47 protein-coding genes (2 of these 47 running past the window's edge) are annotated in these 45,656 nt (G+C 69.8%); 28 read left to right on the top strand and 19 right to left on the bottom strand.

Annotated elements, in window-relative coordinates; translation table 11 throughout:
• Both nth and purC read left to right on the top strand, forming a co-directional pair.
• Positions 1 to 269 carry the 3' portion of an endonuclease III gene (nth, locus tag MMB17_RS12480; protein ID WP_241098972.1) on the top strand. It extends 532 nt beyond the left edge of the window, so 269 of the gene's 801 nt are visible here — the last part of the coding sequence; its start codon lies beyond the left edge, outside the window; it ends in the stop codon at positions 267 to 269.
• A 245-nt stretch (positions 270 to 514) separates the two neighbouring features.
• On the top strand, positions 515 to 1,309 hold the full coding sequence (purC, locus tag MMB17_RS12475) for a phosphoribosylaminoimidazolesuccinocarboxamide synthase (RefSeq protein WP_238311505.1): 795 nt from the start codon (positions 515 to 517) through the stop codon (positions 1,307 to 1,309).
• Positions 1,310 to 1,324: 15 nt separating this feature from the next.
• On the opposite strand, the gene MMB17_RS12470 is transcribed toward purC, so the two are convergent.
• The 4 genes from MMB17_RS12470 to MMB17_RS12455 all read right to left on the bottom strand — a co-directional run bounded on the left by MMB17_RS12470 (position 1,325) and on the right by MMB17_RS12455 (position 6,185).
• Positions 1,325 to 2,965, bottom strand: coding sequence for a glycosyltransferase family 2 protein (locus tag MMB17_RS12470; RefSeq protein ID WP_241098971.1), 1,641 nt, complete (start codon positions 2,963 to 2,965; stop codon positions 1,325 to 1,327).
• Positions 2,962 to 4,770 carry a glycosyltransferase family 2 protein gene (locus MMB17_RS12465; protein WP_241102184.1) on the bottom strand — a complete coding sequence of 603 codons (1,809 nt, stop codon included), beginning with the start codon at positions 4,768 to 4,770 and terminating at the stop codon, positions 2,962 to 2,964. The genes MMB17_RS12470 and MMB17_RS12465 overlap by 4 nt, the downstream gene beginning before the upstream one ends.
• A 247-nt stretch (positions 4,771 to 5,017) precedes the next feature.
• Complete coding sequence (locus tag MMB17_RS12460) at positions 5,018 to 5,674, bottom strand: hypothetical protein (protein WP_241098970.1); 657 nt, start codon at positions 5,672 to 5,674, stop codon at positions 5,018 to 5,020.
• Between the two features lie 37 nt (positions 5,675 to 5,711).
• Positions 5,712 to 6,185, bottom strand: a complete 474-nt coding sequence (locus MMB17_RS12455) for an invasion associated locus B family protein (RefSeq protein WP_238311755.1) — start codon at positions 6,183 to 6,185, stop codon at positions 5,712 to 5,714.
• Positions 6,186 to 6,427: 242 nt separating this feature from the next.
• Between MMB17_RS12455 and MMB17_RS12450 the strand changes: the two genes are divergently transcribed.
• The gene (locus MMB17_RS12450; protein WP_241098969.1) at positions 6,428 to 6,838 is read left to right on the top strand and encodes a hypothetical protein; all 411 of its coding nucleotides are present in this window, start codon (positions 6,428 to 6,430) and stop codon (positions 6,836 to 6,838) included.
• A gap of 76 nt (positions 6,839 to 6,914) precedes the next feature.
• On the opposite strand, the gene MMB17_RS12445 is transcribed toward MMB17_RS12450, so the two are convergent.
• Together MMB17_RS12445 and MMB17_RS12440 are read right to left on the bottom strand one after the other, a co-directional pair.
• Positions 6,915 to 7,652, bottom strand: a complete 738-nt coding sequence (locus MMB17_RS12445; RefSeq protein WP_241098968.1) for a M48 family metallopeptidase — start codon at positions 7,650 to 7,652, stop codon at positions 6,915 to 6,917.
• A 99-nt stretch (positions 7,653 to 7,751) separates the two neighbouring features.
• A complete protein-coding gene (locus tag MMB17_RS12440; protein WP_241098967.1) occupies positions 7,752 to 9,029 on the bottom strand; it encodes a polyhydroxyalkanoate depolymerase in 1,278 nt (425 codons plus the stop codon).
• A gap of 249 nt (positions 9,030 to 9,278) precedes the next feature.
• On the opposite strand from MMB17_RS12440, the gene MMB17_RS12435 reads away from it, so the two are divergent.
• From MMB17_RS12435 to purQ, 5 genes are all read left to right on the top strand, one after another.
• On the top strand, positions 9,279 to 10,673 hold the full coding sequence (locus MMB17_RS12435; RefSeq protein WP_241102183.1) for an ActS/PrrB/RegB family redox-sensitive histidine kinase: 1,395 nt from the start codon (positions 9,279 to 9,281) through the stop codon (positions 10,671 to 10,673).
• A gap of 36 nt (positions 10,674 to 10,709) precedes the next feature.
• Positions 10,710 to 11,312, top strand: coding sequence for an ActR/PrrA/RegA family redox response regulator transcription factor (locus MMB17_RS12430; RefSeq protein ID WP_238311512.1), 603 nt, complete (start codon positions 10,710 to 10,712; stop codon positions 11,310 to 11,312).
• Between the two features lie 101 nt (positions 11,313 to 11,413).
• Positions 11,414 to 11,653: a hypothetical protein gene (locus tag MMB17_RS12425; protein WP_238311513.1), complete on the top strand. Its 240-nt coding sequence runs from the start codon at positions 11,414 to 11,416 to the stop codon at positions 11,651 to 11,653.
• 199 nt (positions 11,654 to 11,852) lie between these two features.
• The gene (gene purS / locus MMB17_RS12420; RefSeq protein WP_238311756.1) at positions 11,853 to 12,095 is read left to right on the top strand and encodes a phosphoribosylformylglycinamidine synthase subunit PurS; all 243 of its coding nucleotides are present in this window, start codon (positions 11,853 to 11,855) and stop codon (positions 12,093 to 12,095) included.
• Positions 12,095 to 12,775 carry a phosphoribosylformylglycinamidine synthase subunit PurQ gene (purQ, locus tag MMB17_RS12415; protein ID WP_241098966.1) on the top strand — a complete coding sequence of 227 codons (681 nt, stop codon included), beginning with the start codon at positions 12,095 to 12,097 and terminating at the stop codon, positions 12,773 to 12,775. The genes purS and purQ overlap by 1 nt, the downstream gene beginning before the upstream one ends.
• Before the next feature lie 313 nt (positions 12,776 to 13,088).
• On the opposite strand, the gene MMB17_RS12410 is transcribed toward purQ, so the two are convergent.
• Both MMB17_RS12410 and MMB17_RS12405 read right to left on the bottom strand, forming a co-directional pair.
• A complete protein-coding gene (locus MMB17_RS12410; RefSeq protein WP_238311757.1) occupies positions 13,089 to 13,634 on the bottom strand; it encodes an adenine phosphoribosyltransferase in 546 nt (181 codons plus the stop codon).
• A gap of 142 nt (positions 13,635 to 13,776) precedes the next feature.
• Entirely contained in the window at positions 13,777 to 14,577 is an 801-nt protein-coding gene (locus MMB17_RS12405; protein ID WP_238311515.1) for an inositol monophosphatase family protein, read from the bottom strand.
• Positions 14,578 to 14,811: 234 nt separating this feature from the next.
• Between MMB17_RS12405 and MMB17_RS12400 the strand changes: the two genes are divergently transcribed.
• The gene (locus MMB17_RS12400) at positions 14,812 to 15,819 is read left to right on the top strand and encodes a zinc-dependent alcohol dehydrogenase family protein (protein ID WP_241098965.1); all 1,008 of its coding nucleotides are present in this window, start codon (positions 14,812 to 14,814) and stop codon (positions 15,817 to 15,819) included.
• An 18-nt stretch (positions 15,820 to 15,837) separates the two neighbouring features.
• Here MMB17_RS12400 and MMB17_RS12395 read toward each other — a convergent pair whose 3' ends face one another.
• Entirely contained in the window at positions 15,838 to 16,104 is a 267-nt protein-coding gene (locus tag MMB17_RS12395) for a phosphopantetheine-binding protein (RefSeq protein WP_241098964.1), read from the bottom strand.
• 279 nt (positions 16,105 to 16,383) lie between these two features.
• Here MMB17_RS12395 and MMB17_RS12390 point away from each other — a divergent pair, with 279 nt between their 5' ends.
• From MMB17_RS12390 to MMB17_RS12355, 8 genes are all read left to right on the top strand, one after another.
• Positions 16,384 to 17,586 (top strand): acyl-CoA dehydrogenase family protein, encoded by a 1,203-nt coding sequence (locus MMB17_RS12390; protein WP_420847260.1) that lies wholly within the window; start codon positions 16,384 to 16,386, stop codon positions 17,584 to 17,586.
• A gap of 25 nt (positions 17,587 to 17,611) precedes the next feature.
• Positions 17,612 to 18,544, top strand: a complete 933-nt coding sequence (locus MMB17_RS12385) for an amino acid--[acyl-carrier-protein] ligase (protein ID WP_420847259.1) — start codon at positions 17,612 to 17,614, stop codon at positions 18,542 to 18,544.
• Positions 18,545 to 18,572: 28 nt separating this feature from the next.
• The gene (locus tag MMB17_RS12380; protein WP_241098963.1) at positions 18,573 to 19,562 is read left to right on the top strand and encodes an alpha/beta hydrolase; all 990 of its coding nucleotides are present in this window, start codon (positions 18,573 to 18,575) and stop codon (positions 19,560 to 19,562) included.
• Complete coding sequence (locus MMB17_RS12375) at positions 19,559 to 19,810, top strand: acyl carrier protein (protein WP_238311520.1); 252 nt, start codon at positions 19,559 to 19,561, stop codon at positions 19,808 to 19,810. Before MMB17_RS12380 ends, MMB17_RS12375 begins: the two co-directional genes overlap by 4 nt.
• Before the next feature lie 4 nt (positions 19,811 to 19,814).
• Positions 19,815 to 21,182 carry a class I adenylate-forming enzyme family protein gene (locus tag MMB17_RS12370; protein ID WP_241098962.1) on the top strand — a complete coding sequence of 456 codons (1,368 nt, stop codon included), beginning with the start codon at positions 19,815 to 19,817 and terminating at the stop codon, positions 21,180 to 21,182.
• Positions 21,182 to 21,916, top strand: a complete 735-nt coding sequence (locus tag MMB17_RS12365; protein ID WP_241098961.1) for an SDR family NAD(P)-dependent oxidoreductase — start codon at positions 21,182 to 21,184, stop codon at positions 21,914 to 21,916. The genes MMB17_RS12370 and MMB17_RS12365 overlap by 1 nt, the downstream gene beginning before the upstream one ends.
• A 195-nt stretch (positions 21,917 to 22,111) precedes the next feature.
• Positions 22,112 to 22,795 carry an FkbM family methyltransferase gene (locus MMB17_RS12360; protein WP_241098960.1) on the top strand — a complete coding sequence of 228 codons (684 nt, stop codon included), beginning with the start codon at positions 22,112 to 22,114 and terminating at the stop codon, positions 22,793 to 22,795.
• 13 nt (positions 22,796 to 22,808) lie between these two features.
• Positions 22,809 to 24,182, top strand: a complete 1,374-nt coding sequence (locus MMB17_RS12355) for a glycosyltransferase (RefSeq protein WP_241098959.1) — start codon at positions 22,809 to 22,811, stop codon at positions 24,180 to 24,182.
• A gap of 66 nt (positions 24,183 to 24,248) precedes the next feature.
• On the opposite strand, the gene MMB17_RS12350 is transcribed toward MMB17_RS12355, so the two are convergent.
• Both MMB17_RS12350 and MMB17_RS12345 read right to left on the bottom strand, forming a co-directional pair.
• The gene (locus tag MMB17_RS12350; protein WP_241098958.1) at positions 24,249 to 24,773 is read right to left on the bottom strand and encodes a flavin reductase family protein; all 525 of its coding nucleotides are present in this window, start codon (positions 24,771 to 24,773) and stop codon (positions 24,249 to 24,251) included.
• Between the two features lie 74 nt (positions 24,774 to 24,847).
• Positions 24,848 to 26,242 (bottom strand): MATE family efflux transporter, encoded by a 1,395-nt coding sequence (locus MMB17_RS12345; protein WP_241098957.1) that lies wholly within the window; start codon positions 26,240 to 26,242, stop codon positions 24,848 to 24,850.
• Positions 26,243 to 26,469: 227 nt separating this feature from the next.
• Here MMB17_RS12345 and MMB17_RS12340 point away from each other — a divergent pair, with 227 nt between their 5' ends.
• From MMB17_RS12340 to MMB17_RS12330, 3 genes are all read left to right on the top strand, one after another.
• Positions 26,470 to 27,372: a hypothetical protein gene (locus MMB17_RS12340; RefSeq protein WP_241098956.1), complete on the top strand. Its 903-nt coding sequence runs from the start codon at positions 26,470 to 26,472 to the stop codon at positions 27,370 to 27,372.
• A gap of 147 nt (positions 27,373 to 27,519) precedes the next feature.
• Positions 27,520 to 29,205 carry a thiamine pyrophosphate-binding protein gene (locus MMB17_RS12335; RefSeq protein ID WP_241098955.1) on the top strand — a complete coding sequence of 562 codons (1,686 nt, stop codon included), beginning with the start codon at positions 27,520 to 27,522 and terminating at the stop codon, positions 29,203 to 29,205.
• A 201-nt stretch (positions 29,206 to 29,406) separates the two neighbouring features.
• The gene (locus tag MMB17_RS12330) at positions 29,407 to 29,544 is read left to right on the top strand and encodes a hypothetical protein (protein ID WP_241098954.1); all 138 of its coding nucleotides are present in this window, start codon (positions 29,407 to 29,409) and stop codon (positions 29,542 to 29,544) included.
• 18 nt (positions 29,545 to 29,562) lie between these two features.
• On the opposite strand, the gene MMB17_RS12325 is transcribed toward MMB17_RS12330, so the two are convergent.
• Both MMB17_RS12325 and MMB17_RS12320 read right to left on the bottom strand, forming a co-directional pair.
• Positions 29,563 to 30,429, bottom strand: coding sequence for a branched-chain amino acid aminotransferase (locus MMB17_RS12325; RefSeq protein WP_241098953.1), 867 nt, complete (start codon positions 30,427 to 30,429; stop codon positions 29,563 to 29,565).
• A 92-nt stretch (positions 30,430 to 30,521) separates the two neighbouring features.
• Positions 30,522 to 30,971 carry a cupin domain-containing protein gene (locus tag MMB17_RS12320; protein WP_241098952.1) on the bottom strand — a complete coding sequence of 150 codons (450 nt, stop codon included), beginning with the start codon at positions 30,969 to 30,971 and terminating at the stop codon, positions 30,522 to 30,524.
• A gap of 435 nt (positions 30,972 to 31,406) precedes the next feature.
• On the opposite strand from MMB17_RS12320, the gene MMB17_RS12315 reads away from it, so the two are divergent.
• The 3 genes from MMB17_RS12315 to MMB17_RS12305 are packed head-to-tail and all read left to right on the top strand — an operon-like array spanning position 31,407 to position 35,555.
• A complete protein-coding gene (locus MMB17_RS12315; protein ID WP_238311531.1) occupies positions 31,407 to 32,699 on the top strand; it encodes an O-acetylhomoserine aminocarboxypropyltransferase/cysteine synthase family protein in 1,293 nt (430 codons plus the stop codon).
• A gap of 59 nt (positions 32,700 to 32,758) precedes the next feature.
• Positions 32,759 to 33,754 (top strand): homoserine O-succinyltransferase MetA, encoded by a 996-nt coding sequence (metA, locus tag MMB17_RS12310; protein ID WP_241098951.1) that lies wholly within the window; start codon positions 32,759 to 32,761, stop codon positions 33,752 to 33,754.
• A gap of 16 nt (positions 33,755 to 33,770) precedes the next feature.
• The gene (locus MMB17_RS12305; protein WP_241098950.1) at positions 33,771 to 35,555 is read left to right on the top strand and encodes a long-chain-acyl-CoA synthetase; all 1,785 of its coding nucleotides are present in this window, start codon (positions 33,771 to 33,773) and stop codon (positions 35,553 to 35,555) included.
• Positions 35,556 to 35,634: 79 nt separating this feature from the next.
• Here the strand turns inward: MMB17_RS12305 and poxB are convergent, their stop codons facing one another.
• The 3 genes from poxB to MMB17_RS12290 form a co-directional block, all read right to left on the bottom strand.
• On the bottom strand, positions 35,635 to 37,368 hold the full coding sequence (gene poxB / locus MMB17_RS12300) for a ubiquinone-dependent pyruvate dehydrogenase (RefSeq protein WP_241098949.1): 1,734 nt from the start codon (positions 37,366 to 37,368) through the stop codon (positions 35,635 to 35,637).
• A 143-nt stretch (positions 37,369 to 37,511) separates the two neighbouring features.
• Positions 37,512 to 38,582 carry a quinone-dependent dihydroorotate dehydrogenase gene (locus MMB17_RS12295; protein WP_420847377.1) on the bottom strand — a complete coding sequence of 357 codons (1,071 nt, stop codon included), beginning with the start codon at positions 38,580 to 38,582 and terminating at the stop codon, positions 37,512 to 37,514.
• Positions 38,582 to 38,944, bottom strand: coding sequence for a DUF952 domain-containing protein (locus MMB17_RS12290; RefSeq protein ID WP_241098947.1), 363 nt, complete (start codon positions 38,942 to 38,944; stop codon positions 38,582 to 38,584). Before MMB17_RS12290 ends, MMB17_RS12295 begins: the two co-directional genes overlap by 1 nt.
• Before the next feature lie 307 nt (positions 38,945 to 39,251).
• On the opposite strand from MMB17_RS12290, the gene MMB17_RS12285 reads away from it, so the two are divergent.
• From MMB17_RS12285 to MMB17_RS12265, 5 genes are all read left to right on the top strand, one after another.
• Positions 39,252 to 39,884, top strand: a complete 633-nt coding sequence (locus MMB17_RS12285) for a S24 family peptidase (protein ID WP_238311537.1) — start codon at positions 39,252 to 39,254, stop codon at positions 39,882 to 39,884.
• A gap of 124 nt (positions 39,885 to 40,008) precedes the next feature.
• Entirely contained in the window at positions 40,009 to 41,109 is a 1,101-nt protein-coding gene (locus MMB17_RS12280) for an ATP-binding protein (protein ID WP_241098946.1), read from the top strand.
• Positions 41,110 to 41,217: 108 nt separating this feature from the next.
• Complete coding sequence (locus tag MMB17_RS12275; protein ID WP_241098945.1) at positions 41,218 to 42,177, top strand: TIM44-like domain-containing protein; 960 nt, start codon at positions 41,218 to 41,220, stop codon at positions 42,175 to 42,177.
• 244 nt (positions 42,178 to 42,421) lie between these two features.
• Entirely contained in the window at positions 42,422 to 43,141 is a 720-nt protein-coding gene (locus MMB17_RS12270) for an iron-containing redox enzyme family protein (protein WP_241098944.1), read from the top strand.
• Positions 43,134 to 44,003: a GNAT family N-acyltransferase gene (locus MMB17_RS12265; RefSeq protein WP_241098943.1), complete on the top strand. Its 870-nt coding sequence runs from the start codon at positions 43,134 to 43,136 to the stop codon at positions 44,001 to 44,003. Before MMB17_RS12270 ends, MMB17_RS12265 begins: the two co-directional genes overlap by 8 nt.
• A 6-nt stretch (positions 44,004 to 44,009) precedes the next feature.
• Here MMB17_RS12265 and MMB17_RS12260 read toward each other — a convergent pair whose 3' ends face one another.
• From MMB17_RS12260 to MMB17_RS12250, 3 genes are all read right to left on the bottom strand, one after another.
• The gene (locus MMB17_RS12260) at positions 44,010 to 44,216 is read right to left on the bottom strand and encodes a Trm112 family protein (RefSeq protein WP_241098942.1); all 207 of its coding nucleotides are present in this window, start codon (positions 44,214 to 44,216) and stop codon (positions 44,010 to 44,012) included.
• A gap of 123 nt (positions 44,217 to 44,339) precedes the next feature.
• Positions 44,340 to 45,008 carry an LON peptidase substrate-binding domain-containing protein gene (locus MMB17_RS12255; protein WP_241098941.1) on the bottom strand — a complete coding sequence of 223 codons (669 nt, stop codon included), beginning with the start codon at positions 45,006 to 45,008 and terminating at the stop codon, positions 44,340 to 44,342.
• Positions 45,009 to 45,072: 64 nt separating this feature from the next.
• Positions 45,073 to 45,656: the 3' portion of a thioredoxin family protein gene (locus MMB17_RS12250; protein ID WP_241098940.1), read on the bottom strand. 328 nt of this gene lie beyond the right edge of the window; only the last 584 of its 912 coding nucleotides appear in the window; its start codon lies beyond the right edge, outside the window; its stop codon occupies positions 45,073 to 45,075.

Genomic DNA, 45,656 nt, shown 5'->3' with positions numbered 1-45,656 from the left:
GCGTGCCGCGGATCGCGGTGGACACCCACATCTTCCGCGTCTCGAACCGGATACCGCTGTTCATGGCCTCGACCACGGACAAGGTGCAGGCGGGACTCGAAGCAAGGGTGCCGGAGAACTTCCTGCTGCACGCGCATCACTGGCTGATCCTGCACGGGCGCTACATCTGCAAGGCGCGTCGGCCGGAATGCCCGAGCTGTCCGATCGAGGATCTGTGCCGCTACCCGTCTAAAACCACCGGGCTCGCGCCTTCGGCTGGAGGCAGTTGAACTTCGGCTCCCCCATCCCGACCTGACGGTCATGTCGACGCGCGCATCGCCCGCCCATGCGGCGGCAAGGCTGCCACGCCCGCCGAGAGGGGCTAACGCGTTGTGCTGACACCCCGCTTCGGGTAGTTTGACCGCCGGTCGCCGGGGTCCTTCGGGCACGACGGATCCCCGCTGCCCGACCCCGTCCGGGTCGCCCGCGCCGCGGATCCCGCTCGAACGCCAGTCCCGCAAGGAGCCACGGCCTCATGGACTTCCTCAAACCACGGTACACGCCTATGAACCGCCGCCGTCGCATCTACGAGGGCAAGGCGAAGGTCCTCTATGAGGGGCCGGAGCCGGGGACGCTGATCCAGCACTTCAAGGACGACGCGACCGCGTTCAACGCCAAGAAGCACGAGGTGATCGACGGCAAGGGCGTGCTGAACAACCGGATCTCCGAGTTCGTTTTCCAGCACCTCAACGATATCGGCGTCCCGACGCACTTCATCCGCCGGCTGAACATGCGCGAGCAGCTCATCCGTGAGGTCGAGATCATCCCGCTCGAGGTGGTGGTGCGCAACGTGGCAGCGGGCTCGTTGGCGACACGTCTCGGCCTTGAGGAAGGCACCCAGCTACCGCGCTCGATCATCGAGTTCTACTACAAGAACGACCAGCTCAACGACCCGATGGTGTCGGAGGAGCACATCACCGCCTTCGGCTGGGCGACGCCCCAGGAGATCGACGACATCATGGCGCTTGCCATCCGGGTCAACGACTTCCTGTCTGGCCTCTTCCTCGGCGTCGGCATCCGCCTCGTGGACTTCAAGATGGAGACCGGGCGCCTCTGGGAAGGTGACCTGATGCGCATCGTGGTGGCCGACGAGATCTCTCCGGATTCCTGCCGGCTCTGGGACATCAAGAGCCAGGACAAGCTCGACAAGGACCGCTTCCGCAAGGATCTCGGCGGCCTGATCGAAGCCTATACGGAGGTCGCCAAGCGCCTCGGCATCATGTCCGAGAACGAGAAGGTGCAGACCGGCGGCCCGCGCCTCGTGCAGTGACCGGATAGCCTCGCGCTAGCGTGGTGGCACAGGCGCGAGCCCGGTCCAGCCTCGCGCCAAACGAGCATGAGTCGAGAGGCCGGGATCGAAACCCGGATGATAATGGGGGTCCTGCACGAGCAGCGGCCCCCATCGTTCTTTCAAGGCAGCGATCTCCACCGCGTGACGGACCTCGCTGGCCGCGTCCCGGCACCGGCTCGCGGCCTCGCGGTGATGGAGCACAGCCTCTGGCACCAGCAGGGAATGGTGGCCAGCCGCAGCGAGCCGTAGGCAGAGATCGACGTCATTGAAGTCGACGGCAAAGCGCTTTGCATCGAAGCCGCCGACCGCATGGAATTTCTTGGCCTCCACCACGAGGCAGGCGGCAGTGACGGCCGAGACAGCGTGGGTCACCTGCAGCGCGCCCAGATAGCCCGCCGTATCTCCGGGAAAGTGGCGATAGGCGTGGGTCACCAAGCCGCCCGTGCCGAGCACGATGCCGCCATGTTGGATGCGACCCTCCCGGTCGAGCAACTTCGCGCCGACCGCGCCGATCCTAGGGCGCAGGGCTTCGCGAACCATAAGGGCGAGCCAATCGGGCGCGAAGGCCTCGACGTCGTTGTTCACGAAGGCGAGCACGCTGCCGCTGGCTTGCAAGGCGGCCCGGTTGTTCATGCCCGCGAAGTCGAAGGGGCCGGGACAAGCAAGGATGCGCGCTGCGCCCTCCGATTCGAGGGCGCGGAAATAAGCAAGCGTCTCCGGTGCCTGACTGCCATTGTCGCAGATCAGGATTTCCTTGTCCGGCCAGTCGGTGCAGCCGCGCAAGCTGTCGAGGCAAGTCCGGAGTAGGTCGAGCCGATCGCGGGTCGGCACGATCAAGCTGACCCGAGGCAGCGGCTCGGGTAGTGGATGCAAGATGCGGATGGTGCCGTTGCGACCGAGGGTGGCGCTGCTCCCCTCCCCTGCTTCGGCGAGATTGCGGCGGACGGCGCTCAGACGTGCCTGCCGTGGGCCCTCCCCCCCTCCCCGAGCGGGCCGCCAATGCGAGAGGAAACGCGGCAAGTGGCGGATGGCGTGCGCGCCGTACAAGCACTCGAGACGCAGGAGCAGATCGAGGGGCTCGGCGCCGGGAACGAGATCCGCTTCCACGCCTTCAAGGCTCACACGTCGCAGCGCGAGGACCGGACCGACATAGTCGAGCTGGCGCAGATAGATCGGGTCGAAGGCGGGGCGCAGGATCGGGATGATGGGCTCCCCCTCCTTCTCCTGGAATAGCGCATCGCCGTAGAGGGCATGGAGACCGGGATCGGCAGCGAATACGGCAGCGATGGCCGCCGCCGCACCAGCCATCGGCCGATGGCCCGGCGCGGTGAGCAGGATCAGCGGCGCATCCCCCCCCACCGATAAATTGCGTGGCTCTAGGCAGGCGATGCCTAGGCGAGCCAAGGCATCCTGGGATTCCTCTGGAGGCAAGGGGCCGAGATAAGTGAGACGATGGTCGAGGCCGACGAGGGCGGCGAGTGCTTGACGCGCCCGGAGCCGCTTGCCGGAAAGCCACCAGCCGGCGATCCGGGCCGTCTGGCGGGGATGATGCAGAAGCCCTCTCCAAGCCTTCAGCCGCTTCGGCCGTCGACGTAGGAAGGCGAGAGCATCGAGCGCTGCATCATCCGAGCTCATTCGAGCGCTTCGCCGAAGGTCGTGAGCGAGAGGGCGGGGTGATAGAACGGATCGTGCCGGATCGTGTCTCGCCAGCGCGCGGCGAAGGTCGCGGCCTCGCGCTCGAAGCGCGTCCGAGCCTCACCCCTCGGTGAACCCCGGCTCACTGATTCGAGATGGGCGAGAACAGCATGCGGCGTCCAGACCGTCTTCCAGCCTGCCGCACCGAGGCGCAGGCAGAAATCCACGTCATTAAAGTCTACGGCAAAAGCGTCCTCGTCGAAGCCACCGATAGCCCTATACTTTCTCGCCGAGATCGCCAGGCAAGCCGCGGTGACGGCCGAGACCTCGTGCGCCACCAGCAGGCGTCCGATATGACCGGACGTGTCGCCGGGCCGGCGGCGCAGGATATGCCCCGCCTCGCCGCCGAGGCCGACTACCACGCCCGCATGCTGGATGCGGCCATCCCCATAAAAGAGCATCGCGCCCACGGCACCGACCTCCGGCCGGCACGCCTGTCGCACCATCTCCGTGAGCCAGCCCGGCGAGAGCACGGCCACGTCGTTGTTGAGCAGCAGCAGGATCTTACCCTGCGCGACCCCGGCCCCCCGGTTCACCATGGCCGAGAAGTTGAAGGGCCGCGGATAGGACTCGATCCGCACCCGCGGATCAGCCTGCAGCCCTTCGTAAAACCGCAGTACCGCGGGATCGGTCGAATCGTTGTCGACGACGATCAGTTCAATCGCCGGATAGTCGGTTGCCTTCAGGACGCCCTCGACGGCCTTGCCGATCAGCTCGGGGCGATCCTTCGAGGGAATGATGACGCTGACGAGAGGCAGCGGATCGGGCACCGGCCATTGCAGATCAAGCCCGTTCCCGACGATCCGCGGGAGGGCGGCCGAGCCCTGCGCGGCGAGCGCCGCTTCGAGGTATCGGGCGCGCTCTGCGGCAGAAGAGGGGGGCCGCTCGGGACCTTGGCGGAGCAAGCGCGGCAGATGCACCCCGCTTTCCGCCGCGCAGCAAACGGCAAACGCGAAGCGCTCGGAGAAACCGGCGAAGGCTCCGGCCGGCGCGTCGCCGATGCGGGCGAGCAGAGCAGCCGAAACCAGCATCGGCTCGCCAGGATAGGCGGTGGCGCGCGCGAGATCCGGCGACCAATCCGGTTTCAGCCGGGGCACGCCCCCCACCTCCTCGTCGGCATAGGCCAGCGCCAAGTCCGGCGGCAAAGCCGCAGCTAGTCTTGCGAGGGCATCCGGCGTCAGGCAGGCACCGGGCAGGAGCAAGCCGGCAGCCTCGCCCTTCGGAAATGCCTCCGCGAGCGGGATTGTATCGTCCCACGGCGCGTGGGCGATGCGGGGATCTCCAGAGCGCAGCGGAACCGTGCCCGCCGACGCGGCCCACAGGATGCGCAGCGACCAATCGCCATGGTCCTGGGCGAGGAGGCTCGCCACTGTCCGCCCGAGCAGAGCCTCCTGCCCAGGCAGCACGGGCAGGACGAGGCCGACACGGGTGGGGGGGGTTGGGGGGGGAAGGGCCCGGAGCCGCTCCCGCTTCCAGGCGGACCAACGGTGGAGCGGGGTTACGGCGCAGGCGCCTCGGAGGCTGTCTCTGAAGCGGCGCTCGTTGCCCTTGAGGCGATACCACAGCGCCGCGGCGGCCCGGTCGGGTCGGCGCAGCAGCGCCTGGACCAGCACGCCGCCATGGCCGCGCAGCCCGACCCTCTCGATCACGAGATCCGGATCGGCGCAGAGCTCGATCTCCTCGAGGTCGGGGGGCAGGTAGCCGAGCCAATGCGCGGCGCCCAGCACGACGCCCGGCAGCACCATATCCTGCGTGGCGCCGCCCGCACGGTGCAGGCGCAGCAGCGGCCGGACGGGGGCGGTCTCGCTCCCGCCGCGATAGGTCAGCACGAGCCAGCGGTCGCGGAACGCCGCCTCGATGACGAGGCGACGGTCGAACGGCGCGTTCGCGGACGGCTCGAGACGAAACGGCACCGCCCGGCCGCCCCAGCGCGGCCCCCTGGCATCGGACGGCGTCAGGGCGCGACCCTCGCTGCGCGCGACGACCGGCCCTTCACTGCGGAGAAGATTCCGAGGCGCCGTCGGCCGCCGCGCTCGGCGCCGGTGCGTCCGCGGCGGGCTTCCGGGCCTTGCTGGTGCGCTTGTGCTTCTCGCGGGCCGGGGCTCCCGAGAGGGAGACGACGATGTCGTAGCCGATCGCGGCCTCGGCGGGCACGGTGAAGCCGTCCTCGACCACGGCCTCGCTGCCCTGGGCGGCGCTGGCGGGAATCGTCACGCCGACCCGGCGGCTGCGGCTCGACAGCACCTTATCATTGTATTTCAGAGTGATCGTCAGCGGCGCCTCGAAGCGGCCGGGGGCGCCGGCGGGTCCGAGCAGCGCGCGAATCTGCACGCCGACCTTCACCCGCACCGAGCCGTCCGGTCCCGGGGCGCATTCGCGGCTCAGCTGGCCGAAGCCGATCTGGTGGCGCAGGCTCATGCTGTCGGCGCCGCCGCTGCGCAGCACCGCCGCGCCATCGGCCACCTCCACCGCAGGGCAATAGACGTCCGAGGGATCCTGGGCCTGGGGGCCGGCGAGGGTCGGCGCGCCGTTGCCGCCGCCCTCGAACAGGTTCTTGAAGAAATTGCCCGATTGCCCCGCCGCGCTCCCCGCCCCGAGCGGCCCCGCGGCCGCGGCCAGAGCCATCGCGATTCCCAGAGCCCGGCGCATCGTCCGCTCCCGTTCCATCCTCACAGGCCGTACGCGATCACTTCAGCGAGTCGAATCCGGCCGCGAAGCCCTTCATCGACAGGGGAATGCCGACGCCTTCCTCGGGCGTCTGGAAGATGATGAAGGTTGCCTGGGTGCCGTTCTTGAACGAGCGCAGCAGGCCCTCGTCCATCACCACCTCGGCGACGCAACCGGTAGTCAGGCAACGCACGAAGCCCGCCCGGCCGATGTCGTTCTGGTCGATCTTCAGGCCGAGGCCCGAGGGCAGCAGCACGCCCAGCGGCGCCACCACGCGCAACAGATAGTTGCGGTTGTCCGCCGTCTTCAGCACGATGACCACCAGGGTGAGGTTCGGCCGGTCCTCGGCGGCGACGTATTGCACGAGGGCGCACTGCTCCGCCTTGGCGCCGGCCGGCGTTTCGCAGCGCAGCTGCCAATCATCGAAGGTCTTGCGCACGCTGCCCTGCGCCTGAGCGGCGGAACCGGTGAGCGCCAGCCCCACGGATCCCAGGACGAGCCCGAAAAGCCCCCACGATGCGCGGCGAAACGCCTGCCGCAGCCCCGCTTTTCGACTCACGCGCCGTTCTCCCGCATCCCGGCCAACCGGCCTTTCGCACCGCCCGAATGGCCGGCGTTCCGACCATGCGTATGCCCGGGTGTCAAGCAATCGCGGCATGGATGTGTCGGTCAGGCTTCCTCTCGCGCCAAGCTGGCCCTAATTTGCAGCACAACCGCTCCGTGGGATCCCTCTCCATGCTCCGCAGCCCCGTGCTCGCCGCTGCCGTCCTTGCCTTCGGCACAAGCCAGGCCTTCGCCATCGCCCTTCCCGTGGAGGAGTACCAGTATCTGCCTCCGGAAGAGACCACGACCTATGTGGAGCGCTCCCTGAACCATCAGGCGCCGCTGATCATCGAGCATCCCCCCATCGCCCAGAATCCCTATGGACGCCGGCGCGGCAGCGCGGCGGCCATCGCCGGCTTTTGCCAGGAGGGCGGTTTCGTGCGCCGTCGCGACACCAGCTCGGGCCAGTTCGTGATCGTGCGCCAGCGCGAGATCTGCGACAACGTCGCCCCCCGGACCATGAGACCCGGCGCGGTCGATCCCCGCCCGGTCTGGCCGGCACAGGACGCGGTTCGCACCCGAGTGCTGCGCACCAAGGGCTGAACGCTCCCCCGCGCCGCGCCGAGAGGAGGTCGGGGGTGACGCTGGCCGGAGCCGATCCGATCGAGCCGCCCCGGCCTCACCCGTAGCGGTGCAGCTCCGCGCCATGGCGCTTCAGCCAGGCCTCTGCCTCGTCGACATCGGGGCAGAGGGCGTTGGTGAGGGCCCAGAAGCGCGGGGAATGGTTCATCTCGCGCAGGTGGGCCATCTCGTGCGCGACGAGGTAGTCGAGCACCACCGGTGGCGCCATGATCAGCCGCCAGGAGAAGTTGAGCTCGCCCCGGGCCGTGCAGGAACCCCAGCGGCTGCGCGTGTCCCGCAGGGTGACGCGCTTGGGCCGCTCGCCGAGGCGGTCGGCGTATTTTGCCACGGCCTCCAGCAGATCCTTGCGCGCCTCCCGCTGCAGGAAGTCACGAACCCGGCGCGCCAGATGCGGCGCCTCGCAGGCCACCGCCAGCACCGGCTCGCCGCTCTCACCGAGGGCGGGGCGCGTCAGACCGCGCCCCGCGGCGACGTGCAGGATTCGATGGGGGACGCCGCGGAACGGCACCAGGGCCTCCGCCTCGAACGGCACCCGGCTCGGGACCTTGGCGAGGCGCGTAGCGATCCATCCGCCATGACCCGCCGCGAATTTCTGCGCCGTGGCGATCGAGGTCCGCAACGGCAGGGTGAGGATGGCCTCGCCCGTCGCATTGGAAACACGCAGGGTCAGGCGCCGGGCCGTCGGCCGCCGACGCAACGCGACGCGCAGAATCTCCCCCTCATGCCGGATCTCCAGATGCTCGGGATCCGGCCGACGCAGCAGCGCGAGTCTCATGGGCTTAAGCTTAGTCTTCGTCCGCGGAGACGGCCAGTCTTCCGGGATGCCGACCCACCCCGCGACAGGTCCTTTCGGCAGGACCGCGACCGCCACGCATCAGCTCACCTCGCGCAGGTAGCTGGCGGATCCGCCCTGCCCCGCCTGCATCTCGCGCATGAAGCGGGCGATGCGGGGGGCAATGACCGTGCGGAAGCGGGAGCCGTTGAACACGCCGTAATGCCCAACCCCCGATTGCAGGTGATAGGCCTTGCGCGAGATCGTCAGGTTCGGCGTGAGGTCGAGGGCCGCCTTGGTCTGGCCGACCCCGGAAATGTCGTCGTTCTCGCCCTCGACGGCGAGGATGGCGCAGCGCCGGATCGCCTTGAGGTCGACCCGCTCGCCGCGGTGGCGCATCGTGCCCCGGGGCAGAGCGTGGTCGACGAAGACCGTCTGCACCGTCTGGAGGTAGAACTCCGCGGTCAGATCCATCACCGCGAGATACTCGTCGTAGAACTCGCGGTGCTTCTCGGCCGAGTCGCCGTCGCCAGTGACCAGGTGATGGAACATGTCGGTGTGGGCCGTGACATGGCGGTCGAGATTCATCGCCATGAAGCCCGAGAGCTGCAAGAAGCCCGGATAGACGCTGCGGAACATGCCCGGATAGATCGGCGGCACGATCGTGATGCAATTGCGCTCGAACCAGTCCATGCCCCGCGCCTGGGCGAGGCAGTTCACGGCGGTCGGGGAGCGGCGCGTGTCGATGGGGCCGCCCATCAGGGTCATCGAGACCGGCACGAAGGGGCTGCCCTCGGCCTCCATCCGCGCCACGGCCGCGATCACCGGGACCGCCGGCTGGCACACGGCCATGACGTGCAGGTCCGGCCCGAGGTCGCGGTACATCGCCTTGAGGTAGTCGATATAGGTGTCGAGGTCGAAGTTCCCCGCGACCACGGGCACCATGCGCGCATCCGCCCAGTCCGTGATGAAAACCTGGTGATTGGGCAGCATCGCTTCGACGGTGCCGCGCAGCAGCGTGGCGTAGTGGCCGGACATCGGCGCGACGATGAGGAGCTTGGGCTGCGGCTCGGACGGCCCGCACACGAAGCCGCGGTCGAAGGTGACGACCCGGCAGAAAGGCCGCGACCAGACCACCCGCTCGGAGACGGGCACCTCGCGCCCATCGACCACGGTGAAGTCGAGGCCGAAGGCCGGCTTGCCGTAGCGCCGGGTGACACGCTCGAACATCTCGCAGCCGGCATGGGCCGAGCGCGCGTAGGGGGAATACGAGAGGGGGTTGGCCGGGTTCTCCAGGGCGTGCTTCGTCATGTCCGCGGCGAAACGCGCCGGCGTCAGCATCGCGTGCGCCGCCTCGTACCAAGCGTAGGCCAGATCCATGACGCAGTCCTCTCCAGCTGCGATTCTTGCGCGTTCAATACAGTATTCGCGCTCGAACATGTACGCTTCCAGAACAATCCCTCTTTCGAACGCGCCATCCTGTCACGGAATGTCGATCAAAACAGGCATTATCCTGCCTAAAAGCACGCGAAAGTTGCAACTGCGTGATGCCCGCGCACAGGCCCGGCCGCAGGTTGTCACGGCTGCGGGATGGATTCCCGACGCACCGGCCCTATCGTTGCCCTCTCGATGATCGACATGAATTCCAGAGCCGATCTCCGCGATGTGCGGCATCTCCGGCTCGACACCTTCGTGCGCCTGCGCTGGCTGGCGCTGACCGGGCAGAGCGCCGCCGTGCTCGGGGCCCAGTTCGGCCTCGGCCTGAACCTTCCCTTCGGCTGGTGCTTCCTGGTGATCGCGGCCTCGTCCTGGCTGAACCTCGCGCTCCGGATCCGATTCCCCGCGAGCTACCGCCTGAGCGACGATTCGGCCGCCCTGCTCCTCGCCTTCGACATCATCCAGCTCGCCGCCCTGCTCTTCCTCACGGGCGGCCTGCAGAACCCGTTCGCGCTGCTCTTCCTGGCGCCGGTGCTGATCTCGGCCACGGCCCTGCCGCCGGAGCGCACCCTGGCCCTCGGGCTGCTCGCCATCGGCCTTGCCACCCTGCTCGCCCTGGTGCACCGCCCGCTGCCCTGGTTCGCCGACGGCAAGATCGAGCTGCCGTTTCTGTACGTGTCCGGGGTGTGGACGGCGATCCTGCTCGGCACGGCCTTCACCGGCGTCTATGCTTGGCGGGTGGCGGAGGAGACGCGCCAGCTCGCCCAGGCGCTCGCCGCCACCGAGCTGGTGCTGGCCCGCGAGCAGCATCTCTCGCAGCTCGATGGCCTCGCGGCGGCGGCGGCCCACGAGCTCGGCACGCCCCTCGGCACCATCATGGTGGTGGCCAAGGAGCTCGACCGCCAGCTCGGGCCGACCGCCTCCGCCGCGGTGGCCGAGGATCTGCACCTCCTGCGCGAGCAGGTCGACCGCTGCCGGGGCATCCTCTCCAAGCTGACCTCTCTGGGCGACGATTCCGAAGGCAGCGAGAGCTTCCTGCAGACCATCACCTTCCACCATCTCGTCGAGGAGCTGGTGGCGCCCCAGCGGGCGCTGGGCGTCGCGGTGGAGGTGGTCCACCAGGGCGAGGGCTCGGAACCGGTCTGCCAACGCAATCCCGGGGTGATGTTCGGCCTCGCCAACATCCTCGACAACGCCGTCGACTTCGCCGAGAGCCGCGTCGTGGTCGAGGCGCGCTGGGGGGCCGATACGGTGAGCCTCGAGATCCGCGACGACGGGCCGGGCTTCCCGAGCGAGGTCCTCCTGCGGGCGGGCGAGCCCTACGTGACCACGCGCGGCCGCGAGAAGGGCGCGGGCAAGGACGAGGTCGGGGCCGGCCTCGGACTCGGGCTGTTCATCGCCAAGACCCTGATCGAGCGCTCGGGGGCGCAACTCGCCCTCTCCAACGCGACGACGCCCGGCAGCCACGGCGCCGTGGCCCGGATCTCCTGGGCGCGGCCCATCTTCGAGAGGGGCACGCTCGCGCGCGAAAGAATCGCACACGATCCGCTTTCGCCCCTGCCCGAACGCGATGCCGCACCCATATAAGGGTCTGCGAACTATCGAACTTGAGAGGAACGTCGCATGCTGACGCACTCCGGCGCCGCTGCGGGCACGACCGAAGCGGCCGTGCTGACCGACCGCGATCCGCTCGCGGCTTTCTCCGACAAGAGCCTCCTGATCGTCGACGACGACCGACCCTTCTCCACCCGGCTCGCCCGGGCCATGGAGGCGCGGGGCTACCAGGTGCAGGTGGCCGAGAGCGTGACCGAGGGTGTCTCCGCCGTGGAGGCCCAGCCGCCCGCCTTCGCCGTGATCGACATGCGGCTCGGCGACGGAAACGGCCTCGATGTGATCGCCCGGCTGAAGGAGCGCCGGCCCGAGGCACGGGGCGTGATCCTCACCGGCTATGGCAACATCGCCACGGCCGTGACCGCGGTGAAGCTCGGCGCCTTCGACTATCTCGCCAAGCCGGCCGATGCCGACGAGATCCACGGCACCCTGATGGCCCAGCCGGGCGAGCGCGCCGACCCGCCCGAGAACCCGATGTCCGCCGACCGGGTGCGCTGGGAGCATATCCAGCGGGTCTACGAGCTGTGCGGGCGCAACGTCTCGGAAACGGCCCGTCGCCTCAACATGCACCGCCGCACCCTGCAGCGGATCCTGGCCAAGCGCGCGCCCCGCTGAGGGCGCGCGCGCTCGGGGCGGTTGCGTGGGCCGCCCCGATCGGGCAAGTGCCTACCGAAGACTGATCGAGCGGCCCGGCGCCGCGACGGGACGGATATCCGGTGAACACGCGCCATCTCATCACCGTGCTCAGCCTGATGGTCCTGGTCGGGACCGAGGTTTTCGCTGCCGCGATCTCCGCCGGCTGGGCGCTCGCCGGGCTGTTCGAGCTGGGCGACACGATCGGTCACGTGCTGATGGCGCTGTTCAGCCTGCTCGCCGCCTGGATCATGCTCCAGCTCTGGCGGCGCGCGACCAGCATCGAGCCGCTGCGCCGACGCGAATCAGCCGCGCGCCGCTGACCCGAAGCCGCCCGCGCGCGTCCGGCTCTCAATCATAGCGTTACGGGGCCGACCCGAGCGCAACCTGGACGCGGATTGGCTTCAACCGTCCGATTTTTGCCGAGGCAAGTCTGCAAACCTGCGATTGCTCGCCGCATCGATCCGCTTTATCGGCGTGGGATCGAACCGAAACGCGGATGACCGCAGCTCACCGGGTACAATGAAAAAAGCACGCATCGTCGTCACGCTGAAAACCGGCGTCCTTGATCCGCAGGGCAAGGCGATCGAGGCCGCTCTGCGCTCGTTCGGCATCCAAGACGTAGGTAGCGTGCGTCAGGGCAAGGTGTTCGACGTCGAGTTGTCGACGGAGGACGCCGCCGCCGCAGAATCGACTCTGAAGTCTGCCTGCGAGAAGCTGCTCGCGAACACCGTCATCGAGAACTACTCGATCGAGATCGCCTGATGCGCGCGGCCGTCGTCGTCTTTCCGGGATCGAACCGCGACGGCGACGTCGCGCGGGCGCTCCGACTTGCCGGTGCCGAGGTCAGCAAGGTCTGGCATGCGGAGACGGCGCTGCCGGCCGGCACCGACCTCGCGGTGGTCCCGGGGGGCTTCTCCTATGGCGACTACCTGCGCTGCGGCGCCATCGCCGGCCGGGCCGCGGCCATGGACGCGGTGCGGGCGCACGCGGCCCGCGGCGGCCTCGTGCTCGGCATCTGCAACGGCTTCCAGATCCTGTGCGAATCCGGCCTGCTGCCGGGCGTGCTGATGCGCAACGTCAACCGCCGCTTCCTCTGCCACCGGCAGACCCTGCGGGTGGAGCGTGCCGACACCCGCTTCACCACCGCCTATACGAAGGGGCAGGTGATCGACGTCTGCGTGGCCCATGGCGAGGGCAACTACTTCGCCGACCCGGAGACCCTGGCCCGGCTCGAGGGCGAGGGCCGCGTCGCCTTCCGCTACTGCGATGCCGCCGGCGGCGTGACCGAGAACGCCAACATCAACGGCTCGCTCAACGGGATCGCCGGGATCTACTCCGACCAGCTCAACGTGCTCGGCATGATGCCGCACCCCGAGAACTTCGTGGAGGATCTCGTCGGCGGCACGGACGGGCGCGGCCTGTTCCAGAGCCTCGCCGCCTGAGCCTTTCGAACCGGGCCTCGAACAGCCTCGGAGCGTCGGCCCGAAGCAGGGTCGCGAGGCTTCGAGGGCCTGTCCTCGATCCTCCAGAGACGCTGAGGTGGCTGGAACCGGAGGTCGTGATCGCGAGGCGGAACCGGGGCGATCCCGGACGCCCTGCGGCCGGATCGGGATCGCGATCACCGACACCCGGCCCGCGCGCTTCTCTCGCAAAGGGCCGCGCCCCTGAAATGCCTCGCTCGCGCTCGGTGCGACGAAGGCGGGACCGGCGCGCGTTAGGTTCGATACCGCAGACGCGCCGTCCTCGGCCGAGGGCTCAGTGCCCCTCGAACTCCATCAGGGTCCGCACGGTCACGCCCAGGTCGCGCAGGCGCTGGGCGCCCCCGATCTCCGGCAGGTCGATCACGAAGCAGGCTGCGACCACCTCGGCGCCGAGCTGCCGCAGCAGGTTCACCGCGGCCGTGGCGGTGCCGCCGGTGGCGATGAGATCGTCCACCAGGATGACCCGGTCGCCCTCGCGGATCGCGTCCACGTGGATCTCGATCTCGTCGGTGCCGTATTCGAGGGCATAGGCCGTCGAGACGGTCTTGTGGGGCAGCTTGCCCTTCTTGCGGATCGGCACGAAGCCCGAGGAGAGCTGATGCGCCACGGCTCCCCCGAGGATGAAGCCGCGCGCCTCGATACCCGCCACCTGATCGATCCGCCCGCCCGCGAAGGGATGCACCAGGGAATCCACCGCCCGGCGGAAGGAGCGCGGGTCGCTGAGCAGCGTGGTGATGTCGCGGAAGACGATGCCCGGCTTCGGGTAATCCGGAATCGAGCGGATCGAATCCTTGAGGGCGCTGTGGCGGCGGGCTTCCATCATTCGGCCTTTTCGGGAAACGGGCGCCGGGGGTTAGAGCAGAAGGCGCGGCGCAGGGCCAGAGGGTTTCCGGATGCGCCGCCGCCACGCCTGCGGGGCGGAGCGATCACCCATTCGTGGCTCGGCTTGGCACACCCACTCCTCAGGCCGCGGCGTTCGCCTTCTTCAGGATCGCCACCAGCTCCCGGTGCAACACCTCGTTGCCGCAGGCGACGGAGCGGGCGACCATCGGCTCGGCGCCGCCATCGGCGTTGCTGACGAAGCCGCCGGCCTCGCGCACCAGGATCACACCCGCGGCGATGTCCCAGGTCTGCAGGTCGCGCTCCCAATAGAGGTCGTTGCGGCCGCAGGCGACGTAGGCGAGGTCGAGGGCGGCCGAACCGAAGCGGCGCGCTCCGCCGGTCACCGCCATCACGGCGGCGACCTCGCGCAGGAGGCGCGGATGGCTGCCGCGGCCGAGATAGGGCGAGCCGTAGGCGACGAGGGCGTCGGCCAGATCCGTGCGGCCGGAGACGCGCAGGCGGCGGTTGTTCAGGTAGGCGCCCTTGCCGCGCTCGGCCATGAACAGCTCGTCCTTGATCGGATCGTAGACCACGCCGGCCACGATCTGGCCCTCGCGCTCGAGCCCGACCGAGATCGCGAAATGCGGGATGCCGTGCAGGAAGTTGGTGGTGCCGTCGAGCGGGTCGACATGCCAGGTGTGGCTCTTGTCGCTGCCCTCGATCGTGCCGGACTCCTCCATCACGAGGCCGTAGCCGGGACGGGCCTTCATCAGGGCCTCGCGCAGCACCTCCTCGGCCTTGCGGTCGGCGGCCGAGACGAAGTTGCCGGGGCCCTTGCGCGAGACCTGCAGGTTCTCGACCTCGCCGAAATCGCGCTTGAGGCCGCGGGCGGCCTTGCGCACGGCGTCGACCATCACGGTCATGAGGGGAGAATTGATCATCGGGCAGATTTTCGAAGACAGGTCGGGGACGGGATTGGCACGCGTTCTATACGGCTTGGCGCCCGGTGCCACGGCTTTTCGCGAATGCAAGCCATCCCCTGCAAGCCCACGGCGCGATCGACGCGCGGAAACGCCGCCGGACTGGACGATCCGGCGCGGCGCCCAATCCTTCCCGGCAGTCCCGCGGCGACCGCCCTGTCCGGCCGGCGCCTCCTCTCCAGGCCGAGGTCCTCGATGAAAGCCGTGACGCTGCGCCAGCCCGCCGGGCTCGACAATCTCGTGGCCGTCGAGCGGGCGGATCCCGGCCAGCCGGGGCCCGGCGCGATCCGCGTCCGGCTCCATGCGAGCTCGCTGAACTTCCACGATTACGCCGTGGCCACCGGCGCGATCCCCGCCGCGGAGGGGCGCATCCCCCTGTCGGACGGCGCCGGGATCGTGGAGGCGGCCGGCGAGGGCGTCGAGGAGTTCTCCGCGGGCGACCGCGTCGTGTCGTGCTTCTTCCCGCATTGGGGCGACGGCGCGCCGCCCATCGCCGATTTCTCGAAGACGCCCGGCGACGGGATCGACGGCTATGCCCGCGAGGTCGTCTGCGTGCCGGCGACCTGGTTCACGCGGGCGCCCCGCGGCTACGAGCACGCGGAAGCCGCGACCCTGACCACCGCCGGGCTCACCGCCTGGCGCGCCCTCGTTCCGCAGGGCGGGCTCAAGGCGGGCGATTCCGTGCTGGTGCTCGGCACCGGCGGCGTCTCGATCTTCGCGCTGCAATTCGCCAAGGCCATGGGCGCGACCGTCATCGCCACCTCCTCCTCGGACGCGAAGCTGGAACGCGCCCGTGCGCTGGGGGCCGATCACGGGATCAACTACCGCCGGGAGCCCGAATGGGGCGCCAAGGTCATCGAACTCACGGAAGGTCGCGGCGTCGACCACGTGATCGAGGTGGGCGGCCCGGCTACGCTGGCCCAATCGATCGCCGCCTGCCGGATCGGCGGCCACATCGCCCTGATCGGGATCCTGACGGGCTGGGAGGGGCAGGTGCCGACGGCCGCTCTGATGCTGCGCCAGCAGCGTCTGCACGGTCTCGTGGTGGGCAGCCGGCGGGAGCAGCAGGACATGATCCGCGCCATCGACGCCACCGGTTTGCACCCGGTGATCGACCGGACCTTCCCGCTCTCAGAGCTCGCCGACGCCTTCCGCTACGAGGAGAGCGCCGCGCATTTCGGGAAGATCTGCGTCACGATCTGAGGGCGGGCCGGCACCCGCTCAGTTCGCCTTCACGGCCTCGATCATCCGGGCGATGGTCTCGATCGAGTAGAAGTTGGCCGGCTTGAGGTAGGCCGGGGGAATCATGATGTCGAACGCCGCCTCGATCGCCACCATCAGGTTGACGAGATCGAGGGAGGACAGGCCGACATCCACGAGCGCCTCCTCCGGCCGGAAATCCCGGTCGCGCGCCTGCTGCGCCAGAATCTCCCGGGCGAGACCCATGGTGCGGTCCGTCACGTCGGCGGAAGCGATGTCCGTGCTCATGGGAAACGATCCGGCAAAGCGCGTCGGGTCAACGTCGGCGTGATAGACTAGGGTAGTGGCGACCAAGGTGGGACACGCCCCCGGGATGGTCAACGAATTCTTTAACCCCAATCGATTCACGGTTAATTTTACGCAGTTTTTCCTACGTATTTGCGCCACCCTGAAATTCTACCGTGGCCCCCTTCGGGCCGATATAGGTTTCGTGTCATTCTCCAACTGTTCAACCCCCGAGCGAAACAGCTCCGGCGGAACAGGATCGCAAAAATTTCGAGCGCGACCATGACGATGCAGCAGAGAGCGACATCGCCGGGGCGGGAGGCTGCAGCGGCCGACCTGCGGAGCCGGGCGGACGCGGTGGCGGCGATCGCGGCACGCCATGCCGCTGCCGTGGACCGGGACGGCCGCTTCCCCGCGGAGGCGGTCGAGGCAATGCGGGCCCAGCGCCTGCTCGGCGCGGCGATTCCCCCGGACCTCGGCGGCGAGGGAAGCTCGATCCGCGCGCTCGCCGATGTCTGCTACGCGCTGGGCCGCGCCTGTGCCTCGGCGGCGATGATCTTCGCGATGCATCAGACCAAGGTCGCCTGCCTCGTGCGCCACGGGCGCGGCGAACCCTGGCGCGAGAGCGTAATGCGCCGCATCGCCAGCGAGCAGTGGCTGATGGCCTCCTCGACCACCGAGGGCAACAACGGCGGCAATGTCCGGGTCTCGACCGCCGCGATCGAGCCGGAAGGCAACGGCATCCGCCTCGACCGGGCCGCGACGGTGATCTCCTACGGCGCCGAGGCCGACGGGGTCGTCACCGTGGCCCGCCGGACGCCGGATTCCGCCCCCTCCGACCAGGTGCTCTGCGTCTTCCTGAAGGCGGATTACAGCCTGGAGCACCTGAGCGGCTGGCAGACCCTGGGCATGCGCGGCACCTGCAGCAGCGGCTTCCGCCTGCTCGCCCGGGGACGCCCCGAACAGGTGCTCGCCGCCCGCTACGCCGACATCCACGGCCAGACCATGACGCCGGTCTCCCATATCCTGTGGTCGAGCGTCTGGAGCGGCATCGCCGCCTGCACGCTGGACAAGGCCCAGGCCTTCACGCGCACGGCCATGCGCGGGGCCGGCGGCGCCGCGCCGCCGGGCGCCCTGCACTATGCCCGCGCCGTCTCGAGCCTGAAGCAGGCCCGTGCCCTGATCGGCCAGGCCCTCGACCGCTTCGACGCCGCGACCGGGGACCCTGCCGCCCTCTCGGCCTTGGATTTCCAGACGGCGATCACGATGCTCAAGGTCGAGGTCTCGGAGCTCGCCGTCGCGACCGCGATGAGCGCCCTGCGCACCAACGGGCTCGCCGGCTACCGGGAGGACGGCCCGTTCAGCATCGGCCGCCACCTGCGCGACCTCCTCTCCGCGCCGCTCATGATCCACAACGACCGCATCCTGGCCAATCTCGCGACCGCCACTTTGATGGCCCCCGTCGCGGACTCCCTGAACGATTGAGCCCTTCCCGCGAGGATCGACGACCGTGAACATGTCCGTCACGGGCGCCCCGGCGGCGCCCCCGAAACAGGATCCCCTCGACGCGCTGTTCGACGCGATGTTCCGGCCGATGGAGGTCCAGGGCGTCTATGCGCGCACCGGCGCCTACGAAGCCGTGGTGGAGGCGCTGGCCGCGCTGATCTCGGCCAAGCGCGAGGCGGAGACGGAGGTGTTCCGCTTCCCCCCCGTGATGAGCCGGGCGCATCTGGAACGGCACGGCTATCTCAAGAGCTTCCCGAACCTGCTCGGCTGCGTCTCCTGCCTCGACGGCACGGAGCAGGAGATCCTGGCCATCGCCGACCGCCACGCTACCGGCGGCGACTGGACGAGCGGGCTGACCACCGCCGACCTCGTGCTCACCCCGGCCGCCTGCTACCCGGTCTATCCGATCGCCGCCGCCCGCGGGCCGGTGCCGGAAGCCGGCTACCGCTTCGACGTGGCCTGCGACTGCTTCCGCCGGGAGCCCTCCCGGCATCTCGACCGGCTGCAATCCTTCCGGATGCGCGAATACGTCACCATCGGCACGCCGGAGCAGGTGGCCGCGTTCCGCGAGCGCTGGATCGTCAAGGCGACGGCGCTCGCCGACCAGCTCGGGCTTCCCTACACGGTCGAGCAGGCGAGCGACCCGTTCTTCGGCCGGCTCGGCCAGATCAAGGCCTTCAGCCAGCTCGAGGCGGCCCTGAAATTCGAGCTGCTGGTGCCCCTGCGGGGCGAGGCGGCGGGCACCGCCTGCATGAGCTTCAACTATCACCGCGAGCATTTCGGCACGACCTGGGACCTGCGCCACGCCGATGGCGAGCCGGCCCATACCGGCTGCGTCGCCTTCGGCATGGACCGCCTCGCCGTGGCCCTGTTCGCGACCCACGGGGCCGAGATCGCGGCCTGGCCGGCCTCCGTCCGCGCCACCCTGTCCCTCTGACCCGGCCCGGTCGGCGCGTGGACGCGTGATGCCCCTCGACCCGCACGTCAGGCGCTTCCTCGACATGATGGCCATGGGCGTCATGGCGAAGAGCGAGACCGGAGCCGGCGACGTCGCCGGCCGCCGGGAGAGCCTGCGCGTGCTGGCCCGGCTCGCGGCCGGGGCGCTTCCGCCGGTCGAGGCCTCCGCCCGGGCGCTGCCCCTGCCCGCGGGGCCCTGCGCGGCGCGGCTCTATGTCCCCGCCGAAGCGGGGGCGACGGGCCCCGGCCTCGTCTTCTTCCATGGGGGCGGGCTGGTGGCGGGGGACCTCGACACCCATGACGGGATCTGCCGGGGCCTCGCGGCCGCCGCCGGCTGCCGGATCGTCTCCGTGGCCTATCGGCTCGCCCCCGAGCACCCCTTCCCCGCGGGGCTCGAGGACGCGATCGCCGCCTTCACCCATGTCGCCGGCACGGCCGGCGCCTTCGGCATCGACCCGGCGCGCCTCGCCATCGGCGGCGATTCCGCCGGGGCCGGCCTCGCCGCCCGGGTCGCCCAGGAGCTGCGGGGCACCGCTGCGGCCATCGCCGCGCAGCTCCTGATCTGCCCGGTGCTCGACCTGCGCTGCGCCACATCCTCCCACCGCGACTTCGAGGAGGGCTACTTCCTCGACGGGCGCACCGTGCGGGCGGACATGGCGGCCTGCGGCGTCGCCGGACGCGCGGAGGATCCGCGGGTCTCGCCGCTGCTGGAGCCGGACCTCTCCGGCCTGCCCCCGGCCCAGATCCACACGGCGGAATTCGACATCGTCCGCGACGACGGCGCGGCCTATGCGGAGCGCCTGACCCGGGCGGGAATCCCCACGACCTATGCCTGCCATGCGGGCATGATCCATTTCTTCTACGGTCTCGGCCGCCTGGTGCCGAAATCGCAAGCCATCCTGGCCGAGATCGGAAGCGGGTTCGGCCCTCTGCTGCGCGGCGCATCCGCGGCGCAGCCCGACCTCGGCGATCGCCCGAGCCAACGGAGACCATCATGAGCCTGCGTTCGACCATCGTCGCCGAGATCGAGGCGATCACCCGCGACAACGACAAGACGATGCCGCCGATCACCGACGATCTCGTGCTGCTCGATACCGACTTCGATTCGCTCTGCTTCGCCCTCCTCGTCGCCCGGATGGAGGACCGGATCGGCATCGATCCGTTCAGCGAGGTCGAGGTGGCGGACCTGCCGGTCACGGTCGGCGATCTCGTCGCGCTCTACGACCGCGCCGCCGCGGCGGCCTGACGCCATGTTACTCCGCGACGGCCTGCGGCGCGTGGCGAGCCTCGACGGCCTGTTCCTGGAGGACCGGCACGGGCGGCGCCCCCTGCGCGCGATCCTGGATGCGCCCCGCCGGGCCGATCTCGGCGCGACGCTCGCCGGACGCTCGGTGCTGCTGGCGACCGGCGGCCAGATGGCTTCGGCGCTGGCGATGCTCGCCCTCGACGGGCTGGTGCGGCGGATGGTGCTGGTGCCCCCCGGCCTGCCGGGAGACCAGATCGCCCGGCTCCTCGCCGATGCCGAGATCGACCTCTGCGTCACCGACGCGGACTACGCCCACCCGGAGGCGCTCGGTGCCCTGCCCCGCCTCGACGCGGCGGAGGCCGCCCTCGCCCCGGAGGCGGAGACGCCGCAGCCCACGGAATGGGTGCTGACCACATCGGGCACGACCGGCGCGCCCAAGCTCGTCGCCCACACGCTCGAAGGGCTCGCCGGCGGCATCAACACCGCGGCCGTGCCCGATCCCGGCACGGTCTGGACCACCTTCTACGACATTCGCCGCTATGGCGGCCTGCAGATCTTCCTGCGGGCGATCCTCGGCCCCGCCCCGCTCGTCCTCTCCGATGCGGAGGAGCCGGTGCGCGACTTCATCCTGCGGGCGGCGGAGGCGGGCATCACCCACATCCTGGGCACGCCCTCGCATTGGCGCCTCGCCTTGATGAGCGCCGCCCTGCCCCGGCTCGCGCCGCGCTACGTGCGCCTGTCGGGGGAGATCGCCGACCAGGCGATCCTCGACCTGCTCCGCGCCGCCTTCCCCGAAGCGCGGATCGCCCATGCCTATGCCTCGACGGAGGGCGGCGTCGGCTTCACCGTCGAGGACGGGCGCGAGGGCTTCCCCGCGAGCCTGATCGGCGAGCGGGCCGGCATCGAGATCGTGGTGCGCGAGGACAGCCTGCATGTGCGCTCGAAGCGCACCGGCCGCCGCTATCTCGGCGCCGAGGCCGCTCCCCTCACCGACGCGGAGGCCTTCGTCGATACCGGCGACCTCGTGGAGAGACGGGGCGAGCGCTACTATTTCCTCGGCCGGCGCAGCGGCGTGATCAATGTCGGCGGTGCCAAGGTCCAGCCGGAAGAGGTCGAGACCGTCATCAACGGCCATCCGCAGGTCTCGATGTCCCGGGTGCGGGCACGGCCGAACCCGATCCTCGGCGCCGTGGTCGAGGCGGAGGTGGTCCTGCGCGAGCCCTCGGCCGCGGCGACGGATCCGGCCGCGCTGAAGAGCGCCATCATCGCCCATTGCCGGCCCCACCTCGCCAAGCACAAGGTGCCGGTGAGCGTGCGGTTCGTGCCCGACCTGCCGCTCTCCTCCGGCGGCAAGCTGCTGCGGAGACCCTGATGAGCGAGCGCCGCACCGTCATCGTCACCGGGGCGAGCCGGGGCATCGGCCTCGCCATCGCCTCGGCGCTGGCCGCGGACGGCTTCCGCGCCGTCGCCGTGGCCCGCCGCGCCTCTGACGCCTTCGAGGCGGCGGCGGCGCAGGCGGAAGGCGGGGCGATGCATTTCACGGCCTGCGACCTCGGCCAGACCGAGGCGCTGCAGCCGCTGGTGCGCCGCATTCGGGCAGAGCACGGGCCGATCTACGGCCTCGTCAACAACGCCGCCATCGGCACGCCCGGGCTGCTCGCGACCATGCCCGACCGGGAGATCGCCGAGCTGGTCACGCTCAACACCCTCGCCCCGATGCTGCTCACGAAATACGTGGCGCGGGGGATGATGGCGGCGGGCGCCGGCCGCATCGTCAATGTCAGCTCGATCATCGCCTTCACCGGCTACAACGCCCTGTCGGTCTATGCCGCGACCAAGGCCTCGATGATCGGCTTCACCCGCTCCCTCTCCCGCGAGGTCGGCCGCCTCGGCGTCACCGTGAACGCCGTCGCCCCGGGCTTCATCGAGACGGCGATGACGGAGGGCATGGACGAAGCCGAGCGCGACCGCGTCGCCAAGCGCAGCGCCCTGCGCCGCCTGCCGGCCCCGGAGGACGTGGCCCATGCCGTCGCCTACCTGATGTCCGACAAGGCCCGGAACGTGACCGGCACCGTGCTGACGGTGGATGCGGGCAGCACGGCTTGAGAGAATTCGGTCTCAAGGCTCGAAGCCCGGCACGCAGCCGTCTCGGCAACACACCGCACCACCTCCACCCTGAGATGCGAATTGCGCAAACACTCAACCCAAAATGAGTGTTTGGAGTGGACTTCACGAGCGGCCTCAGGCTAAGTCCGGCTTCGCTAAAGATCGAATGCAGCCAGACCACGCGAGGCATTTGCGATGCATGTCGGTGAGGAATTTGACCGAGCAAAGCATATCATAGAACTCGCACTCAATCCTCACGCCTATATATCTTACTCTCAGTTTGGCGAAGATCTTTTAATAGATATTCTATTTCACGGAAAAACAGATCCTGGTTTTTATGTCGACGTGGGCGCGCACCATCCGAAGAGGCTGTCAAATACCTATCTGTTATACAAAAAAGGCTGGCGCGGCATCAATATTGAGGGCGCCCCGAACCTCATAAAGCTTTTCGAAATTGAGCGCCCCGAGGATATAAATATCCCTGCTTTCGTTTCCGACAAATCCGAAAGCGTCGTTTTCAACCGTTTCAATGATACCGCCGTCAACACCATCTCCGCGGAAAAGAAGGCTTTCTACGCCTCCCGATGGGACATCGTCTCAAGTGAACAGATCACGACGCGACCGCTACGTGAGCTGCTTGATGAGCACATGCCCTCCGGCCGCACGATCGATCTGCTATCCGTCGATGTGGAAGGTGTCGACCTCAAAGTTCTTCAGGGAAATGACTGGAATCGCTATCGCCCGCGCCTCGTCATCGTCGAAGCCGAGAACCTCGATCTCATGCGGGCTGCCGATCACCCGATCGTCGCGTTCCTAGGACAGCAAGGATACAGATTGAGCGAGAAGCTGCACGTTTCGGCTTTCTTCCTGAGAAATTAGGAGACGGAGCCAAATGCTGTCGCCCGAACAGATCATCGGCGCATTCAATACGATCCTTCTCCGCGACCCCGATGGGCCTGAGCAGATCAGGTGGTGGCAGGAGCATGGCATCAATCTTCGACATCTTCGCGACGGCCTGCTGGAATCCGAAGAATATCGCATCATGCGCGACCGCGAACGGATGGCCAAGACCGCCGCATCGCAGAGCTTCGAAACCGCACACCGGCTCATCGAAAAGCATTTCGGTGTCGTCCCTGAGAAGGCATCGGGATCCGCCCCGGCATCCCGGGACATCGCGCGGGCCCTGCGAGGCTTGGTCGAAAGGTCCGTTCCAAGTCTCGTCCTGGCACTCGGTGGCGAGACGGCGGAACAATACGCGTGCTTCCTTGCATCCTGCGCGCAGAGCCCGACCATCGTCGTGAGCAACGCGACAACCGGGGAGTCACCGAGCGGTGTGGTTCGGGTTCCCGTTCCGGATCGCATGCTGCTCCACATCCTCGCCGGAGCCGAGATCACACCGGGACTCGCCGTGCTCGGCGCAGTGAAGCCGGAAGAGGCGCGAACCGCCTATCTGAGCCTGCCGGAAGTCGGCGCGATGATCTGCCTGCCTCCCTTCGATGCGGCCCTACGCGACGCACTCGACGGCGCCAGAGCGCTCGTATGGGGCGATGCCCTCCACATCGAAGGGCACCTGCTGATCACCAAGGCAGTCTGGCCATTCTGCGTCGACTATCCGTCGGCACCGGAGCCGGCAACGGAAACCTTCGGCGGCCCAACGATCGCCCTGGCGGCCATCGTGAAGAACGAGGAGCGGCGCATTGCGAAGATGCTGCGCTCCTGCGCCGGGTTGGTAAGCCACGTCACGCTGGTCGATACAGGCTCGACCGATGGCACCCTCGACCAAGCCCGTGCCGCGCTCGGCGATATGAAGGTGCCCTACAATATCGAGCACATCACCTTCATCGATTTCGCTCAGGCGCGGAATGCCGCGATTGCAGCGGTCCCCTCGTCCTGTGCGTGGATCCTCATGCTCGATGCGGACGAGTTCATCACGCCGACCGATGCACGGCGTCTCGCAGAGCTGACGACGTCCGGTGATGCGGACGCCTACGCACTGCCACGTTACAATCTGTGCGATGAGCTCGGGACACTCGGCCGCTATCCCGATCGACAGGCCCGATTCTTTCGAAACGCGCCCGACAGGCTACACTTTCGCAATCCCGTCCACGAAGCGCTCATCACGGCTGGGCGCCTCGGGTTTCCGCAAGCGAACATGGTGGCAATCGGCGGCTCGATGGGCGGCCCCCACATCCACCATGATGCGAAGATGAGCGTCGACGTGTTCGCCGAGAAATCCGCGTTCTACAAACGCTTATCCAGTCAATGACATCGGACGGCCAGGGAGAGTGAGCGAGGCCCGCTCACCCTCTTCAGCCGACGCGTGCCGCCCGTCCTAAGGCAGCGGCACGCTTCCGAACTGGCCGAGGCGGTAGACGAGCGAGTCGGCCTCCTCGCGGGCGAGGCGCACCTCGCGCACGGCGCCGAGCAGGATCGCGTGGCTGTGGCGCTCGATCACCTCGTCGAGCTCACAATCGATCAGCGCCTGCGCGCCGGCGAGGCCGAAGGCGCCCGAGCGCATCGCGACCCAGTCCGCGCCCTCGTAGCGGGCGGGACCGCGCAAGGCGCCGATCCCGGCGAAGCGCTCGGCCACGTCCTGGTGCTCGGCGCCGAGGACGCTCACGCAGAAATGCCGGCGCCGGGCGATGACCGGCCAGGTCGACGAGGCGCGGTTGACGCAGACGAGCATGGTCGGCGGGTCGACGGAGAGGGAGACGGCGGAGGTGGCCGTCATGCCGACGCGCTCCTCGCCCGTTCCCGCCGTGACGACCACGACGCCTCCGGCCAGGCGGCGCATCGCCATCTTCATCAGCGCCGCGCTCGCGAGCGGATTGGCGATCTCTCTGATCGGAACGTTCATCCCATCGTCCTCCGCTCGCGTCCCCTCGAAGCCGTCCGGTGAAAGGGGGCTTCGCCCCGTCGTCGCCTCGGCCATCACCGCGCCTCCGCCGGCACCGGGCGCCGGGCCGCGTCGCGATGCGGCGCCTCGGCCTCCGCCAGGGCCGCCACCGATTCCAGCACGCGCCGGTCGGCGCGGCGGGCGAGGCGCCGGAAATGGCGGGCCGACCAGAGGAAGGTCGCGAGTTCGGACGCCGCCAGGCCCGTCAAGGCGAAGGGCGCGGGCCGCGTGAGCAGGATCGGGATCATGATCGCGAAACCGAGGATCGCGGCGGCGATGGCCCCCCAGGCGATGGTCCGGAAGGCCGCGGAGGCCTCCAGATACGCGCGGGGGATGGCGTAGAGAAGCGAGATCGTCACCACGCTCCACACGCCGAAGCCGATCCAGTTCATGGGCTCGTGGCTGAAGCGGCCCTTGAACAGGGAATGCTCGATCAGGGGCAGAAGCCCCCACATCGCGGCCCCGTAGACGAGGCAGGCGACGGCGATCACCACGGTGGAGCGCACCACGATCCAGTAGGCGGGGCGCGTCCTGCCCTGAGCGAGCAGCGCCGTGATCTCGGCGAGCACCATGTTGGTGAGCGCGTTGGTGGGGATGCGCAGGGGCGCGAACAGCACCAGGGTCGCGGCGATCGGCGCGTAGCTCGCCGGCCCGACGATCGCGGCGAAGGCGAGGGTCAGCCCCTGCCCCTGCACGGTGATGCTGGTGACGCCGGTGAGCGACCACAGAAGGGTGCGCCACAGGGCGAGATAGCGCCGCCAGAGCGAGCGTCGCAGGGTGAAGCGCAGGGGCCGGCGCAGCGCCAGATAGGACACGCCGATGCCCGCGGCATGGGCGAGGGCGAGCGACAGGAAGGCATGGTCGAGGAGAACGACGTCGCTCCCGTGCAGGCTCGCCAGCGCGAAGACCAGGCCGAGGCCGGCATAGACCGCATCGCTCAAACCCGCGATCCGAGAGGCCTTCCGGGCGAGCAGCACGATGCGCAGGTAGCTGCGGAAGGCGTAGAGGGCGATGAAGGCGCCGGCCGCGAGGGCACCGGAGCCGATGACGGGCACGAGCGCCGCCACGGCGAGGAGGCCCATGCCGAGGGCCACGACGAGGGCGCCCGAGCCGAACACCACGTCGTAGCCGCGCTCGGCCGGACGGCCGAGGCTGCGCGAGAGGAACAGGGTCGCCGGCACCGCGACGAGGGCGCGGATATAGGCGATGCCCACCGCGCCGCTGGTGAACACGATGGCGAACAGCCCGTAATCGTGCTGGCTGAGAGTCCGCACGAGCACGATATTCAGGACGAAATGGAACAGGCTCTGGATCAGCTCGCCCGACAGGATCACGGCGAAGCGGCTTCCGAAGCCGCCACGCCCTCCCGCTGCCGCCGAGGCTTTGGCGGACAGGCGGCCGAGCACGGACGCGGTCAGACTCGCGATCATGCCGAGACGCCCCGCATTGCCTTTCTCTCCTCGCGCCGCCCCGTTCCTCGGGGTTCTGCCGGAGGACCGGATCCCGGGCCCCGTGCCGAACCGATATTGGCCCGCTTATCGGCCCCTAAAGAGCAAGTTCGAGACCCCCTTCAAGGGCACGAACTGTGTGGATCCGACACGGGATCCGTCCCTGTAACGAGACGGTTGTGCCGACCGGGGACGGACGAGGGCGACGCATGACGACGCAAGCTGAAGGTCTTTCCGATGCCATCAAGCCGTCCCCGACGGATCCGGCGCCACGGCGCTCCGTACGCTGCCGGAAGATCGAGGCGCAGGATCTCGATTCCCTGGCGCTCCTGCTGGCACAGGGCTTCCCGGTCCGCGACGCGGCATCCTGGCGCGCGTCTCTCGAACGGATCCACGCCTGGACAAAGGCGGAAGCCCTGCCCGGAATGGGCTTCGTGCTCGCCGAAGGGGACAGGCTGGTCGGAAGCCTGCTGACGGTCTACGCGGCCGGCGGCCGGCGCTGCAGCGTCTCGAGCTGGTACGTGGCCGAAGGCTATCGCCGCTACAGCATGACCCTCGTGAGCGCCGCGTTGCGCGATCGCTCGGTGATCTATCTCAACATCTCGGCGGAGCGCTACACCGCGCCGATCATCAGGGCACAGGGCTTCGTCTGCTACAACGAGGGCGTCGCGCTGGCCGCCCCGCTCCTGGCGCTGCCGCGGTTCGGCGGCGCCGAGGTCCTCTGGGAGACGCCCGACGGCGCGTTCGACCTCGACCCGGCCGAGGTCGCGCTCATGGAGCATCACAGGCGGCTCGGCTGCGTCGCCTTCTGGTGCCTCGCTGGCGGAAAGGCCTATCCCTTCGTGGTGGCGCGGCGGATGGTCCGAGGCCGTCTCCCGATCGCGCAGGTGATCTATTGCGCGGCAGAGACCGACTGGAGGCTCCTGTCGCCGGCGATCGGCCGTGCGCTCGCCCGCCACGGCCTGTTCCTGCTCGTGCTCGACGCGAACGGCCCGGTGCCGGGCCTGCCCAGCCGCTTCCTGCCCGGCCGGATGCCGAAATATTTTCGCGGCACGGAGGCGCCCCGGCTGGGCGACCTCGCCTATACGGAAGCGGCGCTGATCGGGACCTGAAGCGTCCCTCTGCAAATCGTCACGAGCAGAGGCCCTAGCCTCTGCGGCGCGGGATGGCACGGGCAGCGCATCCCATGCCGGAGTTTCGCGGCCGACACGCCGCGCAGGCTCCCAAGGACGGCGCCCACGACCCACCGGATCTCCTCCATGCACGACACAGACGGATCCCAACCCCGCAGCGCCGCCCAGGCGCTCGTCGACCAGCTCGTGGTCAACGGCGTGACCCACGTCTTCACCGTGCCCGGCGAGAGCTTCCTGCCGGTGCTCGACGCGCTCTACGATTCCGGCATCAATGTCACGGTCTGCCGCCAGGAGGGCGGCGCGGCGATGATGGCGGAGGCCCATGGCAAGGCCACGGGCCGGCCGGGCATCTGCTTCGTCACCCGGGGGCCGGGGGCAACCAATGCCTCGGCGGGCATCCACATCGCCCAGCAGGATTCGACGCCGATGATCCTGTTCGTCGGGCAGGTCGAGCGGTCCCTGCGCGACCGCGAGGCCTGGCAGGAGGTCGATTACCGCGCCGCCTTCAGGCCGATCGCCAAATGGGCGACCGAGATCGACCAGGGCGCCCGGGTGCCGGAATATGTCTCCCGCGCCTTCCACGCCGCCACCGGCGGACGGCCCGGCCCGGTGGTGGTGGCGCTGCCCAAGGACATGCTGAAGGAGGCCGCGCCGGGACCGCTGGCGCCCGCCTTCGTTCCGGTCGAGGCCGCTCCGGGGGCTGAGGAGATGGAGCGGCTCGCCGCCCTTCTCGCGGAGGCGGAGAGCCCGTTCCTGCTGCTCGGCGGCAGCCGCTGGAGCACGCAGGCCTATGCGGAGATCCGCAGCTTCGCGGAGCGCTTCGACCTGCCGGTCGCCACGAGCTATCGCCGGCTGCCGCTCTTCGATCCGCTGCACCCGAACTACGCGGGCGATCTGGGGCTCGCCGCCAATCCGAAGCTCGTTGCCCGGGCGAAGGCCGCCGACCTGCTGATCGTCCTCGGCGGCCGCCTCGGCGAGGTCGCGAGCCAAACCTACAGCCTGCTCGAAATCCCGGGGCCGCGGACCCGGCTCGTCCATATCCATCCGGGGCCGGAGGAGCTCGGACGGGTCTACGTGCCCCATCTCGGAATCGTGGCCACACCGACCCGCATGGCCGCCGCCCTGGCGCAGCTCGCGCCGCCCCCCGCGAAGCCCTGGTCCGATCAGGCCCGGGCGGCCCATGCGGAATACCTCGCCTGGAGCGAGACGGCGACGCCGCAGCCGGGCCCGGTCAATCTCGGCGCGGTGATGGTCCATCTGCGCGCGGCGCTGCCCGAGGACGCGATCCTCTGCAACGGCGCCGGCAACTACGCGGCCTGGATCCACCGCTTCTACCGCTTCCGCCGGTTCGCCACCCATCTGGCGCCGACCTCCGGCTCCATGGGCTACGGCGTGCCCGCGGCGGTGGGGATGAAGCGCCTCCACCCGGAGCGGGTGGTGGTCTCCCTCAACGGCGACGGCGACTTCCTGATGAACGGCCAGGAATTCGCGACCGCCGTGCAATACGGGCTCAACATTCTCTGCATCGTCGCGGACAATGCGAGCTACGGCACGATCCGCATGCACCAGGAGCGGGATTTCCCGGGCCGCGTCTGCGCGACCGACCTCGTGAACCCGGATTTCGCCGCCTATGCCCGGGCCTTCGGCGGCTTCGGCGTCACGGTCGAGCGCACGGAGGATTTCCCGGCCGCCCTCGAAGCCGCCCGCGCCTCCGATCAGCCCGCGATCATCCACCTCAAGATGTCCACCGACGCGATCGCACCGGGCATGACGCTCACCGCGATCCGGGAGAAGGCGCTGGCGGTACGGTGAGACGATCCGGAAGCGGGTGGCTCGGCGCGCCGCTTGTAAGCCGATCCCCGCTCCCCTCTCGGAGATGTCGTCGAAGTCTCATACCTGCTGCGCAAGGACGAGCCTGAATCGGCCCTTCGGTTTCGAACCGGGCCGTCCCATCGAATTGATCGACGCACTGGCCGGCATTTCGTCGAGGATGTCCCGTCCCGACGCGTGGAGATGCCGGGCAAGCTCCCGAAGCTGATCTTCGAAGGGCCGATCCGCACCCAGGACGGGCGCTCCCCGCGGGCGCGCACCGTATGGTGGATCGAGGACGAGCCGGTGGCTCACTTCGTGACGGCGGTGCCGCTCACCTGAGCGGCCACCGCGCCCTCCTCACCCGAGCCTGTGATGCGCGAAGTCCCAGTAGAGCTGGCGGGCGCGGCGGAAGAGCGGGCCCGGCTCGAAGCGGATCTCGTCGAGGCCGATGACCGGGGCGACCTTGGCGAAGTTGCCGGCGGTGAAGACCTCGTCGGCCTGGAGGAAATCCGCGTAGGCGAGCGTCTTCTCCACCACCGTGACGCCGTCGCAGCGCAGGAGGTCGATCACCCGCGCCCGGGTGATGCCGGCGAGGAAGGTACCGTTGGGAACCGGCGTGTAGACCACCCCGTCCTTGGCGAAGAAGGCGTTGGCGTTGGCGAACTCGGCGATGTTGCCGAGCCCGTCGCGCATCAGGCAGTTGCCGAAGCCTCGCGACAGGGCCTCCGTAAGCGCCCGGGCGCCGTTGGGGTAGAGGCAGCCCGCCTTGGCATCCACCGGCGCCACCTCGATCGAGGGGCGGCGGAAGGGGGAGAGCGTCGCCTTGACGCCCGAAGGCAGCGGCATCGGCGCGTGATACAGGCAGAGGCACCAATTGGTGGACTCGGGATCGAAGCGCACGCCGCCGGCGAAGCCCGATTCCGCCCAGTACATCGGCCGGATGTAGAGCTCGGCCCCGTCGGGGAAGCGGGCGAGCCCCTCGCGCACGAGGGCGTCCCATTCCGCGACGCTCAGCTTGGGCTTGAGCCCCAGGGCCGTGGCGGAGCGGTTGACCCGGGCGAGGTGCCGGTCGAGGTCGGGCGTCACCCCCTCGAAGGCACGGGCCCCGTCGAAGACCGTGGAGGCGAGCCAGGCGCCATGCGTGCGCGGCCCCATGATCCGCACGTTCCCCGGGTGCCAGGCGCCCTCGAAAAAGGTCCAGGTGTCCGGGTCCGGTGCCGTCATGGCGCAATTTCTCTCACGCTTGCCCGGCCGAGCCGCGACGGCTTCGGCCTCCTGCCGCGCCCGAGAGGCCCGGGCGCAGCGGACGTCGCCGATCAGGCCGCTTCGGTGGCGCCGATCTGGAAGCCGCCGGCAGTGGCGGGCTTGCGCCTCAGCATCCGGCCGATCCGGCCGATCGCGCGCAAGGCGAAGCCGACGACCTTGGGCGTGGTGCGGCGGCAGAAGGCGACCTTCTTGACGTAGGTCTCGACGTGCCAGTCGCACACCGCCCCGCGGGGCAGGAACAGCACGTCGCCCGGCCCGAAGGTCCTGGCCGGATTATGGCCGTCGGAGATCGTGGCCGAACCTTCGAGGAAGTAGATCGTCTCGTCGATCTCGTAGATCCACTGGAACTTGCCCGCCGTGCAGTCCCAGACCAGGGTGCTGGCGAGGCCGTCGTCGCTGCGCGAGAGCGTCGCGTTGCGGGCGATCGGCGTCCCCTCGCGGATCCAGCTCGGCTCGATCGGGGCCGACCTCAGTTCCACGGAGGTCACGGAAGGAATCATCGGTTTCGTCGCCAAGGCCACCCTCCTTTGCGGATGAAGGCAGCGCTCGGAACCATCCGAAAAGCTGCTTCGCGAGAAAGAGCGGGAATCTTCACCCAGCACAAGTGCCGGTGAAGCACATCATTAACGCGATCACAGAAAATCTGCGATCGCACCGCGCGATTGTACTGTTTTCGCCATTATTGACCTGTGCCCCTGCGGGACATCTGTTTCACCGCGGGATGGAAATCCGCATTCGCGCGTGGGGCCTTCGACCTCAGCCTTGTCTGCCGCGCGAGGGCGTTCGCCTCGGGCGGGGCGTTTCCGTAGGGGAAATCCCGCGCCGCGCCCTTTCACCACGTTCCGAAACCGGTCGTCTCCATTTGATACGGCAGGTGCTGGTGTGTGCCTTGCTGTGAAGGCCATCGAGCCCTGCGCCCGGAGGCGAATCGTCCCATGCGTCCCGAAACCATCGCCGTCCATGCCGGCTTCGAGCACGATCCGACGACGCATGCGGTGGCGGTGCCGATCTACCAGAGCGTGGCCTACGCCTTCGACAGCGCCGACCATGGCGCGGCCCTGTTCAACCTCGAGGAGGAAGGCTTCCGCTACAGCCGGATCGCCAACCCCACGGTCGCGGTGCTGGAGCGGCGGGTCGCGGAGCTGGAAGGCGGCCACTCGGCATTGGCCGTGGCCACGGGCCAGGCGGCGCTGCACTACGCCATTGCGACGCTCGCGGACCATGGCGGCAACATCGTCTCCGTGCCGCAGCTCTACGGCACCACCCACACGCTGCTCGCCCATGTGCTTCCGCGCCAGGGCATCCGGTGCCGCTTCGCCGAGAGCGATGCCCCGGAGGCGATCGCCGCGCTGATCGACGACGACACCCGCGCCGTCTATTGCGAGTCGATCGGCAACCCCGCCGGCAACATCTGCGACATCGAAGCGCTCGCCGCCGTCGCGCATGAGCGGGGCGTACCGCTGATCGTCGACAACACCGTGCCGACCCCGATCCTGATGCGGCCGATCCGATACGGCGCCGACATCGTCATCGCCTCGCTCACCAAGTTCATGGGCGGCCACGGCACCACCCTGGGCGGCGTCATCGTCGATTCCGGCCGGTTCGACTGGGCGGCGCAGGCGCGACGCTTCCCGATGTTCTCGACGCCGGACGTCTCGTATCACGGCCTCGTCTACACGGATCATTTCGGCCCGGGCGCCTTCGCGGCGCGGGCGCGCAGCGTCTACCAGCGCACCACCGGGGCGGTGCTGCCGGCCATGAGCGCATTCCTGCTGCTCCAGGGCATCGAGACCGTGGCTCTGCGCGTCGAGCGGCACGTGGAGAACGCGCGCAAGGTGGCCGAATTCCTGCGCGCGCATCCCGGCATCGCCTGGGTGAACTATGCCGGCTTCCCGGACAGCCCGCATCACGCCATGGCGCAGAAATACCTGAACGGCCAGGGCTCGTCGCTGCTGACCTTCGGCGTGCATGGGGGCTTCGAAGCGGGGAAGGCGTTCTACGACGCGCTCACCCTGGTGAAGCGCCTCGTGAATATCGGCGATGCCAAGTCGCTCGCCTGCCACCCGGCCTCGACAACCCACCGCCAGATGACGCGCGAGGAGCAGCGCCTGGCCGGTGTCTTCCCCGAGATGATCCGGCTCAGCGTCGGCATCGAGCATATCGACGACATCACCGAGGACCTCGACCAGGCGCTGCGTGCTGCCGAGACCAGGGGCCGCACGGCCTGAGGTTTCTTACGCGAGCGAGAGCGCCCCGGAGCCGCGCGAACCATCCAGGAGTATATCCCATGCTGGGTCACGGACTGCCCCGTCCCGCCTCCGCGACCGGCGAGGATGACACCGGCACGGCTCTGCCGAGCGTCGCGGCGGAGATCCCGGCGCGCCCCCTGAGGATCGGGCTCCTGAACAACATGCCGGATGCCGCTTTCGTGCAGACCGAGCGGCAGTTCCGCCGCCTGATCGGTCCGGAGGCGAGCCTTGCGCTCTTCGCCTTCCTCGGCCCGCCCCGGGGCGACACGATCGCGGCGCATCGCGACGCGCATTACGCCGCGCACGAGGCGCTTCCGGCCGCCGGCCTCGATGCCCTCGTCATCACTGGAAGCGAGCCGAGGCTCGCCCGGCTGGAGGAGGAGCCCTTCTACGAGCCCCTGAGCGCGGTGGTGGACTGGGCCGCCGGCCACACGGTCTCGACCCTGTTCTCCTGCCTCGCCGCCCACGCGGCGGTGCTGCACCTGCACGGCATCCGCCGCAAGCCGCTCCCGACCAAGTACTCGGGCGTCTATGCCTGCCAGACGACGGCCGGGCATCCCCTGCTCGCCGGCCTGCCGGAGACGGTGGCGGTGCCCCATTCCCGCTGGAACGACCTCGACGAGGCGGATCTGATCGCCCAGGGCTACACCGTGCTGCGCCGCTCGGACACGATCGGCGTCGACCTGTTCGTGCGGGACGCCGGCAGCCTCTTCGTCTTTCTCCAGGGCCACCCTGAATATGACGGGGACGGCCTTGCCCGCGAGTATCGCCGGGATGTCGGTCGCTTCCTGGACGGTACGCGGGAGACCTGCCCGGAGCAGCCGGAGAACTACTTCACGCCGGAGGCCGCCATCCGCCTCGAAGCCTTCGCGAAGCGGGCGCGTGCCCGGCGCGACCCGACCCTGTTTTCGGCCTTTCCCGGCCTCGCCGAGGCGCCCCCGCTCCCCGCCACCTGGCAGGCGCCCGCGGCCCAGTTCTTCCGCAACTGGCTTGCCTGCGTGGCGGCGCGCCGGGCCAATGCGGCGACGGCCTGAGCCTCCCTCGACCGACATGGCCGCCTCGCCTGCCTCTCCCCCCTCCCAGCGCCCATCCTCGACCGCGGGCTGGATCGGTGCGCTCGAACGCACCGCGCGCATCGACGCGCAGCCGGAGCGCATCTTCCCGCGGGTGATCGACGAGCTGGCGGAGCGGCACGGCGCGGCGCCGGCCCTGATCGGCACCGACGAGATTCTGAGTCACCGCGCCCTGTCCGAACGCCAGAACCGCTACGCCCGCTGGGCCCTGGCCCAGGGCCTCGCCCAGGGGGACACCGTCGCCCTGCTGATGCGCAACCGGCCGGACTATCTCGCGCTCTGGCTCGGGCTGACGCGGGTCGGCCTGCGGGTGGCACTGCTCAACGCCCATCTGCGCGAGCGCAGCCTCGCCCATTGCCTCGCCGTGGCGGCCCCGTGCATCCTGATCGCCGAGACCGGGCTCGCCGAGGCCCTGGAGAGCGCGCGGCCGCATCTCGACGCCCCACCGCCGGTCTGGTGGCAGGGCGAGGGCGAGACCCCCACCCTCGCGGAGGCGGCCGCGGGCTTCTCCGGGGAGCCTTTGCTTGCGGAGGAGGCCCCGTCCGTCACGGTCCGCGACGAGGCGCTCCTAATCTACACCTCGGGCACGACCGGCCTGCCCAAGGCCGCGCGGGTGAGCCACCATCGCGTGATGATGTGGACGCATTGGTTCGCGGGGCTGATCGATCCGCAGCCGGACGACCGGATGTACGATTGCCTGCCGCTCTACCACAGCGTCGGCGGGGTGGTGGCGCCGGGCAGCGTGCTGCTCGGGGGCGGCGCGGTCATCCTCCGCGACAAATTCTCGGCGAGCCGGTTCTGGCCGGACGTGGTCGAGAGCGGCGCGACCCTGTTCCAGTATATCGGCGAGCTCTGCCGCTACCTCGCCGCGGCGCCCCCCGACCCTCTGGAGCGCGCGCATCGTCTGCGCCTCTGCACCGGCAACGGCCTGCGGCCCGAGGTGTGGGAGCGCTTCCAGGTACGCTTCGCGGTGCCTCGCATCCTCGAATTCTACGCGGCGACCGAGGGCACGGTCTCGCTCTACAATGTCGAAGGCAAGGTCGGCGCGGTGGGGCGGGTGCCGCCCTTCATGGCGCAGCGCTCGCCGGCGCTGATCGTGCGCCACGACATGGAGACGGGCCTGCCGCTGCGCGATGCCGCCGGGCGCTGCGTGCCGGCCGATCCGGGCGAGACGGGCGAGCTGCTCGGCCGCCTTTCGGCCAAGGCCGAGCACAGCTTCGAGGGCTATACCAGCGCCGCCGAGACCGACCGCAAAGTTTTGCGCGACGTCCTGCAGCCGGGAGACGCCTGGATGCGCACCGGCGATCTGATGCGGCGGGACGCGCAGGGCTTCTTCTATTTCGTCGACCGGATCGGCGACACCTTCCGCTGGAAGGGCGAGAACGTCGCCACCACCGAAGTGGCCGAGGCGCTCGGCCGCTGCCCGGGGGTGACCGAGGCCATCGTCTACGGCGTCGCCGTGCCCGGCGCCGAGGGCAAGGCCGGCATGGCAGCCCTCACCACCGACCCGGATTTCGATCTCGCGGACCTGTACGCGGCCCTGGCCGCCCGGCTCCCGGCCTATGCCCGCCCGCTCTTCCTGCGCCTCGCGCCGGGTTTCGCCCACACGGAGACCTTCAAGCAGCGCAAGGGCGCGCTCGCCGAGGACGGGTTTGATCCGGAGAAGATCACGGATCCGCTCTACATCGACCGCGATGGCGCCTATCGGCCGCTCGACGGGCCGACCTTCGCGGCGATCGCCCGAGGCGCGATGCGGCTCTGAGGGAGCCCCGACGGCCTCCCGATCGAGGAGCCGAGTTGGCCCAGGCCCCTCACCTTCGAGGGATGAGGGGCCGGCCCTCTCAACGGATCAGGTTGCTCTTGGCCAGATCGAGGATCGCGTCGCCGCGGCCGTTCATCACGGCGCGCAGCACGTAGAGGCTGAACCCCTTGAGCTGGGCCGCCTCGACCTTGGGGGGCATCGACAACTCCTGGCGGTTGGTGACCACGTCCAGCAGGGCCGGTCCGTCATGGGCCAGCACCTCGCGGACGGCACCCTCAAGCTCGCCCGGATCCTCGACCCGGATGGCGTGGATACCGATGGCGCGGGCCATGGCGGCGAAGTCCGGGTTCTGCAGCCCGACACCGGTCTCGAGATAGCCCGCGGCCTTCATCTCCATCTCGACGAAGCCGAGGGTGCCGTTGTTGTAGATCACCACCTTCACCGGCAGCTTCTGCTGCGTGAGCGTGAGGATGTCGCCCATCAGCATGGCGAAGCCGCCATCGCCCGAGAGCGAGACCACCTGCCTCTTGCGATCCGCTGCCTGGATGCCGATGGCCTGGGCCATGGCATTGGCCATAGAGCCGTGGGCGAAGGAGCCGATCAGCCGCCGGCCCGGCGTCATCGTCAGGTAGCGGGCGGCCCAGATCGTCGGCGTGCCCACATCGGTCGTGAAGGCTGCATCGGGACCTGCGAGGTCGCTCAGGACCTTGGTCAGGTACTGCGGATGGATCGGCTTGCGGCCGGCTTTGCCGGTGGCGAGGTCGTCCAGCCCCTCGCGGGCCTTGGCATAATGGGCGAGGCAGGCCTTGAGGTGGCGGTCGTCCTGCTTCGGCGTCAGCCGGCGCAGGAGCGCCGCGACGGTGGTGCCGACATCGCCGACGAGGCCGAGGTCGAGCCGGCAGCGACGGCCGAGATTCTCGGGCCGGATATCGACCTGCGCGATGGTGGCGTGGTCGGGGAAGAACTGCCGATAGGGGAAATCCGTGCCCAGCATCAGCAGGGTCTCGCAGGCCTCCATCGCCGCGTAGCCCGAGGAGAACCCGATCAGCCCGGTCATGCCGACATCGTAGGGATTGTCGTGCTCGACATGCTCCTTGCCCCCGAGGGCATGGACGATCGGGCTCTTCAGCGTCTCGGCGAGCCGCATCAGCAGCGGATGCGCGCCGGCGCAGCCCCGGCCGCAGAACAGGGTGATCTTCGAGGACCCGTTCAGGAGCGCGGCGAGCCGGTCGAGCTCGTCCTCCGCCGGGACGGTGACGGGCGCCTTGGGCAGCAGGCTCCGCGGCGCCGCGACGGCCCGCTTCGGGGCGGGGCGCAGGGCCACGTCGCCGGGGATGACGATCACCGCCACGCCGCGCTGGCCCACCGCCGTGCGGATCGCGGTCTCCAGCACATAGGGCAGCTGTGCCGGGTCGGAGACCAGGGCGCAGGAGTGGCTGCACTCGCGGAAGAGCTCTTCCGGATGGGTCTCCTGGAAATAGTTCGAGCCGATCTCCGCCGAGGGAATCTGGGCGGCGATGGCCAGGACCGGGGTGCGCGAGCGGTGCGCGTCGTAGAGCCCGTTGATGAGGTGCAGATTGCCCGGGCCGCAGGAGCCGGCGCAGACGGCGAGCTCCCCGGTGACCTGGGCCTCGCCGGAGGCGGCGAAGGCGGCGACCTCCTCATGGCGGACATGGACCCACTCGATCACGCCGCGGGCCCGCACGGCCTCGGTGATGCCGTTCAGGCTGTCGCCGACGATGCCGTAGATCCGGCGCACGCCGACCTGCTGCAGGGTCTCGACGAAGAGATCGGCGACGTTCTCGATGCTCATGGGTCCGGCTCCGTGCCCTGCGCGACCGCGCGCTTGGCCGGACAACGCACGGAACCTCCGCCGGACCCGGACAGCCGGCATGCTTTCGACACATGAGGGGCGGCCCATACTCCTCAAAGGTTGCATGGGCCGCGGGCCGCCGCTCAGCCGCGGGCGATGGCCTCCGCGTCGCGGCCGACGACCGGGCCGAGACCGGGCAGCCTCTCCGCCTCGAGGCGTTCGAGGAGGCCGCGCTTGATCGCCCCGACCAGGCCCGGCCCCTGATAGACCAGGGCGGAGTAGAGCTGGATCAGGCTCGCGCCGGCCCGGATCTTGGTCCAGGCGGCCTCCGCCGAATCGACGCCGCCAACCCCGATCAGCGGGATCGCCTCGCCGACGCGCAGGAAGGTCTGGGCGAGGAGGCGCGTGGAAGGCCCGAAGAGCGGGCGGCCGGAGAGGCCGCCGGTCTCGCGGGCGAGCACCGTCTCCTGGAGGCTCTGCGGCCGGGCGATGGTGGTGTTCGAGACGACGAGCCCCTGCACGCCCCGGCGCTGAGCCGTGGCGACCATGGCGTCGAGGGCCTCGAGCCCGATATCGGGGGCGATCTTCAGGAGCACGGCAGTGTCGGGCGAGGTCCCGTCCCGCGCCTCGACCACCCGGGCGAGCAGATCGTCGAGGAAGGCCTCGCCCTGCAGGTCGCGCAGGCCCGGGGTATTGGGCGAGGACACGTTGACGGTGACGAAGGCGACATGGGGCGCCAACGCCTCCGTGCAGGCGACGTAGTCGGCGAGCCGGTCGGCCGAGTCCTTGTTCGCCCCGATATTGACACCGACGAGGCCCGGCCGGCCGCGCCGCCGCTCCAGGCGCGGCGCCACCACGGCGAGTCCCTCGCTGTTGAGGCCGAAGCGGTTGATGACCGCGCCGTCGCGGACGAGCCGGAAGACCCGCGGGCGGGGATTGCCGGGCTGCGCCTTCGGCACCACGCCGCCGACCTCGACGAAGCCGAAGCCGAGGCGCAGCAGCGCGTCGGGCACCTGCGCGCCCTTGTCGAAGCCCGCGGCCAGGCCGACGGGATTGGGAAAGCGGCGCCCGAAAGCCTCGACCTTCAGGCGGGAATCGTCCGGTGCCGGGCCGAGGGGCGGCATCAGCGCCAGGGCGCGCAGGGTGAGGCCATGGGCGGCCTCGGCATCGAGCCCGTGGAGGACGGGACGCGCCAGGGAGAACAGGGGGCCCATCACGCCGGACCGCCTTCCGGGCCGAACGCCGCCGGGAAGACGTGCCGGCCCTCCGCCCCGAGAGGCAGCGGGTCCACCGCGCGGACGGCGGCGAGGGGAAGCGGGCCGTAGAGATGGGGGAAGAGGTCGCCGCCGCGGGACGGCTCGTAGCGCAGGGCGTCGCCGAGCGCCGCCGCCTCCACCGCGACGAGGAGCAGGTCCGCCTGCCCCGCGAAATGCCGCGCCGCCGTCTCGGCCACCTGGGACGCGGTCGAGAAATGGATGAAGCCGTCGACCTGGTCGACAGGGGCGCCCGTGAAGACGCCCGCTGCCTCGGCGGCCTGCCAGAGGCCGCGCGGACAGATCTTGTAGATGAGCGCCATCGCCCTCCCCATTGGAGCGCTCGTCCTCGGCGGGTGCCGGGAGCGCGGAATCTCAGGGCTTGAGAGTCCCGCCCAATCCGCGTGGCGGGCGTGCTCCAGAGGCCGCGGGAGCGATAATGCGCGCGGCGCATGGCGGCAACCGGGGCCATTGCATCGGACAGCCGCCGCCGGCTCTAGCCTCGGCGCGCCTCAGGTGCGAAAACCTCGCCACCCCGAAAGATGCGTTGCGTCTCCTTTCTTTTGGCTCTACTTTCCTAGTGCTAGGTTAGCAGTCCCACATCGCGCCCCAAACCTTCCCGAGTCCGACATGCTGTCGCACGAGCAGATCTGGGCCGCGATCGATCGGCTGGCCGAGCGCTACGGCTATTCCGCCTCCGGGCTCGCCCGGCGGGCGGGCCTCGACGCGACCAGCTTCAACCGCTCGAAGCGAATCGGCCCGGACGGGCGCAAGCGCTGGCCCTCGACCGAATCGGTCTCGAAGGTGCTGGCCGCCACCGGTGCCAGCCTCGACGACTTCTTCCGCCTGATCGCGGCCCGCGAGGGTCCGATCCGCTCGATGGTGCCGCTCATCGGCATGACCCAGGCGGGGGCCGGTCGGCTCTTCACCGAGGAGGGCATGCCCACCGGCGGCCCGGGCTGGGAGGAGATCGAGTTTCCCGATCTCGGCGGCGACCGCGCCTTCGCCCTCGAAGTGCAGGGCGATTCGATGGCGCCGCTCTACCGGGACGGGGATGTGCTGATCGTCTCGCCCACGGCGAGCATCCGCAAGGGCGACCGCATCGTCGTCCGCCTCGTCACCGGCGAGGTGCTGGCCAAGGAGCTGCGCCGGCGCACGGCCCGCACCATCGAGCTCGTCTCCCTCAACCCGGCCCACGAGGACCGCACCGTGCCGCTGAGCGAGGTCACCTGGATCGCCCGGGTGATGTGGGTGCGGCAGTGAGCCGTCCGATCGCGTTCGGCTGAGCGCCCGTCGCGCTTCCGCCATCGCCGCGGAGGCGTAGCCGTGGCCCGGAGAGAGCCTATCTCTTGCCGGTGAGGCCTCAACCGGCGGCGGGCATCCGAGCATGACATCGCATCGCGACGGCGGCGCGTCCGTCTCCCCGGCAGAGGCGGCTCTTCTCGCGGCGCTGCCCGTGCCGGCCTTCCTGATCGCGGGGCCGCCGGGCGCATCCGTCCTCACGGCCGCCAATGTGGCCCTGTCCGCCCTGACCGGCCTCGCGCCGGAGGCGCTCCTCGGTCGCAGCCTGGACACGCTGCTCGCCCGGCAGGAGGAGGCCGGCGCCCTGCACGGCCTGCAGGCGGCCCTCGCGGAGGGCACGGCCTTCGCGGGCGAATTGCTGTTCGAGGCCGAGGGCGGAGCGGGCTACTGGGGGGAACTGCATCTCGCGCCCCTGCCCGCCGGCGGCTATGTCGGCCAGATCGTCGACGTGACCCGGCGCAAGGATGCCGAAGGCGCGCTCGCCCTGTCGCGCCAGCGGGAGGCGCTGGGGCTCCTCACCAACAGCGTCGCCCACGAGTTCAACAACTTCCTGCAGATCCTGATCGGCTACATCGACGGCCTGAACCGGCGCCTGGGCGACCGGCAGGAGCCCTTCGTGCGCCGGGCGCTCACCCGATCGACGGAAGCCTCGGAGCGGGCCGCGGCGCTGACGCGGCAGCTCCTCGCCCATTCCCGGCGGATCGCGCCGGACGTGCGCCCGATCGACCTGAATGCCGTGGTCGCGGCCTTCGTGGAACGGCACAGCCCCCGCATGCCCGAGCGGCTGAGCCTGACCGCGGAGACGGTACCGAACCTGCCGATGGCGCTGGCCAACCCGATCCAGGTCGGCCTCGCCCTCGACCTGCTGCTCGCCAATGCCTGCGAGGCGATCTCGGGGGCGGGCCGGATCAGCATCGGCACATTCCTGGTGCCCCCCGGCGACCGCAGCCTGCAGCGCCCCGAGAACGGCGCCGTCGGCATCGCCGTCACGGATACCGGCCACGGCCTGTCACCGGAGATGCTGACCCGGGCACTGGCCCCCTTCGCCACCAGCCGGGAGGCCGGCCGCGGCACCGGACTCGCCATCGTGCACGGACTGATGAAGCGGCAGAGCGGGACCATCACCCTCGACAGCCGCCCCAACGAGGGCGCCACCATCCGCCTCGTGTTTCCTGCGGCCGGCTGAGCACAGCTGTGGAGAAGTGCTTTTTGGAAGGACTAAAAAGCACGCTCGGCCGTCACCATATTTTGAGAGGGCGCTTCTGCCCTCTCGGACCCTTCTTCGAGGATCGACATGGATTCCCTGAAACCCCGTCGCCGGCGCGCCGCGACCATGCTCGCGCTCGCCGCGTCGCTGGCCTTCGCCGCAACTGCCGTCGACGCCCGGCCGGGCGGCGGAGGCGGGATGGGCTCGCGCGGCTCGCGGACCTATAGCCCGCCCGCCGCGACGACGACCTCGCCCGGCGCGACCGGCCCGATGCAGCGCTCGCAGACCCAGCCGAGCCCGGGCTTCAACAATCCCGGCATGCAGGCCCCCTCGCAGGGACGCCGCTTCGGCGGCGGCTTCTTCGCGGGCCTGCTCGGCGCGGGTCTCCTCGGCGCCCTGCTCGGCGGCGGCCTCTTCGGCGGACTCGGCGGCATCGCCTCCTTCCTCGGCCTGCTGCTCCAGATCGGCCTTCTGGTCGGCCTGGTGATGCTGGCGCTGCGCTTCTTCCGCCGCCGCCAGCAGGGCGAGCCTGCCATGGCGAATGCGGGCTATGCGCGCTCGAACCTGGGCGGCTCGAATCCGAACGGCCCGGGCCAGCCCAATGCCGGCTACGGCTATGGCGGGGGCACCGCGGCGGCGCCGTCCCGCCCGATCCAGATCGGCCCCTCCGACTACGAGGCCTTCGAGCAGAGCCTGAACGCGATCCAGGCCGCCTATGGCCAGGAGGACGTGGCGGCCCTGCGCAACCTCGCGACCCCGGAGATGGTCGGCTATTTCGAGGAAGAACTGCGCGCCAACGCCGCCCGCGGCGTGGTCAACCGCATCTCCGACGTGAAGCTCCTCCAGGGCGACCTCTCGGAGGCCTGGAGCGAGGGCACGGCGGAATACGCCACCGTCGCCATGCGCTTTTCGCTCCGCGACATCACCCTGGACCGCCGCTCGGGCCAGGTGCTGGAGAACGGCCCGACCGAGGCCAAGGAGTTCTGGACCTTCGTGCGCGAGCGCGGCGGCCGCTGGCAGCTCTCGGCGATCCAGCAGGGTCGCTGACGCGGCCCTCAACCGCTCGGAATGCGACAGGGCGCGCGGTCTTCGAACCGCGCGCCCTTTTTCGTGACCTCTGGTCACGGCGGTTGCTACTGGCAACCTAGGGTCTCGCTCTGTCAAGCATGACGGCGACAAAATCCGCTGCCCCGTTTTGTTGGAGGCCGCCCCCCGGCCCGGCCTAGCGTCCGGGCGTCGCGGAGGGCGCTCGGGCCCTCCGCCTCGGATCCCGATGCGGAGCGTGCGTCAGATGAATCAGACGGTTGTCGACAGCGGTGGGGAGGCCCTCGTCGCGACTCTGAGGGCGGAACTCGACCGGCTCGTCGCCGGCACGGACGAGCGGGCGGCGGGCAAGGCCCTGCTCGACGGCTCGGCCGGCCGCGACCTCTACGTGTCCTATCTCGTCCAGACCCGGCACTACGTGGCCCTGACCTATCCCTGCCTCTCCGGCGCCGGCCGCCGGATGAAGGAACTCGGCCAGCACGACTTCCTCGCCGACCTGCTGTTCCAGAAGGCCGAAGAGGAGGAGGACCACGACGTCCTCATTGACAACGACCTGCGGGCGCTCGGCCTCAGCGCCGAGAAGACCCTGGAGGAGCAGGGCGCCGGCGGCTGGATCACGGCCTACAACGCCTGGATCAAGGCGGCGACGCAGGGACGCCACCCGGCGTCCTTCCTCGGCAGCGCCTATGTCCTCGAAGGGCTCGCCGTGCATCGGGCCGGCCCGAGCGCCCGGGCGCTTCGCGCCAAGCGCGGCATCGACGGCATCGAGAAGGCCACGACCTTCCTCGAGCTGCATGCGGAGGCCGATATCAGCCATGTCGACGACATGGAGCGGATCCTCGGCGGCCTGACCGACCCGGCGGAGCAGGAGGCGATCATCATGACCGCCGCGGCCACCCGCGAGGCCTATCTCGGCATGCTCGACGAGCTCGCCGACGCGCATCTGAAGCCGGCCCTCCATGCCTGAGGGCGGGGAGGACGGCTCCGTCGTCCTCGATCGGGACACCGCCGGGCCGGACGCGTCCGGCGGCCTCCCGGCGGGGATGCGCGCCGCCGATCCCTACCGGGTGGTGCGGGCGCGGACGGTGACGGAGCTCGACGCGGCGACGCGGATCCGCTTCGAGGTCTATTCCCGCACCATGCGCTTCGAGGGCGGCTTCCTGCCGTCCTTGCGCGAAGTGAACGGCTTCGACCTGCTCGACACGACGGACCTGTTCGTCGCCTACCGGCACGGGCAGCCCATCGCCACCCTCCGGCTGCTGCGGCCGAACGGGGCGCTGGCCCGCCACCACGACACGCCCCTCGGCCTGCCGCTGACCCTGAAGGGGCAGCTGACCGGGCTGCCGCCGGGCGCGGTGGTGGCGGAGCTCGGCCGGGCGGCGGTGCTGCCCGCCTATCGCGGCTCCCCGGCGATCGGCCGGCTCTACCAGGCAGCCTACGAGAGCTCGCTCCGGGCCGGCGTGAGCCACTGGATCGGGCTGGCCCTGACGGGCACGGACAGCGCCGCCGATGCGGGGATCATGATGGCGCTGCTGAAGCGCCGGGGCCGGCTGGCGGCCGCGCCCACACTGAGCCTGCCCAAGGAGGACGAGGGCGAGGGCCTCAAGCCCGCCTACGGCACCGCCGAGCGCCTGGCCGCGCAGGCAGACGATCTCGACGGGCTCGTCCTGCCGCGGGCGGTGGAGTTCCACCTCGGCACCGGCGGCGCGGTGATCGGCGCGCCGCTCTACGACCCGGTCTTTCGGGAATACATGATCCCGCTCTTCATGGCGCTGGAGGATTTTCCCCACTCGCCCCTCGGGCGGCGCTATTGCGGAGTCTACGGATAGCGTCCGCTACTCCGTGAGCGGGCGCGCCTCCTCCGGGAGCATGATCGGGATGCCGTCGCGGATCGGGTAGGCGAGCTTCGCCGAGCGGCTGATCAGCTCCTGGCGGCTCGAATCGTAGTCGAGCGGCTCCTTGGTCAGGGGGCAGACCAGCAATTCCAGGAGCTTGGGATCGACCCGGGTCGCCTCGACCGGCTGCGTCGTCTGTTCGGCCATGTGTGGAGAATCCGCTGAAAGGGAGCCGCGCCGGCTATAGCGCGCAGCCGGCGCGGGCGAAACTCGTCATCGCGCATCCGCACGGTCCCGCCCGCATCGTCCGAGCCCCGAGCGGGTGCGCCGTCACTGCAGCGTCGGCTCGGAGCCGTCGCCGCGCACCAGCTCCATCTCGGTCACCGCGACCAGCACCTCGGCCCGGGTCTTCAGGTCGGGCGCCTCCAGCATCGCCTGCTTCTCGCGCACGCCGAAGGGGCTCATCATGCAGAGCGCGTTGACGAGGGCCTCGTTCGGCGCCTCCTCGATGCCCGACCAGTCGACCTTGAGGTCGTTGACCTCGACGAAGTCGCGCAGGGCCTTGAGCACGCCCTCGCGGTCGACATGCTCCTCGCCCGCACGCGCCTCGAAATCCGAGGCGAAGTCGTCGTAGCTCACCTGGCAGCGCCGGAACGGCGTCGGGCCGGCGATCTCGCTCTCGACCCGGAAGCGGGCGACGCCGGTCAGCGAGATCAGGTAGCGGCCATCCCCCGTCTCCGCGAATTGCGAGATCCGGCCGGCGCAGCCGATCCGGTAGAGCCGCGGCGCCATCGGCGAGCCGCCGCCCTCCGCATCCGGCTGGATCATGCCGATGATCCGGTCGGTGCGCAGGGCCTCGTCGACCATGGCGAGATAGCGCGGCTCGAAGATGTTGAGCGGCATCTGCCCCCGCGGCAGCAGCAGGGCGCCTGGCAACGGAAAGACCGGGATAATCCCCGGGCAATCGGCCGGTGCCTTGTAGCCGGCATGCAAGCTCATCGCGCCGTCCCCCCTGACCGATGGCGGCGCACGGCCGCGGTTGTGGTGACGGAGCGGACCCCGCTCACGAGAACAGGATCGTCGAGAGCTGCCGCCGCCCCCGGATTGCCGCCGGGTCCATCAGGCCCCAGGCCTCGAAGAACTGGAGCAGCTGCTTGCGCGCGGCATCCTCGTTCCAGTTGCGGTCCCGGCGGGCGATGGCGACGAGCTGGTCCACCGCCTCGTCGCGCTTGCCCAGCGCGTTGAGGCCCAGGGCCAGGTCGAACCGCGCCTGGTGATCGTCCGGATCGGCCTCGATCCGGCGCTGGAAGGCGGACAGATCGCCCAGGCTCTCTGCCTGCTCCGCGAGCTCGAGGGCCGCCTTCACGCCGGCGAGGAGGGGGTCGTTCTCCTTGCCCGCCGGTACCATGGCGAGCACCTGCTTGGCATGGTCGAGCTGGCCGGCATCGACCTGGATCTTGGCGAGCGCCGCGAGGGCGGCGAGGTTCTCCGGCTCTTCCTGGACGACGGCGGCGTAGAGCTGGGAGGCCGTGGCGAGGTCTCCGGCGGCCGCAGCCGCGGCGGCCTCCTCCATCACCTGCTCGATCTCGGAGGGGCCGGCGAGGCGGCCCACGAAGCTCTTCACCTCGGATTCGGGGATCGCGCCCA

Source organism: Methylobacterium organophilum (genome assembly GCF_022533465.1).
Lineage (GTDB): Bacteria > Pseudomonadota > Alphaproteobacteria > Rhizobiales > Beijerinckiaceae > Methylobacterium > Methylobacterium organophilum.
The sequence above is the reverse complement of the archived record's forward strand: the minus strand, read 5'-3'. Positions and strand labels throughout refer to the sequence as shown.

Bases quoted from the DNA above. Each gene is read 5' to 3' on its own strand.
- purC (WP_238311505.1), top strand. From the start codon at position 515: ATGGACTTCCTCAAACCACGGTACACGCCTATGAACCGCCGCCGTCGC.
- MMB17_RS12470 (WP_241098971.1), bottom strand. From the start codon at position 2,965: ATGAGCTCGGATGATGCAGCGCTCGATGCTCTCGCCTTCCTACGTCGA.
- MMB17_RS12465 (WP_241102184.1), bottom strand. From the start codon at position 4,770: ATGGTGCTGCCGGGCGTCGTGCTGGGCGCCGCGCATTGGCTCGGCTAC.
- MMB17_RS12460 (WP_241098970.1), bottom strand. From the start codon at position 5,674: ATGCGCCGGGCTCTGGGAATCGCGATGGCTCTGGCCGCGGCCGCGGGG.
- MMB17_RS12450 (WP_241098969.1), top strand. From the start codon at position 6,428: ATGCTCCGCAGCCCCGTGCTCGCCGCTGCCGTCCTTGCCTTCGGCACA.
- MMB17_RS12445 (WP_241098968.1), bottom strand. From the start codon at position 7,652: ATGAGACTCGCGCTGCTGCGTCGGCCGGATCCCGAGCATCTGGAGATC.
- MMB17_RS12440 (WP_241098967.1), bottom strand. From the start codon at position 9,029: ATGGATCTGGCCTACGCTTGGTACGAGGCGGCGCACGCGATGCTGACG.
- MMB17_RS12435 (WP_241102183.1), top strand. From the start codon at position 9,279: ATGATCGACATGAATTCCAGAGCCGATCTCCGCGATGTGCGGCATCTC.
- MMB17_RS12430 (WP_238311512.1), top strand. From the start codon at position 10,710: ATGCTGACGCACTCCGGCGCCGCTGCGGGCACGACCGAAGCGGCCGTG.
- purS (WP_238311756.1), top strand. From the start codon at position 11,853: ATGAAAAAAGCACGCATCGTCGTCACGCTGAAAACCGGCGTCCTTGAT.
- purQ (WP_241098966.1), top strand. From the start codon at position 12,095: ATGCGCGCGGCCGTCGTCGTCTTTCCGGGATCGAACCGCGACGGCGAC.
- MMB17_RS12410 (WP_238311757.1), bottom strand. From the start codon at position 13,634: ATGGAAGCCCGCCGCCACAGCGCCCTCAAGGATTCGATCCGCTCGATT.
- MMB17_RS12405 (WP_238311515.1), bottom strand. From the start codon at position 14,577: ATGATCAATTCTCCCCTCATGACCGTGATGGTCGACGCCGTGCGCAAG.
- MMB17_RS12400 (WP_241098965.1), top strand. From the start codon at position 14,812: ATGAAAGCCGTGACGCTGCGCCAGCCCGCCGGGCTCGACAATCTCGTG.
- MMB17_RS12395 (WP_241098964.1), bottom strand. From the start codon at position 16,104: ATGAGCACGGACATCGCTTCCGCCGACGTGACGGACCGCACCATGGGT.
- MMB17_RS12390 (WP_420847260.1), top strand. From the start codon at position 16,384: ATGACGATGCAGCAGAGAGCGACATCGCCGGGGCGGGAGGCTGCAGCG.
- MMB17_RS12380 (WP_241098963.1), top strand. From the start codon at position 18,573: ATGCCCCTCGACCCGCACGTCAGGCGCTTCCTCGACATGATGGCCATG.
- MMB17_RS12375 (WP_238311520.1), top strand. From the start codon at position 19,559: ATGAGCCTGCGTTCGACCATCGTCGCCGAGATCGAGGCGATCACCCGC.
- MMB17_RS12370 (WP_241098962.1), top strand. From the start codon at position 19,815: ATGTTACTCCGCGACGGCCTGCGGCGCGTGGCGAGCCTCGACGGCCTG.
- MMB17_RS12365 (WP_241098961.1), top strand. From the start codon at position 21,182: ATGAGCGAGCGCCGCACCGTCATCGTCACCGGGGCGAGCCGGGGCATC.
- MMB17_RS12360 (WP_241098960.1), top strand. From the start codon at position 22,112: ATGCATGTCGGTGAGGAATTTGACCGAGCAAAGCATATCATAGAACTC.
- MMB17_RS12355 (WP_241098959.1), top strand. From the start codon at position 22,809: ATGCTGTCGCCCGAACAGATCATCGGCGCATTCAATACGATCCTTCTC.
- MMB17_RS12350 (WP_241098958.1), bottom strand. From the start codon at position 24,773: ATGAACGTTCCGATCAGAGAGATCGCCAATCCGCTCGCGAGCGCGGCG.
- MMB17_RS12345 (WP_241098957.1), bottom strand. From the start codon at position 26,242: ATGATCGCGAGTCTGACCGCGTCCGTGCTCGGCCGCCTGTCCGCCAAA.
- MMB17_RS12340 (WP_241098956.1), top strand. From the start codon at position 26,470: ATGACGACGCAAGCTGAAGGTCTTTCCGATGCCATCAAGCCGTCCCCG.
- MMB17_RS12335 (WP_241098955.1), top strand. From the start codon at position 27,520: ATGCACGACACAGACGGATCCCAACCCCGCAGCGCCGCCCAGGCGCTC.
- MMB17_RS12330 (WP_241098954.1), top strand. From the start codon at position 29,407: ATGCCGGGCAAGCTCCCGAAGCTGATCTTCGAAGGGCCGATCCGCACC.
- MMB17_RS12325 (WP_241098953.1), bottom strand. From the start codon at position 30,429: ATGACGGCACCGGACCCGGACACCTGGACCTTTTTCGAGGGCGCCTGG.
- MMB17_RS12320 (WP_241098952.1), bottom strand. From the start codon at position 30,971: ATGATTCCTTCCGTGACCTCCGTGGAACTGAGGTCGGCCCCGATCGAG.
- MMB17_RS12315 (WP_238311531.1), top strand. From the start codon at position 31,407: ATGCGTCCCGAAACCATCGCCGTCCATGCCGGCTTCGAGCACGATCCG.
- metA (WP_241098951.1), top strand. From the start codon at position 32,759: ATGCTGGGTCACGGACTGCCCCGTCCCGCCTCCGCGACCGGCGAGGAT.
- MMB17_RS12305 (WP_241098950.1), top strand. From the start codon at position 33,771: ATGGCCGCCTCGCCTGCCTCTCCCCCCTCCCAGCGCCCATCCTCGACC.
- poxB (WP_241098949.1), bottom strand. From the start codon at position 37,368: ATGAGCATCGAGAACGTCGCCGATCTCTTCGTCGAGACCCTGCAGCAG.
- MMB17_RS12295 (WP_420847377.1), bottom strand. From the start codon at position 38,582: ATGGGCCCCCTGTTCTCCCTGGCGCGTCCCGTCCTCCACGGGCTCGAT.
- MMB17_RS12290 (WP_241098947.1), bottom strand. From the start codon at position 38,944: ATGGCGCTCATCTACAAGATCTGTCCGCGCGGCCTCTGGCAGGCCGCC.
- MMB17_RS12285 (WP_238311537.1), top strand. From the start codon at position 39,252: ATGCTGTCGCACGAGCAGATCTGGGCCGCGATCGATCGGCTGGCCGAG.
- MMB17_RS12280 (WP_241098946.1), top strand. From the start codon at position 40,009: ATGACATCGCATCGCGACGGCGGCGCGTCCGTCTCCCCGGCAGAGGCG.
- MMB17_RS12275 (WP_241098945.1), top strand. From the start codon at position 41,218: ATGGATTCCCTGAAACCCCGTCGCCGGCGCGCCGCGACCATGCTCGCG.
- MMB17_RS12270 (WP_241098944.1), top strand. From the start codon at position 42,422: ATGAATCAGACGGTTGTCGACAGCGGTGGGGAGGCCCTCGTCGCGACT.
- MMB17_RS12265 (WP_241098943.1), top strand. From the start codon at position 43,134: ATGCCTGAGGGCGGGGAGGACGGCTCCGTCGTCCTCGATCGGGACACC.
- MMB17_RS12260 (WP_241098942.1), bottom strand. From the start codon at position 44,216: ATGGCCGAACAGACGACGCAGCCGGTCGAGGCGACCCGGGTCGATCCC.
- MMB17_RS12255 (WP_241098941.1), bottom strand. From the start codon at position 45,008: ATGAGCTTGCATGCCGGCTACAAGGCACCGGCCGATTGCCCGGGGATT.